At 56.4% G+C, this 57671-nt stretch carries 54 protein-coding genes and 1 riboswitch; of the genes, 14 read left to right on the top strand and 40 right to left on the bottom strand.

The features are described from left to right. Window positions 1-88: 88 nt before the first annotated feature. A complete protein-coding gene (locus KIH86_RS02085; RefSeq protein WP_038694899.1) occupies window positions 89-319 on the top strand; it encodes an alpha/beta-type small acid-soluble spore protein in 231 nt (76 codons plus the stop codon). Between the two features lie 80 nt (window positions 320-399). Here the strand turns inward: KIH86_RS02085 and KIH86_RS02080 are convergent, their stop codons facing one another. The 6 genes from KIH86_RS02080 to KIH86_RS02055 all read right to left on the bottom strand — a co-directional run bounded on the left by KIH86_RS02080 (window position 400) and on the right by KIH86_RS02055 (window position 6904). Further along, window positions 400-966 carry a lytic transglycosylase domain-containing protein gene (locus KIH86_RS02080; protein WP_223086031.1) on the bottom strand — a complete coding sequence of 189 codons (567 nt, stop codon included), beginning with the start codon at window positions 964-966 and terminating at the stop codon, window positions 400-402. Further along, window positions 963-1562: a dephospho-CoA kinase gene (coaE, locus tag KIH86_RS02075; protein ID WP_223084742.1), complete on the bottom strand. Its 600-nt coding sequence runs from the start codon at window positions 1560-1562 to the stop codon at window positions 963-965. The genes KIH86_RS02080 and coaE overlap by 4 nt, the downstream gene beginning before the upstream one ends. A gap of 37 nt (window positions 1563-1599) precedes the next feature. Beyond that, window positions 1600-2385 (bottom strand): manganese efflux pump, encoded by a 786-nt coding sequence (locus KIH86_RS02070; RefSeq protein ID WP_223084743.1) that lies wholly within the window; start codon window positions 2383-2385, stop codon window positions 1600-1602. Window positions 2386-2569: 184 nt separating this feature from the next. Then, the gene (mutM, locus tag KIH86_RS02065; RefSeq protein ID WP_223084745.1) at window positions 2570-3406 is read right to left on the bottom strand and encodes a DNA-formamidopyrimidine glycosylase; all 837 of its coding nucleotides are present in this window, start codon (window positions 3404-3406) and stop codon (window positions 2570-2572) included. 52 nt (window positions 3407-3458) lie between these two features. Further along, the gene (gene polA / locus KIH86_RS02060; protein WP_223084754.1) at window positions 3459-6125 is read right to left on the bottom strand and encodes a DNA polymerase I; all 2667 of its coding nucleotides are present in this window, start codon (window positions 6123-6125) and stop codon (window positions 3459-3461) included. Window positions 6126-6355: 230 nt separating this feature from the next. Further along, window positions 6356-6904 (bottom strand): hypothetical protein, encoded by a 549-nt coding sequence (locus KIH86_RS02055; RefSeq protein WP_223086032.1) that lies wholly within the window; start codon window positions 6902-6904, stop codon window positions 6356-6358. Between the two features lie 106 nt (window positions 6905-7010). On the opposite strand from KIH86_RS02055, the gene KIH86_RS02050 reads away from it, so the two are divergent. Continuing rightward, window positions 7011-7913 carry a phosphatidate cytidylyltransferase gene (locus KIH86_RS02050; RefSeq protein ID WP_407672230.1) on the top strand — a complete coding sequence of 301 codons (903 nt, stop codon included), beginning with the start codon at window positions 7011-7013 and terminating at the stop codon, window positions 7911-7913. Window positions 7914-8039: 126 nt separating this feature from the next. On the opposite strand, the gene phoU is transcribed toward KIH86_RS02050, so the two are convergent. From phoU to citZ, 15 genes are all read right to left on the bottom strand, one after another. Beyond that, window positions 8040-8699, bottom strand: coding sequence for a phosphate signaling complex protein PhoU (gene phoU / locus KIH86_RS02045; RefSeq protein WP_223084758.1), 660 nt, complete (start codon window positions 8697-8699; stop codon window positions 8040-8042). Between the two features lie 75 nt (window positions 8700-8774). Then, the gene (gene pstB / locus KIH86_RS02040) at window positions 8775-9566 is read right to left on the bottom strand and encodes a phosphate ABC transporter ATP-binding protein PstB (RefSeq protein WP_223084760.1); all 792 of its coding nucleotides are present in this window, start codon (window positions 9564-9566) and stop codon (window positions 8775-8777) included. Window positions 9567-9636: 70 nt separating this feature from the next. Next, window positions 9637-11091 carry a methyl-accepting chemotaxis protein gene (locus tag KIH86_RS02035; RefSeq protein WP_223084763.1) on the bottom strand — a complete coding sequence of 485 codons (1455 nt, stop codon included), beginning with the start codon at window positions 11089-11091 and terminating at the stop codon, window positions 9637-9639. 97 nt (window positions 11092-11188) lie between these two features. After that, the gene (locus KIH86_RS02030; protein WP_223084764.1) at window positions 11189-11917 is read right to left on the bottom strand and encodes a response regulator transcription factor; all 729 of its coding nucleotides are present in this window, start codon (window positions 11915-11917) and stop codon (window positions 11189-11191) included. 67 nt (window positions 11918-11984) lie between these two features. Continuing rightward, a complete protein-coding gene (gene pnpS, locus KIH86_RS02025; RefSeq protein ID WP_223084767.1) occupies window positions 11985-13781 on the bottom strand; it encodes a two-component system histidine kinase PnpS in 1797 nt (598 codons plus the stop codon). A gap of 402 nt (window positions 13782-14183) precedes the next feature. Beyond that, complete coding sequence (locus KIH86_RS02020) at window positions 14184-15746, bottom strand: FumA C-terminus/TtdB family hydratase beta subunit (RefSeq protein WP_223084768.1); 1563 nt, start codon at window positions 15744-15746, stop codon at window positions 14184-14186. A 119-nt stretch (window positions 15747-15865) separates the two neighbouring features. Beyond that, window positions 15866-16981, bottom strand: a complete 1116-nt coding sequence (thiH, locus tag KIH86_RS02015) for a 2-iminoacetate synthase ThiH (RefSeq protein WP_223084771.1) — start codon at window positions 16979-16981, stop codon at window positions 15866-15868. 12 nt (window positions 16982-16993) lie between these two features. Further along, window positions 16994-17764, bottom strand: a complete 771-nt coding sequence (locus KIH86_RS02010; RefSeq protein WP_316503302.1) for a thiazole synthase — start codon at window positions 17762-17764, stop codon at window positions 16994-16996. Window positions 17765-17825: 61 nt separating this feature from the next. Continuing rightward, complete coding sequence (locus KIH86_RS02005; protein WP_235775222.1) at window positions 17826-18860, bottom strand: ThiF family adenylyltransferase; 1035 nt, start codon at window positions 18858-18860, stop codon at window positions 17826-17828. 2 nt (window positions 18861-18862) lie between these two features. Further along, window positions 18863-19069, bottom strand: coding sequence for a sulfur carrier protein ThiS (gene thiS, locus KIH86_RS02000; protein WP_235775221.1), 207 nt, complete (start codon window positions 19067-19069; stop codon window positions 18863-18865). Continuing rightward, the gene (locus tag KIH86_RS01995) at window positions 19050-19706 is read right to left on the bottom strand and encodes a thiamine phosphate synthase (RefSeq protein WP_223084776.1); all 657 of its coding nucleotides are present in this window, start codon (window positions 19704-19706) and stop codon (window positions 19050-19052) included. Before KIH86_RS01995 ends, thiS begins: the two co-directional genes overlap by 20 nt. A 126-nt stretch (window positions 19707-19832) precedes the next feature. Next, window positions 19833-19935: riboswitch (TPP riboswitch) on the bottom strand. A gap of 103 nt (window positions 19936-20038) precedes the next feature. Beyond that, entirely contained in the window at window positions 20039-20911 is an 873-nt protein-coding gene (locus KIH86_RS01990) for an SDR family oxidoreductase (RefSeq protein WP_223084778.1), read from the bottom strand. Between the two features lie 236 nt (window positions 20912-21147). Then, window positions 21148-21579, bottom strand: a complete 432-nt coding sequence (locus KIH86_RS01985; protein WP_223084780.1) for a hypothetical protein — start codon at window positions 21577-21579, stop codon at window positions 21148-21150. Window positions 21580-21783: 204 nt separating this feature from the next. After that, on the bottom strand, window positions 21784-23079 hold the full coding sequence (icd, locus tag KIH86_RS01980) for an NADP-dependent isocitrate dehydrogenase (protein ID WP_223084786.1): 1296 nt from the start codon (window positions 23077-23079) through the stop codon (window positions 21784-21786). A 129-nt stretch (window positions 23080-23208) separates the two neighbouring features. After that, entirely contained in the window at window positions 23209-24321 is a 1113-nt protein-coding gene (gene citZ / locus KIH86_RS01975) for a citrate synthase (RefSeq protein WP_223084789.1), read from the bottom strand. A 330-nt stretch (window positions 24322-24651) separates the two neighbouring features. Here citZ and ytvI point away from each other — a divergent pair, with 330 nt between their 5' ends. Next, on the top strand, window positions 24652-25767 hold the full coding sequence (gene ytvI / locus KIH86_RS01970; RefSeq protein WP_223084790.1) for a sporulation integral membrane protein YtvI: 1116 nt from the start codon (window positions 24652-24654) through the stop codon (window positions 25765-25767). Window positions 25768-25871: 104 nt separating this feature from the next. Here the strand turns inward: ytvI and KIH86_RS01965 are convergent, their stop codons facing one another. From KIH86_RS01965 to KIH86_RS01955, 3 genes are all read right to left on the bottom strand, one after another. Further along, a complete protein-coding gene (locus KIH86_RS01965; protein ID WP_223084791.1) occupies window positions 25872-26270 on the bottom strand; it encodes an FxsA family protein in 399 nt (132 codons plus the stop codon). After that, a complete protein-coding gene (locus tag KIH86_RS01960) occupies window positions 26267-26776 on the bottom strand; it encodes an acyl-CoA thioesterase (protein WP_223084793.1) in 510 nt (169 codons plus the stop codon). Before KIH86_RS01960 ends, KIH86_RS01965 begins: the two co-directional genes overlap by 4 nt. A gap of 68 nt (window positions 26777-26844) precedes the next feature. Beyond that, on the bottom strand, window positions 26845-28017 hold the full coding sequence (locus KIH86_RS01955) for an MFS transporter (RefSeq protein ID WP_223084799.1): 1173 nt from the start codon (window positions 28015-28017) through the stop codon (window positions 26845-26847). Window positions 28018-28120: 103 nt separating this feature from the next. Here KIH86_RS01955 and KIH86_RS01950 point away from each other — a divergent pair, with 103 nt between their 5' ends. Continuing rightward, the gene (locus KIH86_RS01950) at window positions 28121-28846 is read left to right on the top strand and encodes a G1 family glutamic endopeptidase (protein WP_235775220.1); all 726 of its coding nucleotides are present in this window, start codon (window positions 28121-28123) and stop codon (window positions 28844-28846) included. Window positions 28847-28986: 140 nt separating this feature from the next. Here the strand turns inward: KIH86_RS01950 and pyk are convergent, their stop codons facing one another. The 6 genes from pyk to KIH86_RS01920 all read right to left on the bottom strand — a co-directional run bounded on the left by pyk (window position 28987) and on the right by KIH86_RS01920 (window position 37503). After that, window positions 28987-30408 carry a pyruvate kinase gene (gene pyk / locus KIH86_RS01945; RefSeq protein ID WP_223084801.1) on the bottom strand — a complete coding sequence of 474 codons (1422 nt, stop codon included), beginning with the start codon at window positions 30406-30408 and terminating at the stop codon, window positions 28987-28989. A gap of 392 nt (window positions 30409-30800) precedes the next feature. Continuing rightward, window positions 30801-31805, bottom strand: a complete 1005-nt coding sequence (locus KIH86_RS01940; RefSeq protein WP_223084802.1) for an acetyl-CoA carboxylase carboxyltransferase subunit alpha — start codon at window positions 31803-31805, stop codon at window positions 30801-30803. Further along, complete coding sequence (accD, locus tag KIH86_RS01935; RefSeq protein WP_223084804.1) at window positions 31806-32699, bottom strand: acetyl-CoA carboxylase, carboxyltransferase subunit beta; 894 nt, start codon at window positions 32697-32699, stop codon at window positions 31806-31808. Between the two features lie 84 nt (window positions 32700-32783). Further along, window positions 32784-32972, bottom strand: a complete 189-nt coding sequence (locus KIH86_RS01930; protein WP_223086035.1) for a glutamate decarboxylase — start codon at window positions 32970-32972, stop codon at window positions 32784-32786. 147 nt (window positions 32973-33119) lie between these two features. Next, window positions 33120-33626 carry a phosphatidylglycerophosphatase A family protein gene (locus tag KIH86_RS01925; protein ID WP_223084805.1) on the bottom strand — a complete coding sequence of 169 codons (507 nt, stop codon included), beginning with the start codon at window positions 33624-33626 and terminating at the stop codon, window positions 33120-33122. A gap of 211 nt (window positions 33627-33837) precedes the next feature. Next, window positions 33838-37503, bottom strand: a complete 3666-nt coding sequence (locus KIH86_RS01920; protein WP_223084811.1) for a DNA polymerase III subunit alpha — start codon at window positions 37501-37503, stop codon at window positions 33838-33840. Window positions 37504-37639: 136 nt separating this feature from the next. On the opposite strand from KIH86_RS01920, the gene KIH86_RS01915 reads away from it, so the two are divergent. Both KIH86_RS01915 and KIH86_RS01910 read left to right on the top strand, forming a co-directional pair. Continuing rightward, window positions 37640-37963 carry a YtrH family sporulation protein gene (locus KIH86_RS01915; RefSeq protein ID WP_223084813.1) on the top strand — a complete coding sequence of 108 codons (324 nt, stop codon included), beginning with the start codon at window positions 37640-37642 and terminating at the stop codon, window positions 37961-37963. Between the two features lie 4 nt (window positions 37964-37967). Beyond that, window positions 37968-38468, top strand: a complete 501-nt coding sequence (locus tag KIH86_RS01910) for a hypothetical protein (RefSeq protein WP_223084815.1) — start codon at window positions 37968-37970, stop codon at window positions 38466-38468. A gap of 136 nt (window positions 38469-38604) precedes the next feature. On the opposite strand, the gene KIH86_RS01905 is transcribed toward KIH86_RS01910, so the two are convergent. The 7 genes from KIH86_RS01905 to KIH86_RS01875 all read right to left on the bottom strand — a co-directional run bounded on the left by KIH86_RS01905 (window position 38605) and on the right by KIH86_RS01875 (window position 46505). Further along, a complete protein-coding gene (locus KIH86_RS01905; RefSeq protein ID WP_223084817.1) occupies window positions 38605-39915 on the bottom strand; it encodes a glycosyltransferase family 2 protein in 1311 nt (436 codons plus the stop codon). A gap of 62 nt (window positions 39916-39977) precedes the next feature. Then, window positions 39978-41519 carry a polysaccharide biosynthesis C-terminal domain-containing protein gene (locus KIH86_RS01900; protein WP_223084818.1) on the bottom strand — a complete coding sequence of 514 codons (1542 nt, stop codon included), beginning with the start codon at window positions 41517-41519 and terminating at the stop codon, window positions 39978-39980. Further along, on the bottom strand, window positions 41509-42669 hold the full coding sequence (locus KIH86_RS01895; RefSeq protein ID WP_223084819.1) for a polysaccharide pyruvyl transferase family protein: 1161 nt from the start codon (window positions 42667-42669) through the stop codon (window positions 41509-41511). Before KIH86_RS01895 ends, KIH86_RS01900 begins: the two co-directional genes overlap by 11 nt. Window positions 42670-43149: 480 nt before the next feature. Next, on the bottom strand, window positions 43150-44484 hold the full coding sequence (locus tag KIH86_RS01890) for a DRTGG domain-containing protein (protein ID WP_223084824.1): 1335 nt from the start codon (window positions 44482-44484) through the stop codon (window positions 43150-43152). Between the two features lie 106 nt (window positions 44485-44590). Beyond that, entirely contained in the window at window positions 44591-45463 is an 873-nt protein-coding gene (locus tag KIH86_RS01885; protein WP_223084826.1) for a leucine-rich repeat domain-containing protein, read from the bottom strand. A gap of 107 nt (window positions 45464-45570) precedes the next feature. Continuing rightward, window positions 45571-45915 carry a hypothetical protein gene (locus KIH86_RS01880; RefSeq protein ID WP_223084827.1) on the bottom strand — a complete coding sequence of 115 codons (345 nt, stop codon included), beginning with the start codon at window positions 45913-45915 and terminating at the stop codon, window positions 45571-45573. A gap of 305 nt (window positions 45916-46220) precedes the next feature. Beyond that, complete coding sequence (locus tag KIH86_RS01875; protein WP_316503262.1) at window positions 46221-46505, bottom strand: hypothetical protein; 285 nt, start codon at window positions 46503-46505, stop codon at window positions 46221-46223. Between the two features lie 211 nt (window positions 46506-46716). Between KIH86_RS01875 and KIH86_RS01870 the strand changes: the two genes are divergently transcribed. Beyond that, window positions 46717-47298, top strand: coding sequence for an LURP-one-related/scramblase family protein (locus tag KIH86_RS01870; protein WP_223084829.1), 582 nt, complete (start codon window positions 46717-46719; stop codon window positions 47296-47298). A gap of 199 nt (window positions 47299-47497) precedes the next feature. Here the strand turns inward: KIH86_RS01870 and KIH86_RS01865 are convergent, their stop codons facing one another. Beyond that, window positions 47498-47842, bottom strand: a complete 345-nt coding sequence (locus tag KIH86_RS01865) for a YlbF family regulator (RefSeq protein ID WP_223084831.1) — start codon at window positions 47840-47842, stop codon at window positions 47498-47500. 149 nt (window positions 47843-47991) lie between these two features. On the opposite strand from KIH86_RS01865, the gene KIH86_RS01860 reads away from it, so the two are divergent. The 5 genes from KIH86_RS01860 to KIH86_RS01840 are packed head-to-tail and all read left to right on the top strand — an operon-like array spanning window position 47992 to window position 54214. Further along, entirely contained in the window at window positions 47992-49359 is a 1368-nt protein-coding gene (locus tag KIH86_RS01860; protein ID WP_223084832.1) for a YheC/YheD family endospore coat-associated protein, read from the top strand. 10 nt (window positions 49360-49369) lie between these two features. Then, entirely contained in the window at window positions 49370-50515 is a 1146-nt protein-coding gene (locus KIH86_RS01855; protein ID WP_223084834.1) for a YheC/YheD family endospore coat-associated protein, read from the top strand. Between the two features lie 30 nt (window positions 50516-50545). Next, complete coding sequence (locus tag KIH86_RS01850) at window positions 50546-51919, top strand: YheC/YheD family endospore coat-associated protein (protein ID WP_223084839.1); 1374 nt, start codon at window positions 50546-50548, stop codon at window positions 51917-51919. Beyond that, a complete protein-coding gene (locus tag KIH86_RS01845) occupies window positions 51916-53031 on the top strand; it encodes a YheC/YheD family endospore coat-associated protein (RefSeq protein WP_235775219.1) in 1116 nt (371 codons plus the stop codon). The genes KIH86_RS01850 and KIH86_RS01845 overlap by 4 nt, the downstream gene beginning before the upstream one ends. A 52-nt stretch (window positions 53032-53083) precedes the next feature. Continuing rightward, window positions 53084-54214, top strand: a complete 1131-nt coding sequence (locus KIH86_RS01840) for a YheC/YheD family endospore coat-associated protein (protein ID WP_223084841.1) — start codon at window positions 53084-53086, stop codon at window positions 54212-54214. 153 nt (window positions 54215-54367) lie between these two features. Here KIH86_RS01840 and KIH86_RS01835 read toward each other — a convergent pair whose 3' ends face one another. After that, complete coding sequence (locus KIH86_RS01835) at window positions 54368-55075, bottom strand: HAD family hydrolase (protein ID WP_223084842.1); 708 nt, start codon at window positions 55073-55075, stop codon at window positions 54368-54370. Between the two features lie 217 nt (window positions 55076-55292). On the opposite strand from KIH86_RS01835, the gene KIH86_RS01830 reads away from it, so the two are divergent. Together KIH86_RS01830 and KIH86_RS01825 are read left to right on the top strand one after the other, a co-directional pair. Next, window positions 55293-56459, top strand: coding sequence for a YhgE/Pip domain-containing protein (locus tag KIH86_RS01830; protein WP_223084850.1), 1167 nt, complete (start codon window positions 55293-55295; stop codon window positions 56457-56459). Between the two features lie 117 nt (window positions 56460-56576). Next, on the top strand, window positions 56577-57092 hold the full coding sequence (locus KIH86_RS01825; protein WP_223084852.1) for a PadR family transcriptional regulator: 516 nt from the start codon (window positions 56577-56579) through the stop codon (window positions 57090-57092). Between the two features lie 100 nt (window positions 57093-57192). Here KIH86_RS01825 and KIH86_RS01820 read toward each other — a convergent pair whose 3' ends face one another. Then, on the bottom strand, window positions 57193-57450 hold the full coding sequence (locus KIH86_RS01820) for an AbrB/MazE/SpoVT family DNA-binding domain-containing protein (RefSeq protein WP_223084854.1): 258 nt from the start codon (window positions 57448-57450) through the stop codon (window positions 57193-57195). Between the last annotated feature and the right edge of the window lie 221 nt (window positions 57451-57671).

Genomic DNA, 57671 nt, shown 5'->3' with positions numbered 1-57671 from the left:
TTTCCAGTAAACACCTTATCCGTTTCGGTTATGAATATGGCAGGTTCGGCACATAATACAGTTACCAACCGATAGGAGGTGAACAACAATGGCACAGGCAAGCAATGGAAGCTCCAGCACCAACAACCTGGTTGTACCAAAAGCCAACGCCGCTTTGGAGCAGCTGAAATATGAAGTTGCCCAAGAACTTGGTATCACTCTTTCCCCGGACGGATATCAAGGCAATAAAACTTCTTACGAAAACGGTTCGATCGGTGGATACATCACCAAACGTCTGGTAACTCTGGCCGAACAACAACTGGCTGGACAGTTCCAGTAATAAGCCTCTAACAGGGCAAAAATGAGAAGTGCTGAGCGGCCTCCGGGCCGCCGGCGCTTCTTTGTGCGTTAACCTGATGTTTAGAACATGCCGCCGTAGATATCGACATATTGATTGTAATAATAAATGACCCGCTGCACATAGTGGCGCGTTTCACCGAACGGAATATTCTTCAGCGACTCTTCGCTCCCGTCCCAGGAACCGTCCTCAAGCCAGCTCTTCACCTTTCCCGGGCCTGCATTATAAGCCGCGATGATCATCGCCCGATTGCCGTCGAACTCTCCTGACAGCGTATGCAGATACCAGGTTCCCAGCTCGATGTTGGCGGAAGGCTCATCCCTCAGCTTGTCCAGCGAAACATCGGGCAGCTTGGCCTTTTCCAGTGCCCATTTCGCCGTGTCAGGCATTAACTGCATGAGTCCCAGCGCTCCCTTTCGGGATTCCTTGCCGGTCTTGTAGTTCGTTTCGACCCGGATAATGGCGGCGACAAGGAAGGGATCGACCTGATAGGTGAGGCTGTGCTTGCGTATATCCTCTTTATAATGGATGGGATAAATCCAGGACATCCAATTCGTGCTGAGAAACAGAACGGCGGTGAAGCCGATGAATAAGAGGAGCAGAACCCGTTTTTTGCGCAGCAGCCTCAGCATGTAAATCCCAGCCTGTCCAACAACTGCTCGATTTGCCTCTCCGTCCCGGCAAGGTCGCCGCTGTTGTCGATCACATAGTCGGCCTTCTCCCGTTTGAGCTCAATATCCATCTGCGAATCGAGCCGGGCTCTGGCCTGCTCCTCCGTCAGCCCGTTGCGGGTAATCAGCCGGCTAATCTGTACCTTCCTCGGCACATAAACCACCAGAATCTTCTCGAACATATCCTCCTGCTCTGTCTCGTAGAGCAGCGGAATATCCACGACAGTAAGACGGGAAGCATCCTCCCGCTCAAAAGCCTCCATCCGCTCCCGGGTAATCCGGCGGATCACCGGATGGGTCAGCCCGTTCAGCGTCTTCAGGGCTTCAGGGTCGTGAAATACGATGTCTCCCAGCTTCGACCGGTTCAGCGTTCCGTCTGGTTGCAGCACCCCCGCGCCGAAAGCTTCGGCAACGGAGGCCAGCACCTCGTGTCCGGGGAGCATAATCTCCCGGGCAATGGCATCGGCATCGATGAGCCTTGCCCCCTTGCTTACCAGAAGGGCGGACACGGTGCTTTTGCCGGAGGCGATCCCTCCGGTCAAGCCCATAATCATGTTTTCACCTCATAACTCATAGCTCATAGCTCATAGCTCATAACAGCTTCAGTATTCCAATGGCAATCAATAAGAGCGCCGGCAGCAGTGAAGCCCGCTTCATCCAGGAGCTTCCGGAGAAGCGAAGTCCGGTATGAAGCCCCAGAAGCAGAATGCTTCCGCTGAACAGCGCAATCGTAAGCGAAGTCCGCAGCGGATCAAAGCCCAAGAGCGCGGCTCCAAGCCCTGCTCCGAATGCGTCAAGCGAGAGCGCGATCCCGAGGACCAGCGCTTCAAGCGGCGAAATGCTGCCCGATTTGTCCATATCCGCCGACGACGGGGTACGCAGAATTTGAATGACGATCCCGAGACGCCGAAGCTCCAGTGAGAATACGGCGGATTTCTCCCCTTGACCCTCTTCATGAACGTTTGCCTGATCCGGTGAAGACGAGCCAGATGGTGTCAAGTCTACGGCAAGCTCACCCGGACAGCTCTTGCTGCCGTGTTCTCCTGCCTGTTCCTCTGCTTCAGCGCTCCGGCCGCCCTTCGCTTCAGCTTCCTTGCCGTCATCTTTCTGGAGCAGCATCTGCACCAGTGACCAGCAGCCCATCAGCAGAATAATGACCGCGCCGATTCGCGACGCAATTCCAGGAGACACTACCGCAGACAGCAGCACGCCGACCTGCATCGATACGCTCATTACAACGCCTGAACACGTCGCAATGATCAGAACCGAGAACAAGGGGATCTTCAGCTTGCGCAAACCATATGTAATACCAACGCCGAAACCATCCAGACTCAGGGCAAAAGCCAGCAGCAGAAGTGAAACAATAGGGGTAAACACCCGCAATCCCTCCCGTGAAGAACCGGGGCTATAAGGGGCTCTCCCCTCAAGCCGTCGTTCGCTAATGTAGCATTCTTCACCCAGTATATGGGCGGGAGGTCTCTATGGTGTCATCCTTCTTGAAACCGTGTGAAACAATTGAAAATCCGGTGCAATCACGAGCTGTCGGAACAAAGGGACCTTCCTAGGTCAACAGCGGCGGCTGGCAGCTTGGGCAAAAATGAGTGCCCCGTCCCCCCACAACGCTCTTCTCCACCTTGGAGCCGCAGGAGTAGCAAGGCTCATCCTTGCGTCCGTATATCCGGAGCATATGCTGATAGCTGCCGCTCTCTCCCTGGCCGTTCACGTAAGACTTAACGGAAGATCCGCCAGCGTTCACCGCATCCGTCAGCGTATCGACAATGGCGCCATGCAGCCTCACGATCTGCTCATCGGTCAAGGAACCGGCGGCTCTCTCCGGATGAATGCCTGCGGCATGCAGGGACTCATCCACATAAATATTGCCGATCCCGACCACGTATGCCTGATTTAACAGCAGCGGCTTGATTTTTGTATTCTTCCCGGCAAGCAGACGCTTAAACGCCTCTATCGTAAAATCAGGAGACAGCGGCTCCATACCCAGATTCTTCAGCGGCGGCTGAAGAAGATCCTCGCCCGGAAGGAACAGATCCATCGTCCCGAACTGCCGGACGTCCGTGTACCGGAGCTCGGTGCCGTCGTCGAAATGAAAAATCACATGCGTATGCTTGTCCAGCTCATCACCCTTGGCATACAGACCATACCGGCCCTCCATCCTCAGATGGCTGACCAGCACGAGCCCATCCAGCAGAAAGCGCAGAAATTTGCCGCGGCGTTCTACCCGCTGAATGATATGGCCTTCCAGCATATGTGCAAATAACGTGATATCGTCCGGCCGCCGGATAATCCGGGGCAGCCGGACGGTGACGTTTAGTATTCTTTTGCCCTGAACCAAGGTGTTTAATGTTCGTTTAACTGTCTCTACCTCCGGAAGTTCCGGCATGATGTCCTCACCTCAGCTTCATTATACCAAGATAAGCCGCGGGCGCGGGACTTTATTTCGCCTCATACCAGTCGCTTCCATAACTTACCTCCGCCTTAAGCGGTACGGACAGCTTCAGCGCGCCTTCCATAACCTCCGGCACGAGAGTCTTCATGATCTCCAGCTCGTCCTCCGGCACCTCGAAGACCAGTTCGTCATGCACCTGGAGCAGCATTCGGCTCTTCAGCCCCCGCTCGGACAGTGCGCGGTCCATGTGAATCATGGCCAGCTTGATAATGTCGGCGGCAGTACCTTGAATCGGCGTGTTCATTGCCGTCCGCTCGGCGAACGAGCGTAAATTGAAATTACTTGCATTGATCTCCGGCAGATAGCGGCGGCGTTCCAGCAGCGTTGTGACATAACCCGCCTTGCGCGCTTCTTTCACGATTTCGTCCATGTAGCGCCGCACGCCCTGGAATACCTCAAAGTAAGCGTCGATAAACCTGGCGGCTTCTTTGCGCGTAATATTCAGGTTCTGCGACAAGCCGTAATCGCTGATGCCGTACACGATGCCGAAGTTGACTGCCTTTGCGGAGCGGCGCATGTTGCTGTCCACCGCTTCGGCCGGCACGCCGAACACGTCCATCGCCGTCTTCGTATGAATGTCCATGTCATGCAGGAACGCATCCTTCAGTTTGGCATCATCCGAAATATGTGCCAGCACCCGGAGCTCAATCTGCGAATAGTCAGCCGCCAGAATCGACCAGCCCGGCTCGGAAGGGACGAAGACCTTGCGGATTTTGCGGCCTTCCTCCAGCCGGATCGGGATGTTCTGCAGATTAGGGAACTGGCTGCTCAGCCGGCCGGTCGCCGCGATCGTCTGGCGATAGAAGGTGTGGACCTTGCCTGTCGAAGGCGCAATTTCCTTCAGCAGCCCCTCTACATAGGTCGATTGCAGCTTGGCAATGGTCCGGTACTGCAAAATCATCTGCACGATATCATGGTAAGGCGCCAGCTTCTCCAGCACCTCGGCGTCGGTGGAGTAACCGGTTTTGGTCTTCTTGACCACCGGCAGGCCCAGCTTATCGAACAGAATCTCGCCCAGCTGCTTCGTGGAGTTCAGATTGAACTCGGTACCCGCGATCTCATAGATCTGCTCGACAAGACCGGCAATCGTCCGCTCGAACTCCCGTCCCAGCTCTTTGAGCCCGTCCTGGTTAACCAGAATACCCTGCTTCTCCATATCGGCCAGAATGCGCGACAGCGGCATTTCCAGGTCGTGAAACAGCTTCTGCATGGCCGTATCGGCAAGGTTCTGCTCCTGCTTCGGCACGACACCGAGGACAGCCGCGCTCTTGGCGGCGACATGGGCGCCCAGCACGGCCAGCTCCGGCAGCTTGTACTTCGCGCCCTTGCCGAACACTTCTTCGTCCGCCGCCAGATGCGGCAGCCCATATTTGCTCACCAGATCGCTAAGGTTCTGGTTCGCTTCGGTCGGGTCCAGCAGATAGGCCGCCAGCTGGACATCATGGGCCGCACCCGCGAAGGGAATGCCCTGCCAGTGCAGGGCCAGGTCCGCGCGGTGCAAGTCATAGCCGTTCTTCGGTGACTGCTCATCCACCAGCCAGGCGCGCACCGCCTCGGCCTCACCGCTCTTCAGCGTCTCGAACGGCACAAAATAATGCTTCTCCGGCGTCGAGAGCGCCACCCCGATCACCTCGGACCGGTGCGGATTGTCGCCGTAGGTCTCCACATGCAGCGCCTTGACTTCCGGCAGCGCTGCGACAGCCGCCGCCAGCTCCGCCCCGCCGGCGGCTATCACAATATCAAGCTCCGGCGCCGGAGCGTTGGCTTCTCCATCCGCTGGCGCATGGGCACTCAGGTTCAGCCGTTCCAGCAGCGACTTGAACTCCAGCTTCGCCAGTGCCGGACCGGCGGTATCGCTCTTGAGACCGGTAAATTTCATATCCTCCCACGAATGGGTCAACGGAACTTCGCGGAAGATGGTAGCCAGCTTCTTGCTCATGACCGCATCTTCGGCATGCGCTTCCAGCTTCTCCTTCATCTTGCCCTTCAGCTCTCCGGTTCCGGCGATGACTCCCTCTACGGAGCCAAACTGGGCAAGCAGCTTCAGTGCGGTCTTCTCGCCAACTCCCGGCACCCCCGGGATATTATCGCTCGCGTCGCCCATCAGCCCCTTAAGGTCGATGATTTGCTCCGGCGTAAGATCGTATTTGCTCCGGATTTCCTCCGGTCCGTACAGCTCGATCTCCGTCACACCCTTGCGGATCAACGCAATCTTCGTATGATCCGATGCCAACTGCAGCATGTCTTTGTCCCCGGAGACGATCATGACTTCGCGGCCTGCTTCATCGGCTTCCCGGGAAATGGTTCCGATGATGTCATCCGCTTCATAGCTCACGATTTCATATTGTGGAACGCCCAGATCCTTCAGCAGATCTTTCAGCAGGGGGAACTGCTCCGACAGCTCCGGCGGCGTCTTCTGTCTCCCGCCCTTGTAATCCTGGTAGCCCTCATGGCGGAAGGTGACCTTGCCCGCGTCGAAGGCGACGATCAGGTGGGTCGGCTTATGCTCTTCAATCAGACGCAGCAGCATCGTCGTGAAGCCATAGACGGCATTGGTTTGCTGGCCCGCCGTATTGGTCAGAGGAGGCATGGCGAAGAATGCCCGGTAGATCACGTTATTTCCATCTATTAAAATCAGCTTGTCCTTGTCCATTATGCACCTCGTCTTCGATTGCTTATCGCCTCTATCTTACCACACGCCCACCGAAAAAAAGAAGGAATCCCCCGCTTGCCTGGGCGGTCGCTCTGGCTTCCCTCATTATGCCCGATTCGTTATGTTATCCGACCTCGCTATCCGCCACAAAATCCCCCCAAAGGGTCACCTTAGGGTCACTTCTGATTTCGGACCGGTTATATCCCTGTATTTCGATCAACGTATTTCGATCAAAAGCCCGTTCCCGGTTCATACTCCCTCAGTTTGCCTTCATAAATCAAAGTGAGCTGCTCGCACTTCCTCAAATCATCAGGCGTTACGAGGGCAGGCAGCTTATTCCACAGCTTGATGCCGGAGCGCTGCAGAATTTCCGCAACGAACTGCGAGCAGAAATAGGAATTGCTGAACTCAACCGGCTCCTTCAGAGCGACGCCGATCACACCAAGCAGATTATACAAATACTTGTGCCGGCTGCGTATGAAGACATGCAGCACCCTTCTCATCTTCTCGACTTCCCGCTCCGTTACCTTAAGTTCATAGAGGACGCAGGTCGTCTCCGGATACTTGCTGAATGTGCCTGTCTGGATATCTTCTTGTACGAAGCCTCCGTTCAGAGGATTGTCCGGGTTCTTCCTCCCGAAGCTGTACAGCTCCGACAGCTGCCGGTTAAACGAGATCGAAGCGTGATTGTACGGGGCTTTGGTATACGTCTGAATCACCCGTGTGAACAGTGTTCCGGTATTCGTAAGCAGAATAAAGACGGAATGATCGGCAGCCATCATGCGAAATCCCCTTATCAAAAATGAATTCTTCCTTCATAATAACATAGGAACCTTCCAGAAATTCTATTATTCGACAAGTTGGTGATCGCTGTTGACCCATTCGATGCTGCTATTGATCCTCGTCTTCTCCGCGCTGGCGGCTTTTCATTTCATCTATTATATAGTAGACCGAATTCAACCGGACAAGGACTATACCCCCATCGCCCTTCGCGTTAAAACATGGTGGAGCATGTTCTTCATCTTCTGTCTCGCCACCCTGGTCAGTCCTGTCGTATCCATGGTGAGCTTGATGGTGCTGATCTTCTTCGCGCTGAAGGAGTACTTCTCCATGATCCGCACCCGCAAAGCGGATCGCAGATTGTTCCTGTGGGCGTATTTGGCGATCCCGCTGCAGTTCTACTGGATCTACATTGACTGGTACGGCATGTTTATCGTCTTCATCCCCATCTATGTGTCGCTGTTCCTGCCGCTGCCGAGGCTGATCAACAAAGGAACGGTCGGGTTCCTTCGCAGTGTCAGCTCTACGCAGTGGGGGCTTATGCTGATGGTGTTCGGACTCAGCCATCTCGCCTACTTCCAGGTCGCCTCGCCGGAATACGGCGCCGGACTGGTGCTGTATCTGGTTGTGCTTACCCAGCTTGGCGACGTCGTTCATGTGCTGTTCTCTCTTTATTTAGGCAGGCGGAAGATCGTTCCGACCGCCAACCCCACTCTGACCTGGGAAGGCTTCGCCTGCTCGCTGCTCGTTACGACGGCGGTTTCTTTCTTCATTGCCCCGTACTTGACTCCAATCGCTCGTCCCTTCGCACTCTTCACCGGCGCGCTGATCAGTCTGAGCGGGTTCTTCGGCAGCCTGACGGTCTCCGTGCTGAAGCGGGATCTGCTGATCGGTGACGATGACAAGGCGCAGGCGCTGAAGAAGAGCTATCTCAGCCTGATCGACAGCCTTACCTATACGTCGCCGGTATTTCTCCATGTGATCCGGTATTTCTATGATTTCATGTAAAGGGGTATTCGAGGGATTCCCTGCTATATTTTGTAACGTAAAAAAAGCCGCCCATTGAACGCTTGTCATAAGCTTCAATGGGCGGTTTTGCTTCAATTATTGTCTGTTTACATTCCTTGCGGGAGGTTACCGGTTCAGATCAGGCCGTTTGCCTGTCACCAGGTACACGACGCTTTCACCGATATTGGTCGCATGATCCGCGATCCGTTCAATATAGCGGCCGACAAGAGTCAGCAGCATGGCCTGGGATACCGTTTCAGGCTGCTTCACCATGTAGCTGTACAGCTCGTTGATCATGGCGCTGTAGAGATGATCGACCTGGTCGTCGTCAAGCGCCATTTTGTGAGCCAGATCGGTGTTCTCGTCCAGATAGGCAGTGATGGCTTCGGACGTCATCGTCTTCACGATTTCAGCCATTCTCGGAATATCCACCAGCGGCTTGATCAGATGCTGCCCATGCAGGCGCAGCGTAACCTTCGCTACATCCAGTGCAAGATCGCCCATGCGCTCCAGATCGCTGGAAATCTTGAAAGCTACGATGATTCGGCGAAGATCCTTCGCCACAGGCTGCTGGGTGATAATCAGCCGGGAGCCGATATCCATGATCTGTTCTTCCATCTGATTCAGGCGAACGTCGGCCTGCACAATCTCCTGCGCGCGGTTCGTATCCTGCTGCTGCAGGGACTGTACTGCGCCTTCCAGTGCGTCAACTACATGTTCAGCCATTTGGCGAAGCAGGCTGCGCAGCTCATCCAGACTTTTATCAAATTCCACTCTACGGATCATAAAATAGGGTATCCTCCTCGAATCTATAAGTCTTCCGGGTCTTCGAAAATTCTTGTCCCCGCTGGGAGACGCAACTTATCCGAATCTTCCGGAAATGTAATCTTCGGTGCGCGAATCTTTCGGATTCGAGAACAGCTGCTCCGTTACGGCCGCTTCGACAATGACGCCGTTCAGGAAAAAGACGGTCTTGTCAGACACTCTCGCAGCCTGATGCATGCTGTGCGTAACCATAACAATGGTGTATTGCTTGCGAAGCTCCTGGATCAATTCCTCGATCTTCTGCGTGGATACCGGGTCAAGCGCAGAGGTTGCTTCATCCATAAGCAGAATGTCGGGTTGAACAGCCAGCGCACGCGCGATACAGAGCCGCTGCTGCTGTCCGCCGGATAGGCTGAGCGCGGATTTCTTCAGAAAATCCTTCACTTCGTCCCAGAGAGCGGCCTGACGGAGACTCTGCTCCACAAGCTGATCAAGCTCCGCCTTGGCCGGCTTGCCATGAAGGCGGGGACCGTAGGCGATATTATCGTAGATCGATTTTGGAAAAGGATTCGGCTGCTGAAACACCATGCCCACCTGTTTACGCAGGCTCTCAACCTCGATGTCCTCGCCGTAAATGTCAGTGCCTCCAATGAGAACCTTGCCATCGATCACTGTTCCCGGAATCATGTCGTTCATCCGGTTAAGTGTACGCAACAGCGTGGATTTCCCGCAGCCCGAAGGCCCGATAAAGGCGGTAACGGCCTTCTCGGGAACCTGCAATTCCATATCCTTGAGCGCATGGAAGGCTTCGTAATGCAGATTCAGCTTCTCTATGTCGATGATGGTCTTCTTGTCAGTCTTCTTATCGGTAGCCAGGGTGGCATTCATGTGCGTTCTCCTTCTCAGCATCTTCGGTACAAGTATATCCCCGGTTTGTTAATGGCACTCCTGAGAAATGTTAACGCTGTGTAAAATCCCCCATCGCCAGCAGCCGACTCTTGACTTCCTGAGCGCGATCAGCGCTCTGCCGGGCCAGGCGGCAGGCTGTCTCGTCGGCCTGCTCCACCGCCTCGACGGCGGTACGGAGATTCTGGAAGAGGCTTTTAGCCGCTGTCACTTCCCCGGCTCCGCCTGCGATGTCGCCGGAAGCGGCGCCGGTCAGCTCTGCGGTGCGTCTTGCCAGACCGCCGATTCCGGCGAGAAGCGAGGAGATGCTCTCCGTCAGCCTGCGGGTGTGATGGGAGAGCGAGCGGACCTCGGAGGCCACGACCTGAAAGCCGCGGCCGTGATCGCCCGCATGGGCTGCCTCGATGGAGGCGTTGAGCGCCAGAAGCTCGCTGGTCTCGGCGATTCCGCCGATTTCACCGGTGAGAGAAGCGATTTCCGACACATGCTCCAGCAGCTTCGCGACCTGGTCACGCTGTTCCGCGATACGTTCCTCCACACGGAGATAGGAGGTGTGAACATGATCCATTTTGCCCGATCCTGTCTCAATCCACCGTTCCATATGCACGCACTCCAGCCGGGCCGTTTCCGCCGCAGACGCCGCTTCCTGAAGCGCCGATTCCATGGAGCCGACATGGGCACAGCTTCCTTCAACGGTAAGCCGGCGTTCCTCCTCGGCCCGCTCCTGCAGTCGGCCGGAGAGTCTCATCAGGTCCCGGACCGTCAGTACGCCCTTCAATCTTCCGCCGCGCTTGAGCACAATGCAGTCATAGAACTGCGATTCGCTGCGGCTTAGAGCCCGTCCAATGACCTCGGAGGGAAGCTCGTCAATCTCGGCGGTCAGGGCTTCCATATCGGCGAAATGCAAAGCAGGACGGGAGTAGAACAGCTCCGCCGCGAACCGTCCCGACAGCTTGCGGTGAAATGCGTCCCGCATCAGCAGCCCTTCGGGAGCGCCGGAAACATCGGTTACTACCAGGCAGGGGGCATCCGGATGACTTCGGAATACGGCCAGCGCTTCCAGACAGTTCAGCATCGGCCCCACTTCCGGAACCGGCAGGCAGTAGTCGGCCAGCGCAACGCCTTCCCTGGCGCTATGCGGCAGTCCGGCGCTCGCTTGAGGCATCTCATCCTTAAGGGGAGAGACCGGTTTCTTCTTCTCGTTCGTCAAGACAGAATCGGAATGATTCGACGTAGCCGGAACATGAGCCTCAGCCGGAGCCTGCGCCGCATTCGTCTTTGCGCTCGAAGGCATGTCCGCACGTTCCGATTCGACAGCAATCTTGTTCCCCTGTGCGTCAATTGTCCCGTCTTGAACCGCTTTACGCTTCTCGCGCAGCCGGTCTTCATTATGTCCGGCTTCCTGCCGCTGGCGCCAGAAAGGGTCACGATCCGCAGCAAGCTCACTCTCTTCCTTCGCTTCTCCCCGCTTCACTTCTTCTTCGCTCTTGGTCAGTACCTGCACCATAATAAATCCCTCCGATAGTCTTTCATGATGTCCTCAGCCTATAAGACAAATGTCATGGGAATATCGACTCATTGTAAAAAAAAGAACCCCGTCGCCGTTAAACGACCGGAGTTCTTTGTTTGTTCACAACCAGCTTGTAACCGACGCCCCGAATGGAGTCGATGTGGACCGAATCGGGGTCCAGCTCCAGCTTCTTGCGCAGTGAGCTGACATGCACATCCACCGTCCGCTGGCCTCCGATATAATCGAAGCCCCATACGGCGTTCATGAGATCATCCCGCGTCAGCACGACACCTGGCTTGCGGGCCAGATAGAGCAGCACCTCGAATTCCTTGGGACGCAGATTAATGCTCTGGCCTCCAAGACTGACTTCATAGCGCTCGGGGTAAATCTCAAGCTGGCCCAGGATGATGGTGGAGTCACCCGGTTTCTGTCCTTCCTGCGGCTCATCCGGCAGGCCGGATACGCGGCGGAGCACGGCGCTGACTCTGGCAAGCAGCTCGGACACGCCGAAGGGCTTGGTCATATAATCGTCGGCGCCCGATTTCAGCCCGCGCACGACATCTTCTTCGGCATTCTTGGCCGTGAGCACGATGATCGGTGTCCGGATGCCCTGTCCACGCAGCTTATCGAGAATGTCGATTCCATTCATCCCCGGAAGCATGAGATCGAGGACTATCAGATCGAACTGTTCTTTAACCGCACGGTCATATCCTGCCGTTCCGTGATCCTCGAGCACGACGTCATAGCCCTCTTGCGTCAAATTGTAAGATAGAAGCCGGGCCAGCGTCGGTTCGTCTTCGATGACAAGCAATCGTTGAGTCATACATTCCCCCGCCTTATTATTTTTGACAAGCTCATCATATCATCGGAATGTTAACCGTGTGTAAAACTTAACTTTCCTCTTCCTGAAGCAGCGGCAGCTCCAGCGTGAAGGTGCTTCCGATCCCGAGATCGCTGTCCACAGAGATCGTTCCATGATGCAGTTCCGTCAAATGCTTGACGATCGACAAGCCAAGGCCGGTGCCGCCCGAGCTTCTTGACCTTGCCTTGTCGACGCGGTAGAACCGCTCGAAGATGCGCGGCAGATCCTTGCGGGGGATGCCCATTCCTGTATCCGACACAGAAAAGACCACCGTCTCTTCCCCGTCCGCCTTCTGCTTGTTGGCCACCGTCACCCGAACACTTCCGCCGTCATGCGTATAATTGATCGCATTGGAGAGCAGATTCAGAAAGATTTGACGCAGCTTGTCCTCGTCCGCTTCGATGAACAGCTCCTTAGGAACATCCATGCTGAGGGAAATGCTCTTCTTCTCCGCCACCTTGCTGAGCGTCTCCAGCAGCGACTGGAAGAAGGATTCCAGATGAATCGGAGAGCAGTCAAGCTGCACCCGCTTGGATTCGATTTTGGACAGCTCCAGAATATCGCCGATCAGCCGGTTCAGGCGCTCGTTCTCGTCGTAAATAATCTGCAGGAACGAATTGGCCGTCTTCTCATCCTTGACCCCGCCGCCGAGCAGTGTCTCTGCGAAGCCCTTGACCGCCGCGACCGGCGTCTTCAGCTCATGGGAGACGTTGGCGACAAATTCGCTTCTCATCCGTTCGAGCCGGCGAATCTCCGTAACCTCCTGCAACAGGAAAAGCATGCCCTGATAGCTCCCCCCCTGATTCATCGGAACGCCGTCCATCCGCATCGTGCGCTCACCGGAATTGTAGAAGTTCCGTTCCTCATGGACCGGCTCTCTGTGCGAGAGCCCCTCCTCCAGGATACGGGTCACCTCGAAATGGCGCTTCAGCTCCCGGAAATTCCGCCCGACCATGTCGACCGCGCTGACATCGAGCATCCGTTCAGCCGCCTTGTTGAGAAGAACGATTCGCTCATCCTCGTTCACAAGCAGAATGCCTCCGGTCATATTGTCCAGCACACTCTGCAGCAGATTCTCGTTGTCGCGGATCGTCCGCAGCTGGGTCTGCAGGCTGTCCGCCATCAAGTTGATGGCGCTGGCGAGCTGGCCGATCTCGTCCCTGCGCCTGAGGGGCACTCTGGCGTCATAATCCAGATCGGTGATGCGCCGCGCCACTCTCGTAATCTGCTCCAGCGGCGAGGTAAGCCCGAAGGCGACCCGGTAGCTGACCAGCGCGGCTGCGACGAACAACAACACAAGCCCGCCGGCCATAATCATCCAGGCCCGGTTCAATCCCTGTTCGACGGCGTCAAGCGCCATCGACAGCCGAATATAGCCCTTGAAAGTGCCGTTCTCCGCAGCTACCTTCTTGGCGACATAGAGCATGTTCTGGCCGATCGTATCACTGTGGCGGATGGCCCGCCCGATGCCATCCTTGGCGGCCTGGATTTCCTCTTCCCGGCCGAGATGGTTGTCCATCAGCTTGGGGTCCTTCTCGGAATCGCCGAGAACGGTGCCGTCCTCCCGGATGAAAGTTACGCGGGATTGCGTCAGCCGGCCGATTCTTTGTGCCTGGGCGGTATAATACGCCAGCGCCTCAGAACTGTCCATGTCCCGGAATTCCATGGTCCCGGTAAGGAGATCGATCTCCCGGGACATGTTGTCCTCCAGCGCCCCGACATGGGAATCTTTGAACAAATACGCCATAGTAAGGCCCGCCCCTACAATGGAAATACCGATCAAAATCATTAAAATCAAGGTAAGTCGGACCCGAAACGGTTTCATGGTCTCCTGCCTCTCTCCCTCTTGCTTCAGCTCTTTCTTCCGTCTTCTATGGTAGCCGGAATCCGGAGAGAACGCCAGCAGTCATTTCTGGAACCGTTAGGACTGAGCCTGGGACGCATTCCCTTCCGTGTCTCACCCATCTGCCCCGAGCCCCGGCACCCGTCACCCAGCCAAAGCTGATAGACCAGCATGACGGATCGCGGTCGCAAATCGGGCAAGCAGCTGAACAAGGACCGGGCATCAGATGCCCGGTCCTGCCGTACCGCTTGGATTACTTGAACCTTGTGAACCTCTCGAATTCCTTGAACTTCTTGAACTTCTCGGATAACTTGAATTCCTTGAGTTGCTTAAATCAATTTACTTATATCCCTTATCACTTGAATTACTCATATCGCTTAAATATTACTTAAACACCGGCTCGCGCAATCCGGCAAGCTTCTCGGCCGAATTCTTCTCAACATCCGCATGCAGGCTGCCGCCGTGCGAATCCATCGTAACGATTGCCGCAAAGCCCTCGACCTGCAAATGCCACATCGCTTCCGGAACGCCGAACTCCATGAAGTCTGCGCCGTTCACGTTCTTGATGCATTCGGCGTAATACTGCGCCGCTCCTCCGATCGCATTCAGGTAGACGGCGCCTTGTTCGCCCAGCGCCTGAAGCGTCTTCGCTCCCATGCCGCCCTTGCCGATGACGGCCCGGATGCCGAATTTACGGATAATGTCGGCCTGGTACGGCTCCTCGCGGATGCTCGTCGTCGGTCCCGCCGCCTTCACATGCCAGCCTTCCTCATCGTGCAGCATGACGGGGCCGCAGTGGTAGATAACGCCCCCGGCGAGGCCCACCGGAGAGTCATGATCGATGAGATGCTTATGCAGCGCATCGCGCCCGGTATGCATCTCACCCGAGAGGATGACGACATCCCCGACACGAAGGGACCGGATGTCCTCTTCGCTGATCGGCGTCGTCAGCCGGACCTCGCGCGAGGCGGGAGCAGCCGGAGCAGCTTCCGGTGCTGACTCCAGAGCAGCTCCAGCCGTCGATCCTTCCGCCTCGACGGATATGCCGGTTCCGCGTTCATACAGCCACTCGCGGATTTCGCCGGTCCCGGCGTCGAGCAGCACCCCCTGGCGCCGGAAGGCCCAGCAGTTATACGCTACGGAGACGAAGAAGCTGGCCGGCAGCCGGTTCATCGCGCCAACCTTGCAGCCCAGCAGCGTGACCTCGCCGCCGAAGCCCATCGTGCCGATGCCGAGCTCATTGGCATGCTCCAGTATGTAGTCCTCCAGCGCGGCCAGCTCCGGCACCGGGTTCGTGTCGTCCGTCTTCCGGAACAGCTGCTTCTTCGCAAGCTCGTAGCCGGAGGCCCGGTCGCCGCCGATGCCTACACCGATGAAACCGGCGCTGCAGCCCTGCCCCTGAGCCTGATACACGGCATGCAGAATACACTTGCGGATGCCGTCAAGATCTCGTCCGGCCTTGCCCAGACCTTCGAGCTCGGCTGGAAGACTGTACTGGATGTTCTTGTTCTCGCAGCCGCCACCCTTCAGAATCAGGCGGACATCGATTTGATCTTCTTCCCACTGCTCAAAATGGATAACAGGAGTGCCTCCGCCCAGATTGTCGCCGCTGTTCGCCCCGGTCAGCGAATCGACGGAATTCGGCCGCAGCTTGCCTTCCTTCGTCGCTCTCTGGACGGCGGCTTCGATATCCCGTTTGATCGCCAGCTGATTGACGCCCACCGGCGTATGAATGATAAAAGTGGGCATGCCGGTGTCCTGGCAGATCGGCGAAACTTCCGTCTCTGCCATACCGATATTTTGCGCGATGGTCGCGAGCGCAAGGCCCGAGCGCGAGGCCCGGTCTTCCCGGCTGCGTCCCTCGGCGATCGCATGGCGCACATCACCCGGCAGGTTGGTGGATGTTTCAACAATCAGTTCGTACAGGCTGTCTTCAAACCGCCGCATTGCATCATACTCCTCTCCGTCGTCCCGGTAATCATATGGATATTGTCAGATTCCATTCTGCATCTATCATATCATATCGGAACGGCGGTGAAAGGGATTGCTTCAAACATAAGGTTTGATCAAACCAGCTCTTCCGCCAGGATATCCCAGTCCTTGAACACCGGCTGCAGACCGCTCCGGTACAGCATCTCCCGGATCTCCGGCACGTTCCGCTCGTCGGAAATTTCGAACTGCGGCGTGCCTCCGCCGCCTGTATGGCCGCCCACCTCCGTCGTTACTCCCGCCGAAATTTTAGTGATGCCCAGATGCACCATCCGGTCCCGCAGCGCCGCAGGTTCGCGGGTCGACAGCGTAAGGCCCGAACGGGGCAGAAACAGCCGATAGGCAAGGATAATCTGCACAAGCGCCCGGTCGGTTACATCCGATTCCGGGCTGAAGCTGCCCAGGTAAGGCCGAAACCGGGGTGGCGCAATGCTGATCTCGGTTCCCGGGTAGCGGTCCTGGAGATACCGCGCATGCATGGCCGTCACGAATGCTTCTCGGCGCCAGTCGGAGAGACCGAGCAGCGCGCCGATGGTCACGGAGCGGAAACCGGCCTGGCAGCCGCGCTCCGGCGCGTCCAGCCGGGCCCTGAAGTTCCGCTTCGGCCCTTTGACATGCAGGCGGGCATAGGTCTCCCGGTCGTATACCTCCTGGAACAGGGTAAGCCCGTCAACTCCGCATGCCGCAAGCTCCCGGTATTCCTCAAGCGACAGCGGATTAACCTCAATGCTTACGGACGAGAAATGCCTGCGGAGAACCCCCGCGCATTCCTTCACATAGCTGACGGGCGAATCCTTCCGGGATTCCCCTGTCAGCAGGAGAATATGGCGAAGCCCCGTCGCGGCAATCGCTGACGCCTCGCGCTCAACCTCCTCCATCGTCAGCTTCTTCCGCGCAAAATCATGCTCGGCGCTGAAGCTGCAGTAGGTGCATTGGTTGACACAGTAATCCGCCACGTACATCGGCGTGAACAGCTGGACCGCATAGCCGAAATGCGCCCGGGTGATCCGGTTCGCCTTCTGGGCCATCTCCTCCAGATAGGGGCCGGCTGCCGGAGACAGTAAGGCAAGCAGATCCTCCGGCTCCAGCTTCTCACGGGACAACGCCCGTTCCACATCCTTGCTGCCATATTGCGCGAACTTGTCGGCAAACGGCATATTTTCCAGCTTCAAAAGGGTATCATAAAAGCTCATATTCAATCCCTCCTACACGCTCAGGAAGCCGGTCAGCGGTGAGGAAGCCTCTGCGGTATTCTGAACCGCTCCAAGACCCGCCAGATAGGCCTGCCGTCCGGCAGCAACGGCGCCGCGGAACGCTTCGGCCATCAGAAGCGGATCGCGGGCGGTGGCGATCGCCGTGTTGAGCAGCACGGCGGCGGCGCCCATCTCCATCGCTTCGGCCGCCTCGGACGGGCGGCCGATACCGGCATCCACAATGACCGGCAGTCCGGCCTCTTCGATCAGGATGCCGACCAGTTCCTTCGTCTTGAGCCCCCGGTTGCTGCCGATGGGAGCGCCCAGCGGCATGACCGCCGCAGCGCCGACATCCCGCAGCCGCAGCGCCGCCGACAGATCGGGGCTCATATAGGGCAGAACGACGAAGCCTTCCGCCGCCAGAATTTCCGTAGCCTTGATCGTCTCCAGATTATCAGGCAGGAGATATTTCTGATCGTTGATCACTTCGATCTTCACCCAATTCCCCATCCCCGCGGCTCTTGCCAGCCGCGCGATCCGCACCGCCTCCTCCGCAGTCCGCGCTCCGGACGTGTTCGGAAGCAGTGTCATATGTGGAGGAATATGCGTAAGAATGTTTTCCTCCCGGGAAGCGGGATCGACCCTCCGGAGAGCTACAGTGATAACCTCCGACCCGGAGGCTTCCACCACCTCCGGAATCAGCGTGTTGCGGCTGTATTTGCCTGTACCGATGAACAGGCGGCTGCTCAGGCTTTTGCCGCCGATATGAAAGAGATCCTGAATCATTGAATAATTCCTCCTTGATTCGCAATTGGATTACCTAGCATACGCTTCATGTCGATGACTACCCGAAATAACGATGATACAGCGATCTCGCCTCCACAGGATCGTCGGTTCCGTGAACCAGCACGCGGCCGTCCGGAAACACCGCCAACCGGTGCCGCTCCACAGTAAAAGACAGCATATACGGATTCCGTTCCACCCTTCCGTAGGGAGCCAGCCGTCTTCCCCACTCCTCCAAATCCAGCTTGAGCGGCGCCGGCGGAGAAATCTGCACCGTATCCCGGCCGCACAGGACGGCTGTCCTGGAATGCGAGGCTGCGGACAGATACGGGTAGGTACGCTTCTCCCCGCATGACGGACAATCGGCGCGCTTCAGCTTGTCCGTGCGGACGGACGAGTGACGGTTGGTCCACAGGTCGAAGGAGACCAGCGTGCCCCGCAGCGCTTCCGTACGGCCTGACAGCCATTTCAGCGCCTCTGCAGTCTGATAGGCGGCGGTCATCTGTACAGCGGGTCCGATAATGCCTGCCGTGTCGCAGGTATCCATGCCTCCGGGTATTCCGTCCATCAGGCAGTGCAGACAGGCACTCTGTCCGGGAACGATGGTCATCGACAGGCCATAGCTGCCGGTGCAGGCCCCGTATATCCAGGGGATATCCATTTTCGCGGTTATGTCGTTCAGGATCATCCGAACCTCAAAATTGTCTGAGGCATCCAGAACCAGATCAACGCCGTTCATATACAGGGCGATATCGCCCGCGGTAATATCGGCGACGATGCCCCCCACTTCAACCGCCGAATTGACGCTTCGCAGCCTTCGCGCGGCGGCTACCGCCTTCGGCATACGCCCGGCGGCATCCGCTTCGTCGTATAGATTTTGCCGCTGGAGATTGCTCCACTCCACATAATCGCGGTCAACGAGCGTAACACGCCCTACCCCTGAGCGGACCATCGTCTCCGCGCAGGCCGAGCCAAGGGCACCCGCTCCAACGATAAGCACCTTCTTCTGCGCCAGTCTGCGCTGGCCTTCGGCGCCGATTCCATAGAAGCGTTCCTGCCTGCTGTAACGGCTTGCCTCTTCAGGTTTCATGCTCATGGTCAGCCTCCCCCCACAAAATGCACCAGCTCGATCCGGTCGCCGTCAGCCAACATGATATTGTCATATTCCTCCCGGCTGACAATCTCTCCGTTCAATTCCACAACCAGTCTCCGATCCTTCCATTCCGGAAGCCGGAGAAGCCCGGCGAGCGTCCCGCTTTCCTCCTGGAGCAAGGTTTTCTCTCCGTTAATGACCACCTTCAACACCCCCACCTCCTTCCGCAATTTCCTTAAATGCGAATGCGGCTTCTGCCGCCTCGCGGTAAGCTCTCGCCGCCGATGCCGGATCTTCCGCACCGCAAATTCCGGACAGAACCGCGAATCCGGCTGCTCCTGTACGCAGCACTTCTCGGGCCTGCTCCGGACTTATACCGCCGATGGCGATAACCGGAACCGGGCAGGCCCGTACGGCTGCCTGCAATCCGCCAATCCCTCTTGCCGGAAGGCCGGGCTTGCTCGCCGTTGCATAGACATGACCGTACAGGCAGAAGTCCGCTCCTTCCTTGGCCGCTGCAGCCGCCTCCTCCGGTGAATGGACGGAGCAGCCCAGGCGGACGCCGGGAGCAAGACGCCGCGCAGCGGTGACAGACAGGCTGTGTCCGGCAAGCTGAACACCTCCCGCCCCGCAGGCCAAGCCGACATCCAACCGATCGTTCACGATCACTTTGTCAAGCGGAACGCCTTGCTCTGACATCTCCTCTACCAGCCGAAGCAGCTCCTTCGCGGTGCGCCTTTTTTCCCGCAAATGAATGAAATCCACGAAAGGATGTGCCTCGGCAGCAATCGCAAGAAGAGATTCGAGGCTCATGTCTCCTTGTGATACGAGATGGATCTCGGGATGCATGGATAATGCTCCTTTCTCCCGACACGGTGCGCCGCTTCTCATTCCCGGATGCAAAAGCAAAAAACCGCCCTCCCGAAGGAAGGCGGCGGAAATCGCGTTAACTGAACCAAAATAGGCTGATTAAACGTCCATTCGCTCTCACTTCCCTACGCTGGTATAAACCAGATCAGGTTCGAAGGGTCCGAACTTAAGCGTTCGTCTCAGCCTTGCGGCGCCCCCAGTGTCTACGACTATTTGATTGAGTGACCACAGGTAGTGTAGCATATATTCCCATTAAATCCTATCCCTTTTGTTACAAAAAAGACGGCACCGCCAGGATTACCTGCGTTAGATCAGCCGCCTACGATTTCACCGCCGTTGACATGCATCACCTGGCCGCTGACATACGACGAATCGTCGGAAGCGAGGTACACATAGGCGGGAGCCAGCTCCTCCGGCTGACCTGGACGCTGCATCGGCTGGGAAGCGCCGAACTCGCTGACCTTCTTCTCGTCGAACGTGGACGGAATGAGCGGCGTCCAGATCGGCCCCGGCGCCACCGCATTGACTCGAATACCCTTGCTTACAAGGTTCATGGCCAGGGAGCGGGTGAACGCCAGAATGGCGCCTTTTGTTGCAGAATAGTCCAGCAGCTGAGGGTTGCCCCGATAAGCCGTTATCGAAGTCGTATTTACAATGGTTGAGCCTTGTCCCAAATGGGGCATCGCCGCTTTCGTCAAATAGAACATCGAGAATATATTGGTACGGAATGTCCGTTCGAGCTGCTCGTTCGTAATATTCTCGATCATCTCCTGCGGATGCTGCTCCGCCGCATTGTTGATCAGAATGTCCAGCTTGCCGAGTCCTTCCACCGTCTTGTTGATAAGGTCCTGGCAAAAGGCTTCAACACCGATGTCGCCGGACACGAGGACGCACTTGCGTCCTTCCTGTTCGACCTGGCGCTTCGTCTCCTCCGCGTCGGTATGTTCATTCAGATAAGAGATCACCACATCGGCGCCTTCTTTGGCAAAAGCTACCGCCACTGCGCGGCCGATCCCGCTGTCTCCTCCTGTAATGAGAGCCGCCTTGCCCAGCAGCTTGCCCGCCGCTTTGTAGTCTTTAGGCTCATACTGGGGACGCGGCGTCATCACCGACTCTAAGCCAGGCTGGCGATCCTGATGCTGGGGAGGCAGGGTCTTCAAGTTCTGGGTATTACTCTCGGGCATATCTCATTCTCCTCTCATAAGTTGTCTGGCAGGCCCGTACTTTCTTTAGGATGGCTGGATTCATATCTATTATTCCGGTTGTTCCAGCCTTACGCTAATTAACTTAACCAATCGGGTGAGGCTCAATCAGCGAAAAAAAAGCTGTGCCGGAGTCATCGAAATGACCGCAGCACAGCTTCATCGTACACAGACAGAACAAAGGAACAGCTCTTTAAGCGATTCTAATAAACGATTCTTTAAATGATCTCGTTAAACACCATGAAGAACAGCATCACAAGCAGCAATACCGCCAGCAGGGCGCTGAGCGTCCGGATTTTGCCGGTTTCGCTTGCGACATCGCGGTTCTCTTTCATACCGTTTGCAGCCAGGCGAAGAGGTTTGCCCATAATGCCGGCAAGTGCGAACATGGCAAGCAGGAGCAGCGTAACGACGATCATCCAGGGCACCGAGAGGTCATCTTTCTTGGTCATCATGTAGCCGCCGGTCAGCAACTGGATGACAAGCCCGTATTGGGCAAACCGGTTGAAGCCGCCGATCGCGCTGAGCGTGCCTTCCTTGGCCGCAGGCGACAGCTTCTCCGTCCGGCTAAGGACGAAAGGCAGCACCAGATAGAAGCCGAGCGCCACCGTACCGATCATATGTAGAAACATTAGCACATGCCAGTCCATAACACGATCCTCCCAACATTACTATGATTTATGTTACATCTAACGATATTATAGCAAATCGACTATCAATCCAAAAGAAAAACCCCGCCTTATCGTCCATAAAGCGGGGTTGTTCGTTCATATATTTGTCAATAACGGAGCGATCGTCCCGTTACACATGGTCAAAGCCGTTACAAGTTGTGCTGGCTCCGCCTGATTGCGGACCTACATATGCTTGATGACTTCGTCAGCAAATTCCGAACATTTAAGCTCGGTTGCGCCTTCCATCAAACGTGCAAAATCGTACGTAACCGTCTTGTTGTTGATCGCCGTTCCCATGCCTTTGTAGATCAGATCGGCGGCTTCCTGCCAGCCCAGATGCTCCAGCATCATAACGCCGGACAGTACGACCGAACCCGGATTCACAACGTCCTTGTCTGCGTATTTCGGCGCAGTACCGTGAGTCGCTTCAAAGATGGCATGTCCGGTCACATAGTTGATGTTCGCGCCGGGCGCGATGCCGATTCCGCCGATTTGCGCTGCCAGTGCGTCGGACAGGTAGTCGCCGTTCAGGTTCAGCGTGGCGATTACGTCAAAGTCCGTCGGCCGCGTCAGCACCTGCTGCAGCGCGATGTCCGCAATGGCGTCCTTGATGATGATTTTGCCTTCCTGCTCGGCAGCTTTCTGGGCTGCGTTGGCCGCGTCGGTGCCTTCGGCTTCCTTGATCTTGTCGTACTGGTTCCATGTGAACACCTTGTCGCCGAATTCCTGCTCGGCCACTTCATAGCCCCAGTTCTTGAACGCGCCTTCCGTGAACTTCATGATGTTGCCTTTATGCACCAGCGTAACGCTCTTGCGGTCATGCTTGACCGCATATTCGACGGCTGCCCGAACCAGACGCTTGGAGCCTTCCGAGGATACCGGCTTGATGCCGATGCCCGATGTCTCCGGGAAGCGGATCTTGCTCACACCCATTTCATTCTGCAAAAATTCGATAACCTTCTTGACCTGCTCCGAACCTTCCTGGTATTCGATACCGGCGTAGATATCTTCCGTATTCTCGCGGAAAATAACCATGTCGACCAGCTCCGGATGCTTGACCGGAGAAGGCACGCCGTCGAAATAGCGGACGGGACGCAGGCAGACATACAGATCCAGCTCCTGCCGCAGAGCCACGTTCAGGGAACGGATGCCTCCGCCGATCGGAGTTGTGAGAGGTCCCTTGATCGCTACAATATATTCGCGAATCGCTTCGAGCGTATCATTGGGCAGCCATTCTCCATATGTATTGAACGCCTTCTCTCCGGCGAACACCTCGTACCAGGCAATGCTCTTCTTGCCGCCGTATGCCTTCTCTACCGCAGCGTCAAGCACGCGTTTGGAAGCTTTCCAGATATCCCGGCCCGTTCCGTCACCTTCAATGAATGGAATGATCGGATGGTCCGGAACCTGAAGTTTGCCTCCGTCAATGATAATTTGCTCGCCTTCCGTTGGCAGTTCGAATTTTTCCAGCTTCAACATGAATGTGTACTCCTCCTTATAAGTGGGTATGCAGCATACGCTTCTTTCACCAGGGCAAGGCTGCCAGCCAGCTCCGGGAAAGAAGCGTACACCTGTCAATAAACGCTGCCGCGTAAGTCTGACATTCTCCTATCTCTCATCGACCGGAACGTATTTCTGTTCCACCAGTCCCGTGTATTCCGCACGCGGGCGGATAATCCGGTTATCCTCATACTGCTCAAGAATATGCGCGGTCCATCCCGATACCCGGCTGATAGCGAAGATTGGAGTGAACAGCTCACGCTCTATGCCTAATTGAGTATACACGGAGGCGGAATAAAAATCGACATTCGGCCGCAGGCCTTTCTGCCCGGTAACCAATTCCTCGACCTTAACCGACATGTCGAACAGGCGCGTATCGCCTTTCATAATGCCGAGCTCGCGGGACATTTTCATGAGATGCTTGGCGCGCGGATCGCCATTCTTGTAGACGCGGTGTCCGAAGCCCATGACCTTCTCCCGGCGCTCCAGCTTGGTGCGGATATAGGGCTCGACATTCGACAGACTGCCGATCTCCTCCAGCATCTTCATGACCGCCTCATTAGCGCCGCCGTGCAGCGGTCCCTTCAGAGCGCCGACAGCAGACGTAACGCCGGAGTAAATATCGGACAGCGTGGCGACCGTTACTCTGCCGGCGAAGGTCGAGGCGTTAAGCTCGTGATCGGCATGCAGCACAAGCGCCGTATCCAGCGCTTTGACGGACACCATGTCGGGCTGTTGGCCCCGAAGCATATACAGGAAGTTCTCCGCGATGGAGACGCCCTTAAGCGGAGCTACCGGCTCCAGTCCTTTGCGGATGCGTGCAAGAGCAGCGACGATCGTCGGAATCTGTGCCTGCAGCATGACGGCTTTGATCTCATTGGATTCACGGCTCATGTCATCGGCGGCTTCGTCGTACAGAGCCAGGCTCGAAACAGCCGAACGCAGTGCCGCCATCGTATTCGTATCTTTCGGATACAGCTTCATCTGGGCAATGAGCGGCTCCGGAATTGCGGCAAAATCGCTGAGATCCCGTTTCAGCTTATCCAGCTCGGCCGTAGTAGGCAGCGAACCGAACCAGAGCAGAAAGACAGTCTCTTCGAAGCTTGCATGTTCCGCAAGATCGTCAATATCGTAGCCGCGGTACGTTAGTATGCCGTCCACGATCGAGCTGATGGATGAAGTAGTGGCAACGATGCCTTCCAGTCCTTTGGTAACTGTCATTGTCTCAATCTCTCCTTTGGCCAACCGGATAATCGGAATATCGATTCATGTAAACATTTACAATTTGAAGTATTTTGACCCAGTGCTGTACAGTCCTAAAGTTTAACCCTCTATTTATCATACTTGAAATTGTCGGTTACGTGAACTATGTGGAAGCTTTATGACGCATCAAATGATTTTATCGGAGAGATAGAAAAATACTTCTTTCCCGGGCGTTTCAAGTAAACGTTCTCAGTTTAGTGCTACGGAAAATGGGCTGTTTTTCGGGTACAGAGAATATACATGAAGAGAAGAAGACAGGCTTCGCCGCCGTACGAAAGGAGGAACCGCATGGACCGGCTCACGCTGAAACGGGTGCTTCGCGCTCTATGGGTCCTGCTCACTATTCTGCTCATTCTGTTGAGCCTCTATGTGCTGCTCCCGCTGCTCTACCCGCTTCTTCTGGCCTGGCTACTCGCCTGCAGCATACGGCCGCTCGTGGCGCGGCTTAAGCGGCTTCATGTGCCCCCATGGCTTGCTGTCATTTTATCGCTGGCGCTCTATCTGGGCTCGGCCGGGCTCGTTCTGACCGCCCTCATCACAAGGCTCGTCAAAGAGCTTGCCAGCCTCGCCCAGACCTTCAATGAGCAAGCGCCGCAGTGGCGGGAGATGCTGATGGCCTGGACGCGAAGCGCCAGACTGCAGAATATCATCAATCAGATCAACCAGTTCTACGCCAGCAACCCGAGCCCTCACTCCCCCTTGGGAGGACCGATCAGCAAGACGGGCGAAACGATCGGAATTGCCTTCACCCGGCTGATCACCGGGATCTTCAATTTCATCCTCGGATTGATCGCCCAGCTGCCTTCTCTCGGCACTGTGCTGGTTGTCGTCGTGCTTGCCTCTTTCTTCCTTGCAACGGGCTGGGAACGAAGAAACAGGGCGCTGGCGGCACTGTTGCCGGAGAGCTTTCGAAGCATGGCTTTCGAGATATGGAATGATCTGCGCAGCGCCCTGTTCGGCTATATCATGGCCCAGTTCTTCCTGGTCACGGTCACCGGCGCCATCGTGATTGCCGGACTGGCACTCCTGGGTGTGGAATCGGCCTTTGTGCTGGGCCTCATGATCGGCGTTGTCGATCTGCTTCCCTACCTCGGCGTCGGCGTCGTCATGATCCCCTGGGCGGCCGTCTCGTTCATGACCGGGGACACGCCGCTGGCAGCCGGCCTTGGGGTTCTGTATGTCGTCGTTGTCATTACGCGCCAGGTGCTGGAGCCGAAGGTGCTGGCCAGCAGCATCGGCCTCGATCCGCTTGCCATGCTGATCGGCATGTTCGCCGGACTCAGGCTGTTCGGCGCCGCAGGCCTGATCCTCGGCCCTGTCCTGCTCGTCATACTGGGCGCTTTCCGGCGGGCAGGCGTCTTTCGGGGAATTCAATCCTACATTCTCAGCGGCAGACTGCATTAGGGAACCCGACTGGATGGTCTCTGACACATTAAAAAGAGCGGATTGCCCAGCTTACAGCGGGCTCCGCTCTTTTTAATGCCAACAGGTTGAAGGTCCTGCCGTTACTATCTTCTGTAAAACGTAAAGGTTCCGTTCTTCATCCTCTTCTCCAGCCACTTCAGCAGCAGCCCCCGGTATATGGTGCGAGTCAAAGGGAAGACCAGCGTGAAGCCGACGATATCCGTGATAAACCCCGGAATGATGAGCAATAATCCGCCAAAGAACACACAGAGTCCGTCCAGCATCGTCCTTCCGGGAACAAGACCTTCCTGCATCTGCTGCTTGCTGTCCTGCAGTACCTTGCTTCCCTCAAAACGCATCATCAGAAGCCCGATCAACGAAGTGGAGACAAGCAGCAGCAGCGTCTTGGGCGCTCCCAGCCAGGAAGAGACGAGAATGAAGCCGAACAGCTCGAATGCCGGAATGATAAACAGTGCGGCCCAGAGCCAGCTTTTCTTAATCATAGCGACCTCCGTTCCCGCCCCAGCGCAGCCAGAATGGCGTTATATGCATCCGGAAGCGTGCGGTCCAGCCGAACCGGCCTCATCTCCCGGCTGACCCAGGCATGAGCGGTTGAGCCGGTTACCAGCAGCTCGCCATCAGGGGCTTCACGGAAGCCCGATTCCGGGCATCCTATCCCGGGCCGCTCCTCCGCCGCCCGCCGGATCTCATAGGCGTAGGCGATACGAAGCGGAGTGAATGCCGTCATCCGTGTGTACACAGCAACCAGATCATCGTATCTGGCAGACCTTTTGTAGTTCAGCTCCGCCGACAGAACGGGAAGCAGTACGCCCTGGCTTTCCAGACCGGCATAGGTGAAGCCCAGCTCCCGGAGCATCTCGGTCCGCCCGATCTCGAACCAGTTCAGGTAGTTGGAGTGGTAGACCACGCCCATTTGATCACTCTCTTGGTAGCGGACCCGGAACAGGGCGGCATGCCAGGGGCCGGGAAAAAGATCTTGAGAATTCATGCGTGACAACCTCTCTTCTTGAATTGACATATACCGCAACGGCGCATCCTCGCTTGGAAGGCTGGCAGCTAGATGCCTGCCTCCTGCGCTGCGGGGAGTCGCCTGCGCGAACCCCGGGCCACATAGAAGAGCAGCAGCGCACCCGCTGCGGAGCTGATCATGCAGGCGATATTCATCGTCTGCACACCGCCTTGATTCAGGAGCACCCCGTTGATCAGATTCCCGAGAATACCGGAAAATCCGGAAAATACCATATTGAAAACGCTTTGTCCCGTCGCCTGCATATCGGCTGAAGTGATCCGGGACACGTATTCTACGGCTGAAATGTAGAAGAATCCGAACGACAGGCCATGCAGCGCCTGAACAGCGATCATGACTTCAGGATACGGGAAGATCACCTGGATTGTCCAGCGTAGCACATAGATCAGGGCCGCAAGCAGCAGCGTTCTCTCCGTTCCCCACCTGCCGATCACGCGGGAAGCTGCGAACATGGACGGGACATTGGTGATCGAAGCCAGCAGCAGTGCAATGCCCGCATGATCGGTACTCCCTCCCACTGATTTAAAGGCCAGCACAAAGTAAGTTCCGAACGCGGTCATCGTCTGATTGACGAGAAAGCTGCCGCCCAGGAAAGCCAGAAAAATCCGGTTCGACACGAGCTGTCTTACGCCTTGCGCGAATGAATGGGCCATCATATGATTCTCTCCGGCATCCTTCGGCAGGCTCAGCGCCACGGTGACGGCGAGCAGATTGAAGAGCAGGAAGGGCGCCCAAAGGGTCGATACGGACAGACTCGACACATACAGACCGCCTGCATAGCTTCCCGTTGCCGCGCCAAAGCTCATCATCAGCCGGATGCTGCCGTAGGTGGAGCCGGCTTCTCTCACCGCCGCAATGGCGTAGGAATCGGCGATAGGCGCCTGGGTGGAGGAGAAGATGGTGGAGACCATATACACCGCAAGCAGAACGATGAACATATCCGACCGGTAAAAAACAGCCAGCAATCCCGGCACGGCGACGCTCAGAATCAGAACGAGCCGGGTCTGCCTGTACCGGTCGGCAATTACTCCCCAGCCCGGCTGGATCACAATGGCGACCAGAGTCCCCACCGCCATCAGCACGCCGACCTGGCTGGCGTTTAAGCCGTTCTCAGCCAGAAGCAGAGTCAGATAAGGTCCGAATATGCCGCCCGCCAGTCCCAGGAACAGGTAAAACACGCGCAGCTTCAGCAATTTTGTCATGTCAATCGGCTAATCCTCTCCGTCTATTTTCACATATTGCCCAAGCCTTTGCCGCTCTAGCCGCATTAACTGTCTTATCCTCGAAGAAGGAGACGGCGAACCGATGACAAGAACGATGAACTCTTCGAACAAGCGCAGCTCCACCCGGCCCCGTCTGGACGGCAAGTCTTATCTGCAGTTGGCCAAAAAGGAAGGCTTCGGCTGGGTTTCAGGCAACTGGGTCGGTTATGCCCTGTCCGGGTCAAATGGGGTTTACCGGCAAATCTCGGGCGAATGGACCGTTCCCTTCGTAATGCGGACCCCCCGCTCCGCTTATTCCTCCGCATGGATCGGCATCGACGGATTTCATAACGGCAGCCTGATCCAGACCGGAACAGGGCATGAATGTGTGGAGGGTGTCGTCCGCTATTATGCTTGGTGGGAAATTCTCCCTGTGGAGGAGACCGTAATTCACAAGCCTGTCCATCCGGGCGACCGGATGCGCGCCGTGATCGTGATGCTGTACAGAGGCAAATGGTTCATCTCACTGAGCAATCTCACAAGAGGCTGGACCTTCCGTACCGTACAGCCATACAACGGCCCCCGGAATTCGGCTGAGTGGATCGTTGAAGCACCGCAAGTCGAGGGAAGAACAACACGATTGGCCTGGTTCTCTTCCATACCATTCCGCAACTGCCAGGTTAACGGCAGGAATCCCCGACTGTCACCCTCCGATGGCGGTATCCTGACTCAGGATCGCAAAATTGTGGCGATTCCCTCCTGTCCTTCTCCATCAGGAGATGCGTTTCTTGTGAAGCGGAAGCTGTGGACAGGCTCCTTCCTCGGGTAAGCTCAGACCGACTTCCCATATGCCATTCCTTGAATCATTTTGCTCCCGACTTCACACAAAAAGCAATGGCAGGAGCTGCCATTGCTTTTTGGGTTACAAGCTATCATAAATTGCCTGAAAAGCAGGTTCGGAATTTCAGACTATTCCGTAATTTGCTCAACCTTCACCAGGTTAGTGGAACCCGAATGTCCGAACGGAATACCTGCTGTGATAACAGCCAGGTCGCCGGCTTTTACGAGTCCGGAAGCCTTGCCGCCCTTAACAGCTACCTGAAGGAGCTCATCAGTCGAGTTGGCAGGCTCGCCATATACCGGGAACACGCCCCATACCAGCGCCAGCTGACGCATCGTTCTCTCTTGTGGAGTAACGGCGATAATCGGGGACTTCGGACGGTACTTGGATACGACGCGAGCCGTATGTCCGCTTACTGTGGAAGTCAGGATGGCAGCGGCGTTCAAGTCCAGCGCGGAGATCGCTACGGATTGGCTGATCGCTTCCGTAACGGCCGTTTCCTGGGCAATCTGCTGCTTCAGGAAGATTTCGCGATGATCCAGAGCGGATTCCGCTTTCTCGGCGATGCGGGACATCGTCAGTACGGATTCTACCGGATATTTACCAGCAGCCGTCTCACCGGACAGCATGATAGCGTCGGTTCCGTCGAAGATCGCGTTAGCCACGTCACTTGCTTCGGCGCGGGTTGGACGCGGGTTGCGCTGCATGGAGTCCAGCATCTGGGTAGCTGTGATAACCGGCTTGCCGGCGATGTTGCACTTCTTGATCATGAGCTTCTGAGCCAGCGGCACATCTTCCGCCGGAATTTCCACGCCAAGGTCGCCGCGGGCAACCATCAGGCCGTCGGATACAGCAAGAATTTCATCAAGGTTGTCGACACCTTGCTGATTTTCAATTTTGGAGATGATTTGGATGTGGCCAGCGCCACGGCTCTCGAGAAGATCGCGAATTTCCAGAACGTCGCTGGCTTTGCGAACGAAGGAAGCGGCGATAAAATCGATGTCCTGTTCAATCCCGAAAATGATATCGTTGGTGTCCTTTTCCGTAATGCCCGGCAAGGAAATGGCAACTCCAGGCACGTTAACGCCCTTCTTGCTCTTGATCGTTCCGCCGTTGACAATGCGGGTCTTGATTTCAGTGCCTTGAATGTCGACAACTGTCAGCCCGATCAGGCCGTCGTCGATCAGGATCGTGGAGCCTACCGAAACGTCGCTTGGAAGATCCGAATAAGTAACGGAGATACGGTTCTTGTCGCCAAGAATTTCTTCCGTCGTCAATGTCAGATATTCGTCCTGCACCAGTTCAATCGGTTCCACTTCCAGCTTGCCAGTGCGAATCTCTGGTCCCTTGGTATCGAGCAGGATGGCAACAGTCTTGTTCAGTTCTTTCGATGCCGAACGGATCGTCTTGATGCGCGCTCCATGCTCTTCGAAATCACCGTGGGAGAAGTTCAGGCGAGCAACATTCATTCCAGCCAGAATCAATTTCTTGATGTTCTCCAACGATTCACTTGCAGGACCAATCGTACATACAATTTTACTTTTCCGCATTAGGTTTTCCTCCGTTTTTTTGTTTCTCTCTGTCTCACTTTTTCCAACTACAAAATCTACTACAAAGTTGCCTGTTTGAATAGGAACTATGTCATATGCAGTATAGACTGCGCCCTTATGAATATTACTGCAAGCGCCGGACAAAATCAATGACCTTACGGCTTTTTTTGGCAAGATGCCTGCGAAAGAACGCCCTGCCATTAAAAAATTCAAGGCGAAATCTCTGGATATAATTTCTGTAATCTCTTAAGTTTATTGAACCGTGACCACCTATGATGGCAGCAGTCCTGACAACCCGCTTCCACACGCTCCACAGGAAAAGACCCCGAACCGGTTCGGGGTCTTCTGGTATTATTGGTGTCAGTATGACGGGCATGCCCTCTTGGGCAGGGTTATTCCGGACTGAGCGCCGGCTCCTCCGTAAATGTCTCCTCGGGCAGCTGAGTCTCCTGGAACTCGCCAATCTTCCGGAATTTCCGGTAGCGGTCCTCCCTCAGCTCGTCCGCGTCCAGAACGGCAAGCTCGCGCAGATGTCGCAGAAGGGCCTCCTTGATGACGGCGGCCGTCTCCTCGTAATCGCGGTGAGCCCCGCCCTTCGGCTCGGGAATCATTTCCTCCACCACTTCCATCCGCAGCAGATCGGACGCGGTAATCTTCATTGCTTCCGCCGCCTGATCGGCTTTGGACGCATCCTTCCAGAGAATGGAGGCCGCGCCGTTCGGCGAGATGGCGGAATAGATGGCGTGCTCCAGCATCAGCACCCGGTTGCCTACAGCCATGGCCAGCGCCCCGCCGCTGCCGCCTTCGCCGATCACGACGCAGACCACGGGAACGCCGAGCGCGGACATTTCAAGCAGATTGCGGGCAATCGCTTCCGACTGCCCCCGCTCCTCGGCCGTATTGCCGGGATAGGCGCCTTTCGTATCGACAAAGGTGACGATCGGACGCTTGAACTTGTCCGCCTGCCGCATAAGACGAAGCGCCTTGCGGAAGCCCTCGGGATGGGGGCTGCCGAAGAAGCGGGCAATGTTGTCCTTCGTATCCTTGCCGCGCTGCTGGCCGATTACGGTGACCGGCACGCCGTCAAGCTTCCCGATGCCGCCTACAACGGCCAGGTCGTCGCCGAACAGGCGGTCGCCGTGCAGCTCGATGAAATCGGTGAAGATAAGCTCGATAAGATCAAGCGAAGTCGGACGGCTGTGATGCCGGGCCAGATGCATCTTCTGGGACGGCGAAATATTGGAATAAATCTCCTCTTCCAGCAGCCGGTAACGCTCTTCGAGACGGGCGATTTCATCGGCGAAATCAATCCCTTTCTCTTCCCCGAACTGCTTCAGCTCTTCGATTTTTTTGCGCATTTCAACGAGAGGTTTTTCAAAAGGCAAGTCCCCCGCCATCTAAAATCCCCCTTTCCCGTCATGCAGCTCCAGCAGTTTGCCGAGCATGGAGCGCATCTCCTTGCGGTGCACGACCAGATCGAGCTGGCCATGTTGCAGATTGAATTCAGCCGTCTGGAAGTCGTCCGGCAGCTTCTGCCGGATCGTCTGTTCGATGACGATGCGTCCCGCGAAGCCGAAGACGGCCCCCGGCTCCGCGATATTGATGTCGCCCAGCGAAGCGAAGCTGGCCGACACGCCGCCCGTCGTCGGGTCCGTAATGACGGATATGTACAATCCGCCCGACTCCCCGAAACGGGCCAGCGCCGCGCTGGTCTTCGCCATCTGCATCAGGCTCAGGATGCTCTCCTGCATACGGGCGCCGCCCGATGCGGAGAATATGATCAGCGGCAGACGTCTCTCAGTTGCCTCTTCGACGGCGCGGGTAATCTTCTCCCCGACCACCGAGCCCATGCTGCCCGTAAAAAATTCAAAGTTCATAACAGCGACAATAACCGGCCGTCCGGTTATACTTCCTTGTCCGGTAACTACGCCTTCCAATTGGCCTGTCTTGAGCTGCTGCTGCTCAAGCTTCGTGGCGTATCCCGGAAACTGCAGCGGGTCCACCGGGGCAAGCCCCGCATCGAACTCGATAAAGCTGCCCGGGTCCAGCGTCATGGTGATCCGTTCCACAGCGTTCAGCCGCAAATGATGGCCGCATGCCGGACATACCTTGAGATTCTTCTCCAGTTCCTTGCTATACTGGATCGAGCCGCATTTGGGACATTTGCTCATCAGCCCCTCGGGAATTTCCCGTTTTGGCCGTTCTCCCTCCGCTGGCGCATCCTTCTGCTCCTGAAGCGGAGAAGGTACCGTCGCGTATTTCCGTTTTTTCTGAAACAAATCTTTGAACAAGAGCGCACCTCTTCAGCCGTTTATTTTGCATTATGCAGCGTTCACGCTGTCATGACTGCTCTAATGATGTCTGTAATCTCTGGTTTAGGGATGCAAAATCAGGTTAAGCACTTCCTGCACTTCTTCAAGCTCGCGGGAAGGCACCAGAATCTCGAACTGCTGCTTGGACATATTGATGGGACGACTTTTCACCAGGAAGCCCTCTTCCGTTAGCTTGCTCTTAATCATATCCGCTACTTTCGCGGTAGGCGCGATGTAAATAACCGTCCACATGTCCTTTAACGAGGCCTCCCTCATCTCGAATCCAAAGCCGTATCCCGTATAATGGAACCATGATAACATAGTTTTCTTTTTTCCTGCAACAAAGGAGAAAGCAGTCAGCCGCTTTCAGGGACCGTGATGCGGTCCCATGCTTCATCCTCAAGACCCGGCAGCGTCCGGGGAAACGATGTATACATTCGCTCCTTCATGCCGGTGCGCAATCCGGGCCGAAGCCGCAGCGGCGATGCCTGCTACGAGATCGTCCAGAAAAACATGGACGGCATCCGCTCTGCCATTTAACATTCCGATAACACCGGGTTTCGTTTTGTCCAGATAACCAAATCCCGTCAGTCCGATCATACCGTACACGCCCGTAATACCAAGTGCCAGCGTCTCGTCGGCGCCATATAGCGATTCGTCGGCCTCCATGATCGCCTGCAAAGGCTGGGGCAGCAGCTTCTTCTCCGCCAGCTCGTCGAGGGCAATGCCCGTCATAAGCGTGTACTGCACCTCTCTTTTGCCGAGAACAGCTATTACACTTGCTTCACACTCCTCCAGTGCCAGGTCCGGATAGTAAGCCGACTGCAGCGTATGCACGATCCCGGAGATCGCCTCTATAGTTACGCCCCTGCGCTCCAGCATGCTCACTGCCAACTCATAAGACATAACGACACCCCTTTCCGCAAGGATAAACGCCTTACGGCGTCCATTGACGCCAGGCGTTTACCGCGAAATCGAAGATTCGTGTCAAGCGCTCTGCGCTAACCGTCTTGTATTTCGTGTAAAGCCTGTAGTTTCCTAAATGTATGCGGGAAAGGGGAGAAACGTTCTTGGTAATTGATGGTCGGAAGTCGCTTTGTGGATTTATGCAAACAGCTCATTTCATTCGAAGCGTGCCAGGCCCCAGCAGCGCTTCGATGCGGCCCGCAAGCTCAGGCGACGGCTCGATCCGATAGCTGTCATTGAGCGCGATCAGCCGCTGGCCGCGCTCATAGAACAGCAGCGTCGGCACGCCGCCGGGCGCGCTCTGCAGCAGCTCCTGCAGCTGCTGCAGCAGGCCGCCGTCCTCCGCGGCGGCCGTAATCTTGATGAAGGCGCGCCGGCCCCCGGCATCGCGCGCCGGCTCCGCCGGGCCCGCGTCCTCCGCGCGGGCCTGCGGCGCCTCCGTCCGCGGCGCTGCCGCGCGGACGGCTCCTGCGGCGGACGGCGATGCCCCACCCGTCCGCCCGGCTCCCGCCGGTGCGCCTGCGCGCGGCGCACCGGCGGCGGGGCCGCCCTGGCCGCGGCTCTGCGGCCGGGAGCCGAGGGCTGCGCGCCGCTGCAGCAGGGCGTGCAGCGTGTCCTGGGCCAGCGGCGCGATCTCGTCGGCCAGCAGCTTGAAGCCCTCGTCCTGCTGCTGCACCTTCGCGCGCAGGGCGAGGAGCGCTCCCTTCTCGACATAGGAGCGGCTCCGCTTCCACACCTCGGGGAACATCACAACCTCGCAGCGCTCGATCTGGTCCTCCCATTCGACAAAAGCCATCGCCTTGCCGGCTTTTGTCATAATTTCCTTGACGGAGACGACCATGCCTGCGGTCACCGCCTGGCTCTCATCCTCCACCTCGTCCAGGTCCATCAGGCGCTGGACGCCGGGCTCAGACAGCAGCTGCTCGTAGTCGTCCAGCGGATGGCCGGACAGATAGAGGCCGAGCAGCTCGCGCTCCAGCTCCAGCTGCTGGCCAACCGTGAACTTCGGAATATCGGGATAGCGGATATCCCAGTTCGGCATCTCCACGAGATCATCGAACAACTGGATTTGCAGCTCCTCCCGCTCCTTGCGCCACTTGGCCGCGGCATCCGTCGTCTCGTCCAGCATGGCTAGCAGCTGGGCCCTGTGGCCGGGTAGACTGTCGAAAGCGCCCGCCTGGATCAGCGACTCGACGACCCGCTTGTTGCACAGCCGGAGGTCCACCCGGCGGCAGAAATCGAGCAGGCTGTCAAAGGGCCGCTCCTGCCTTGCTTCCAGAATACTGTCGACGGCGAGAGTACCGACATTCTTGATCGCGGCAAGGCCGAACCGGATATGCCCGGCTCCGCCGGATTCTCCGTGAACCGGCGTGAAGAGCACGCCGCTCTCGTTCACATCGGGAGGCAGCACACCGATGCCCATCCGGCGGCATTCCAGCACATACTCCGCCACCTTGCGGTGGACGCCCATGACGGCCGTCAGCATGGAGGCCATGAACTGGACGGGGTAATGGGTCTTCAGATAGGCCGTCTGGAAGGCCAGCACGCCGTAAGCGGCGGCATGAGCTCTCGGGAAGCCGTAGTCGGCGAAGCGGACGATCATGTCATAGACCGCGTTCGCGTCCTCTTCCCTGTAGCCCATCTTCAGGCTGCCCTGGACGAAGTGGGCCCGCTCGCGGTCCAGTGTCTCCCGTTTCTTCTTCGACACGGCACGGCGCAGCAGGTCCGCTTCTCCGAGTGAGAAGCCCGCCATCAGCGAAGCGATCTGCATGATCTGCTCCTGGTAGACAATGATGCCATAGGTGTCGGACAGGATCGGGATGAGATCGGGATGGGGATAATCCACTTCCGTAAGCCCGTGCTTGCTCTGAATATATTTGGGAATAAACTCCATTGGTCCCGGCCGGTACAGCGCCAGCACGGAGATAATGTCTTCAAATACGGTCGGACGGAGCTCCTTCAGCACGCGGCGCATGCCCGCCGACTCCAGCTGGAACACACCGGTCGTCTCGCCATGTCCCAGCATGGCGTAGGTCGCTTCGTCATTGTCCGGAATAGTCCGGAAATCCGGCATGCTGCCGGTCATCTCGAGGGTCCACTTCATCGTCCGCTCGATAATCGACAGTGTCCGAAGACCCAGGAAGTCCATCTTCAGCAGTCCGACGCTCTCCAGATTCTCCATGGAATATTGGGTCAGCGAAGTGCCTTCGCTCCCCTCCTGGAGCGGAACGGCATCGGTGAGCGGCCCGCGTGAAATGACAACGCCTGCGGCATGTGTCGAAGCGTGTCTGGGCATGCCCTCCACCTTCATCGCCATCCGCAGAAGATCGCGGGTCCGCGGGTTCCCGTCGTACAGCGCCTTAAGATCGGGGCTTGTATCAAGTGCCCGCGAGATGCTGATGCCGAGCGTGCCCGGAATGAGCTTAGCAGCCTTGTCGACTTCGCCGTAAGGCAGATTCAGCGCCCGTCCCACATCGCGGACAGCGGCCCTGGCGGCCAGCGTTCCGAAAGTGATAATCTGCGCGACATGCTCCTCGCCGTATTTGCGGGAGACATAGGATATCACCTCGTCCCGGCGCTCGTCGCTGAAGTCGATATCGATATCGGGCATCGTAATCCGCTCCGGGTTCAGAAAGCGCTCGAAGAGCAGGTTGTATTTCAGCGGGTCAACATCCGTGATATGCAGACAGTAAGCCGTGAGACTGCCCGCCGAAGAGCCTCTTCCGGGGCCTGTGGCGATACCCTCCCGCCGGCAGAAGGCGATGAAATCCCAGACAATCAGGAAGTAATCGGAGAAGCCCATGCTCTCGATAACGCCGAGCTCATACCCCAGCCGCTCGGCAGCGGCAGCTTTCTTCTCACTGTTCTCCCAGTCGGGTGTATTCGCATAGCGCTCTTCAAGGCCCGCCTCGCACAGCTGTCTCAGGTAGCCGGCTGCGTCCAGCCCCTCCGGAATTGGCGAGAACTCGGGGAGAATATGCCGCCCGAACTCCAGCTCCAGATTGCACTTGTCCGCTATGGCGGCCGTGTTCTCGATGGCCTGGGGCACATGCGGGAACAGAGCCTCCATCTCCTCTGCGCTCTTTAGATACAGCTGATCCGTTCCGATGCGGAAGCGTTCCTCATCGTCCACCGTTTTGCCTGTGCCAATGCAGATCAGCACGTCCTGAACCTCCGCATCCTCCCGGGTCAAATAATGCGCATCGTTCGTAACCGTCAGGGAAATGCCTGTATCCTCGGCCAGCGCGATTAGCTTCGGATTGACCCGCTTCTGCTCGGGAATGCCGTGGTCCTGAAGCTCCAGATAGAAGTCCTCGCCGAAAATCTCCTTGTACCGGAGCGCTGCCTGCTTCGCCTCCGCATCCCGCCCGTGAAGCAGATGCTGGGGAATTTCGCCGCCGAGGCAGGCGCTGAGGCAGATCAGTCCTTCCGAATGGGCCGCAAGGGCTTCCATGTCGATTCTCGGCTTATAGTGATAGCCTTCCAGATGTCCGATTGATACAAGCCGCATCAGATTGCGATATCCCTCTTCATTCTTCGCCAGCAGAATCAGGTGATATATCGGCTGGTCCTTCCGGCTGCCCCGCTCCCGGCGGGAGCCCGCCGTCAGATATACCTCGCAGCCGATGATCGGCTTGATTCCGTGCTCGCGGCATGCTTTATAGAAAGGGATCGCCCCGTACATAACGCCGTGATCGGTCAGCGCCAGCGCCTTCATCCCGTACTCGCCGGCCCGGCGAGCCAGATCGCCGATTCGCGCAGCTCCGTCCAATAAACTGTATTCGCTGTGCACATGCAGATGCACGAAAGGGCTCATGATCCCACTTCCTTTTTCGTTAAAGTCCATAACTCCATTTTATCATATTGAAGGGGCCAAGGCCCATAGAATGAAGGAAGAGCACCGGGACAGGCGTGGGATAGGGATACCTGCGTCCCCAGACAAGGAGGACTTTATGAACATCTTCTTAAGCAAGGCCGTCCTCGATTTCTTCATCGCCTTCGGCATCGTGGTGGGCGGTTCGATTCTGGGAGGCATCGGGGCCGTCGTGTCGCTGCAGCCTCCGACGCTTACGATGCTTGATGTGGCCGACCGGATCAAAATCTGGGCGCTGGCCGCCGCTGTCGGCGGAACCATCGACCCCATGCGGGTCATCGAGAGCAATATGCTTGGGGGCAATCTGTCGCCGGCGATCAAGCAGATTCTGTATCTGGTCTTCGCTTTCCTAGGAGCGCATATGGGCAGCGAGCTCGTCAAATGGGTTTGCGGCAGGGGGTAGCGCCATGAGAGTTCCGCCCTTCCGGCAGTTCCGCCGTTTCTCCCAGCTGTCGGCGGTCTTTGTTCTCGGCATGGTCATCGGCTGCGGAGTGTACAATGCGGTATACCATATCGGCTTCAACACGCTGTGGCTGGAGAATCAGGATCTGCACGACCAATTAGAGCAGTATGAGAAAGATATCCAGACACTGAAAAAGTACAAAGACAGCTCATCCGTAATCAAGGAAATCCGAATCCGGGCAGAAAGTACAGGAACCAAAGAGAATTCCGGCCTCAACTCCGCGACCGTCAAGGATATACTCCGGAACATGAGCGCGGATCTTGAGCCGATGCGGGGACGGAGCGTCTATGAGATCGACGAAGACAGCAAGATGGCCCGCCTGCTGCTCAGCGGTAAAATATACATCGTGCGTGACAAAGAATACAGCGTCAAGATCCGCACCATGCTCGTCGTGGAAGGTGTCCTGCAGATTTGGGTGGAAATCGCGCCGCATACCCGGCTGTGAAGCATTCGGTCCGCGGATCAGCGGCTCCCGATTCCGGAATAAAGTTGCTCATCATTACGGCCAGCCTCTCAGCACAACGGACCCCTTCTCTGCACCTGGCAGATCGGGGGTCCGCTTAAGAGGTCTTTCCTTAGACCTATCTTCCAATTAATTTGCGCACAAGCGGAAAGCGGAGAATCTGCTTCTTCATGAGCCGGCCCCGGAATTCCTGCTTGATCTTGCCGTAAATGTCGGGACAATTGCTGCGCGTCCATGCGTACATATACGTATAATCATCCGTCGTCTTGGCGGAATTACGCAAATAATAAACGATTGTGTCATATGCTGTATTGTTGAACCAGCCGGTCATTTCGGAGCTGCGGTAGCTGTACCGGTCGACAGCCAGGTTGCGGATCATGCGCTTCTCCTCGAGATTCCGCACCAGGAAGTCGCGTGTCAGATTGAAGGTGATATTATTGCCGTGTATCCGGTATACGCCAGCCGTCGAATCGATGAAGCCCGCGTCGCCCACCAGCAAGGAGCGCAAATAAATCGACGCGTCATTGACCATGTTCATTTGAAAAATGTCCATATCCAGCAGCGCTTCCCGCCGGAAGATCGTCGTCAGAGTCGAGGCCGGCTTCCCGTAGCCCGGACGCTCGAAATTGAGAAAATATGAACGCCGGTCGGTCACCTCGGCAAGGCCGATCTCCTGCAGCTGCAGGCGGCCGCTGGCCGAATATTCCAGAAAGACGTTGGCGGCTACAAAGCTCAGGCCAGGCACTCTCTTGTGAAAAGCAACCGCCCTGCTGAAATAACCGGGGTCGATCAAATAATCGTCATCATCCAGGAACAGGATGTATTCGCCGTCTCCATGGGCGGTAAAAGCCTCCAGCCGGTTCGCTCCCGGTCCGCGGTTGCTCTTGTTGCGCATATAGATGACCCGGCTCTCTCCCCCGAAGGCCTCTTCCATCATCTCATCGGTGCCGTCAGTGGAGGCGTCGTCGATGACCGTAACCTCTTTATGGGGATAATCCTGGGCCAGAATGCTCTCGATCGCCTGGCGCAGAAAGGCTTTGCGGTTGTAGGTCGTAATGATGACGCTGACCTTGGAAGCGGCCTCACCGTCCGGCAGACCGCCGTCCGCCGGAACGGGTGTCAGGCTGCTCCTCAGATCGGCCAGCCGCCCCTCAAGGATCTGCGCTTCATCCGATTCCCCCAGCCCGAATCTCCGGTCGAGATAGAACCGGAGCACCTCCGGAGCGTCTCTGCCGTCAGCCTGACGGGCGACGACCTTCGCCAGAGCCGTCATTTCTTCTTGCACGCCGGACTGCTCGTCACCGATCAGCGCTTGAAGCCGCGCGTTCCAGTCCCGCTTGCCCGGCTGTCCCGCCGCCTCTCCGGCTTCGCGTGCCGCGCCGGTCAGGAATTGGCGGCAGGCCTGCATCCGTTCCACTCGTTGCTCCATAATTACCCCTCCTGATGACGTATGTTGCGACTGCGAATCCGGCTCTAAGCCAGCCGCTCATTTTATCCGCTGACTTTGACCTTGCCGGGAACGAATTTGGCTCTGACCTTGAGGCCGATGTCCTTGAAGAGACCAAGCCCGTACAGGAATACCTCGCGTTCCAGAATGGAGGACACGGCGAGATAGACCGGAAGGATGATCACTCCGAGCACGATTGCCCCCAGAATAATCGATACGTATGAATTAAACTGATAATCGACGAAGTGATACAGATACACGATGCCGGCGAACACAGCGATATTGGTCAGCCATCTGCGGAACGTCTTCCACGGGCTGCGCTCCATAAGTCTACGGTTGGCGTATAGAATAATGTCCGCGGACCGGTAGAGCAGCGCGGCCACCGTCCCGAGCAGCACGCCGTAGAGCCCCATGAACTGCACCAGTATCAGCGACGCGCCCAGATTGATGCCTGATTCGAGCAGCGAGCGGCCCAGCGTATTTTTGAAATGGCCGGCGATATTGATCACATTGTTCGCAGAGGAGCGCGCATTGATCAGCAGCTTCTGGACAACGAACAGGATCGGCAGCCAGTACAGAACATAATCCACATCGTTGACGCCCGTCGTGTACAGGGTGATGAACGGCAGAATCAGAATATAGGTTACGGTCAGCAGCGAGAAGACGAACGCCATAAAGTACAGCTCATAGGCGTCATACAGCTTGATGAACCTGGATTTGCCCTCATGATAGCTCTGCCCCAGCACGAACCGGAAGCTTGTATTCACGGTGTTGACGATGTTGTCGATGATCGTGAACACCATATTGTACATAACGTACACGCTGACGATTTTCAGATTGGTGAAGAAGGTCAGCACAATCACATCCGTGTTGCGGAAAATCATATAGCTCAGCTCGTGGACAAGCACGAAATTCTTCTGGTTGATCGCTTCCAGATTGGGCTTCTGGTTGAAATCGAGCCAGTGGTAGTGCTTCTTCTTATAGATGTGGAACACCACCATCTGCAGCAGCGTCACCGCGAAGAACGACGCCTGCACGAGCACGATGTCCACGCTCTGCAGCAGCAATATGATGCGCACGAGACTGTTGATGATGTTGCCTATTGTCACCACGGAGGTATCCACATAGCTCTTGCCCTCCGCCAGCAGATACACTCTGAATTTGCCCTGGAAGTAATAGTTGATCGCCCCGCCGAGGCCGTTGAACAGCACGATCGCCATGACCTGCCATGCGGCGAGATCCGACTTGACTGCGAACGGGTAGATCGCCGCGATGCCGATGACGGAAATCAGGTAGTAGAAGCCGGTCTTCCGGTAATACATGGCTGTGGCGGACAGAATGGAATTAATGCCGCCCCGGTCGCTCTGCGCAATCGGCTTGTACAGTGCCTGAAGCGAAGCCGAGCCGACGCCTGCCTCAAGAAGCGCCAGGTAGGCGATAATCTGGACAACCGACGAGACGAGACCGTTCGCCTCCGACCCGTAATTGACCATGATCAGTCTGGGGATAAAAATGCTGAGGACAATCGTGATGATTTGACTTCCCAGGCCGAAGACCAGGTTGAGAATGCTCCGTTTAGCTTTCATGGCCCCTCCTTGCAAGCATGCCCGGATTCAGGGCCGAAGTGACCTCTGCCACGTCCTGGCTTCTTCCCAAGTATTTGTCCAGCTCCAGGAAGTGCTTCTCCGCCTGGGCGGCCAGTACCGATACATTAAGCCTGTTTGTCTCCTGACTGCGGACAACCGTCTCGGGCTCGAGAGACGCAATCGACTTCAAGTCGGCATAAGCGCCTTCAAAGCTGGCGTCTTTCATCACATTGATCGTCTTGCTGCTGTAAGCAATCGGAAAGACCGGCTTGCCGAATACCCACCCGAGAATCATCGCATGGAACCGCGTCGCTACAATCATGCCCGATGAGGCGAGCAGAGAAATGGCGTCCTCGAGGTTCGTCCGGTAGAAGAACATCTCCGTCCGGCTGTGGAAGGTATCCGGGATCATGGCATAGATACTCCGGACCGCCTCCTCGTCTCCCTCATACTCGCAGAACGACATCAGCGAGACGTCATAGCCTTCCAGAATGAAGGCGACCGCGATATCCCTGATTTTCTCGTAATAAATGGTGTCCAAATCCTTCAGGTTCTCCCGCTCTGAAGGCTTGATTACGGAAATGACGACCGATTCGCCTCCGGCGGTATCGGGCTTGGGATGCTGGAAGACAATATCCGGCGCCAGCCTTACATTCCCAAGATCACGGAACAGCTCGTAGGAATACTCATCACGGAAGCAAACATCCGTATAGCCGGAGAAGAGTTCCCGGTGCTTCTCGTAGAACACCTCATCCCGGTAAGGACCGAAGTTCGCGCCCATCACGAAATAAGGCTTGGCTGGATCGAAAATCTGCTGCTTCCAATTGTAATCGCGCACCCAGTTCTTGCCCTGCATGAAGACGGAACCGCCGATCTGCACAACGCCGTCGCAGCGCCTCGCGAGCCTCTGCAGCAGCAGCTTCTGCACCTCGATGCTCTTGAAGCTCTTCAGGAGCTTGCGGGCGCCCCGCACCCAGACCGATTCGATCGGATAGATGCTGAGATTGGGCAGTGATCCGAGACAAGTTCTGTACTCGCCCATTGCGGGCAGAACAAAATGGGTATCGGGATATCTCTCGCATAGCAGCTTGACGAAGAGGTCGTCTCCGAGATTCAGCTTCGTATAAGCGTTGATCATTAACCGTTTCATTTCTTCATCCCTTCCGCTGGTAATGGGGCCGTTCCTTACTTTTTCGAAACGGAAGAATGCATAAGTCTGGCGCTCATCATTGTCTTCCATTTCTCGGTAAACGCCCGGCGTCATGGGACGCCGCAAGCCGTTTATCCTTGGGTAGCCGAAGTCGGCAAAAGAATAGGCTCTGCTACAAGAAAAAGGGAGAGCTGACAGGAAATTTTCTGAAAACCGCTCTTGCTTTGTTCCAATTCTAAATAATCGATTTTACGTTTGCAATAATAACGCCGGAAATGTCAACTTTCGCACCAATGCCGCCCTCCCAGAAGATCATGCCGTGTAATCCTTAAGAGGGGGTATGGATATACGAAGGTGTAAGATACTATTTTCCCAGTATTTACCTGATGACAATTGGCTCCCGGACGCAAAAATAGCGCGCCGCATCTTCATAAAGATGCTGGCGCGCTATAGCATAGTAAGCGGTGTGGGACTCGCGGCTTACCCGTGATCGATCGATTGCAGCATCATGACCGCCTTGGCAACCAGACTGTCATGGTGGCTGATTTCGATTTCCAGCTTGCAGGTCCGGCGGCTGCTCTCCAGCAGCCTCGGCGTAATAATCACAGAGTCCTCGATCTGAACCGGACGGACAAAATACGTGGACATATTGTCCAGCACATAATCCCTTCCCGTCAATTCCTTGGCCGCCTTAATGGCGGAATGCATCATCAGCGTCGAAATCACGCCCTCCGAAATGGTGCCGAGATCGCTGGCCATCTGGGGCGTGATGAAGCCATGAAAGAAGAGCCGTCCCTCTTCATCCCGGTCTTCGGCGAAGCCGTTCCAGATGAGATGGTCGAACGTCTCGCCCATCTGGGGCTGATTGCGGACATCCCGGAGGCTCTGCAGAACCTCCTTGCGGGTAACCGTGCCGACCAGCTTGCGGTTGCGGTCGATGATGGGCAGAAAGTCGATGCCCTCCCACATCATGATCTGGGCCGCCGACGCAAGCGAAGTCTGCAGCGCTGCCGTTACCGGGCCGCGGATCATCATCTTCTCGATGGCCTGATCCTCCGGCAGGTCTTCCACGTCCCGGCGGCCGACAATTCCGATGACCCGGTTCCACTCGTCGGTGACCGGGAAGCGCTGCTCGCCGCTCTCTTTGGACAGCCGGAGCAGTTCTCCCACGGTGCTCGTCACTTTCAAGGTGCTGATGCGCGGCTTGTGTTCGACGATATCCTCGACCAGCATGATTTTCTTCTTGATCAGGCGGTCAAAGATCGCCCGGTTGATCATATAGGCCACAGTAAACGTATCGTGCCGCGACGAAATAACCGGCAGATCCAGCTTGTCTGCAAGCTCCTTGACCTCGCGGCTTGAGCCGAAGCCGCCGGTGACGAGCACGCCCGCTCCCTGCTCCAGCGCGAGCGAATGCACGTCGTCGCGATTGCCCACGATCAGCAGACTGTCGGCGTCGATATAGCGGATCATGGCGTCGATCTTCATCGCCCCGATCACATATTTATGTAATGGCTTGTCCAACCCCCCGGCTCCGCCGAGTACATGGCCTTCGACAATATCAACCACATCGCCGAACGTCAGCTGTTCCGAAATGCCTCTGGGCTTCTTCTCAACCCGTACGGTCCCGATGCGCTCCTTGGTAATGACAATGCCCAGATTCTCCGCTTCCTTGACCGCACGGTAAGCGGTGCCTTCACTGACCGCCATCTCCTTGGCCAGCTTCCGGACCGAGATCTTGGTGCCGATCTTTAATTGCTCGATATGCTGCAGCAGCTGCTCGTGCTTGGTGACTGTATCGCCTTGTCCTTCCAACTGTTACACCTCCGTATGCCGATCTGTACTATTCTGTATTCATTATACACGGCGATACGGTTACGCAAAAGCGGATTATTCGGGCAGTGGCATAATGGTGAAGGAGCTAATCATCACCGACCTTTTTCAGAATTGCGTCATCAACCGGGGAGAAATCCTCCACCGGGTTCCCTTCCAGATACAGGGATTTAAGAGCCGCAACATGGTGAAGAGGCGAAATGTCTCTGATTTCGTTATGATCCAGCATAAGCACGCTCAATGAGGTAAGCGCCTTTAACGGTTCGACGGAGGTAATTCCGCTAGAGGATGCTGACAGCCACTCCAACTGCTTCACATCTTCGACATGAGTCCAGTCTTCAAGCGGATTATAACCGATCCCGAGAATCTTTAATGACGTTAACCCGGACAACGGCGGGATATTCCGAATCTTGTTCTTATCCAGGATCAGCGTATTCAATGAATGCAGCCCCGAGACAGGCTCCATATCTTCGATCTGATTGTCCGAGGAGGATAAGGCAGCAAGATGCCCCAAGCCTCTGAGCGGCCCGAGATCGGTTACCCGGTTCCGGTCAATAGTAAGCTTGGTCAGCCCTTCCAATCCGCCCAGTGGTGTCAAATCCCGAATCAGGTTATTGCCTGCATATAATTCCTGGAGCTGCGTCAGATGCTTCAGTCCATCCAACGAGGAAATACGATTGTCGGAGAGATTCAGGATTTTCAGCGAATTCAGCATATCGAGATCATCTGTCCGGGAAAGCGATTTCCCGCTTAGATCCAACTTATCAATCCGTTTGAGCTCCGATAGCTTAATGCGTTCGTCAGGTCCCAGAGCTAAAATAGCACGCACCGCATCTTCAACAGCGGGTTCCTTAAAAACGGCCTCGTTGTCCTGGGTTCCGCTCTTCCAAAAGATCAGCCATCCGGCTGCCAGCAGAACGACCAATATAGCCAATGTGAGTATAGTATGTTTAATTCGCATTTCGGTGGCACCTCACTTATTTGGTAAAAAGACAGGAGCCTCAGCCTCTTGTTCAAAGAAACTGAAGCTCTGCCCTTTACAGGATAATAATTGATACAGGTTAATAATCAATAATAAGTATAGTTATAGGTTGTAACCTTATATCTCGTGTATGTTAGCGGTCCCCCTGTAGCTGCCGTGTACGACACGCTGGTTCCGGTCAATTGATAGCTTTGATTAAAAGTTATGGTTTTATAGGTATACTCAATTTGAGCCATATCCTCCCAATCGAAAAAGCCTACTTTTTGCTGCAGCTGTCTGGTACTGCTAAGCACTGTTTCGGAATATGACATTGGCGTCACCAGTGAAGACTCAGGGCTATCGCCAACACTTGCATTTTCAGCAGAAGCAGCTGATACGGGTAACAGCAGAACACCGATTAATAAAAACGGCACAGCAACTCTTCCAATCATACCTTCATCTCCTAAAATTTGTTAGTTTGAGTATAACATACACCCAAACTAGAATAATGAGATTTATTGTCATATATTTGAATAATATGGGTCTTTTGATCGACACAACCATGATCCTTGCACCATACCCAGCATATGGCTCATAAATGATAGAATGGATCCCAGCGAAGCGATCCGGCACTGTTCTTGTTTCCACACGCAAAATGACCTACAAGAGGGGCACTTATTCCAAGCGTCCTTCTTATAGGTCATGAATTCCGCAGCAGCATACAGTCGGCTTGTTGCTTTGAATCGAGCCCCGAATCTTACGATTTCTGCCCCACCCGTCCCTGCTTGTGCAGCTTCTCCTCCCACCGGGCGAGCTTCGCCTTCCGGACCGCTTCAAGCTGCTTGGACTTCTCCTCATCCACCCCGATGATGAAATGCAGATGCGCCGCAATTACCAGGAACGCATAAGCCGCCCAAATCAACCCGAACCAGAACACCGGAGCCGGACCGTCCACCCTCAACCGCGGCAGCTCGTACAGCAGCATAGCCAGCGCCAGCAGCATATACAGGGAATGCTTCCATTTGTTTCTCGTTCTCATCATTGATGATCCTCTCCTTCGGCTAAGTCTGTATTCTACTCTATGAGCCAAGCAGTGAAATTATGAGAGCAAGATATGAAAGTCATATAACCCCCCAGGGAACAACGGGAGGCAAGGTTCAGTGAATGCTCAGGCTGTGGAAAATGGTATGGAATGATATCCGGAAAATATGAGAAAATAGCCCTGCTTCATACATAGGGAAGGAGAACTGGGAATGAATCAGGAGTTCAACCACCAAGAATACGTCATCCGTAGAAAAATGCTGTCGGTTCTGGGTGCAAAAGTACATATTTACGATGGGGACGGCCAGCTGGTCCTGTATTCGCAGATGAAGGCATTCAAACTGAAGGAAGAGATCATGCTGTATGAGGACGAGAGCATGCGAAGCGAGCTGCTGCGGATTAAAGTCCGCAAGATCATCGACCTGTCCGCCACCTATGATGTGACAGACGGCGCAACCGGCGAGAGGATCGGCGCGCTCCGCCGCAGGGGGCTGAAGTCCATTCTGAAGGATGAATGGATCATTCTGGGACCGGATGACGGAGAACGCGGAACGATCAAGGAGGAGAACGCGTTCCTCGCCATAATACGGCGGATCATCCCCTATCTTCCGCAGAGCTATCTCGCGGAAATAGATGACCAGGAGGCAGCAGCCTTCAGACGGAGCCCGAACCCGTTCCTGTCCAAGGTCAGGATCGATTTTGCCCAGGATACCCGCGAACGGCTGGACCGCAGGCTCGGTATCGCCGCCGGTCTCCTCCTCTGCCTTATCGAAGGCAGGCAGGATACCGCATGATCTAAGAAACAGATGATTGTGAAACGGGGCTGTCTCAACAGTGTTCGCGCTGGCCGGGAACAACCTAAAAATGACCTCAAAATCCACACTGAAGTGGAGGATGAGGTCATTTTTTAATAGCCGGATTCCCATACAAGCTGGGGGATGAGAACTTGTTCAACGGCAATGCCAACTCTTGGGGACGGTATATGATGTCGTCCTATACTTCCGCGCCGTACAAATGCTCCAGGCTGCCGGAGATGATCTTGTTCACGTCCTCGATCACGACACTGAGGCGCCGTTCGGCTTCGAACAGCCGGCGGATGCTTAGATTCATATTCAACACCTCGAAGAGCTTCTCCATCTTCTCCATCTCCTCCTGTGCCGGCATTTCTCCGGCCAGCATCCGCGCCTGAAGCTCCTGCTGGCTGCTGCGGAAATTGCTCAGCATCTCCTTGCTCTGCGGATCAGACTCCACGATCGCCATCGCCGACGAAATATCGGCAACCTCGCTGCTCTCCTTGATCGCCTTGGCCAGCTCATGGGCCTTGTCATATACGTTCATGCTTCGTTCCTCCTTCAGAATGTAGTGAATCCGGGTCATTCGATACAGGGCCAATCACCAAGGAGGGCTGCTCTCCATATGATGAATGATATGTAGACCCCAGGTGTCAATCAGCCGGCATCATGCTGCCTACCGGAAGGAGATCCACGATGTCAAAGCTTAAGATCCCGGTCCAAACGGTGCAATCCGGCATTCTGCAGGAGAACGCCGTCATGCTGGGCGACCGGCTAATCAAAAAACTCAAAATACCGGCCCATGGGCCGCTTCTGCTGGCGTACGGTTCATTCCGCCAGGAGGTTACGGTCATTCCGGTGCCCAAATCCGATAGCCTGCGCGTCAGCGATGCTCTGGCCCGCCGGACCGGCTGGTCGGGACGGCGCCTGCTGAACGCCTCCTTCAGTTCAAAAAGCCGCACCTTGCGTCTGGGTCCGCTTATCGGTGTGCTCGTCAGCCGCGAGAATCCGGACCGTCCCGACCGGCTGTTCGGCTCGATCACCCAGTTCTGTCTGGAGCTCACGAACGCCTGTCAGGCGCAGGGAGCGTTCGTCTACTTCTTTACCCCGGGGGCGCTCGAAGGAGCGAACTCGACCATATCCGGCTGGGTGTACGACGGCGGTTGGAAAAAACTCAGACTGCCGGTGGCTGACGTCGTCAACAACAGACTCACGACGCGCAAGGCGGAGAATAAAACAAGCGTACAGCATTTTTTGTCGGAAGTAAAATCGCGTTACGGGACTCATTTCTTCAATGAGAAGTTTCTCGACAAGAATGAAGTGTTCGACGCGCTGCGGAAGGACCCTTCCATTCAGCGGTATTTGCCGGAATCGCATCTGCTTAGCGGATACGCCATACTGCAGAAGATGTGCGCCCGTTATCCGGTCGTCTTCCTGAAGCCCGTCCGCGGCAGCCTCGGCAAAGGCATCCTCCGCATATCGAGGGATGAAGGAGGCGGATACAAGCTGCACTCGGCAACGCCGCTTGGAACGCGGAAGGTGAGCTATCCCAGCCTCAACAAGCTGTTCCAGGCGATATCCCCGAAGCTGAAGACGGCCCGCTTCCAGATTCAACAAGGGCTTCCCCTTATGGAATCCGGACGCCGGCCCGTCGATTTTCGGGCACTCGTACAGAAGAACGGTACGGGCAAATGGAGCGTAACCTCCATTGTCGCCCGCACCGCGGGGAACCACCACTTCGTCTCCAATCTCGCCCGGGGCGGCAGCCTCAGCACAGTACGCGAGGCGGTGGGCAAGAGCTCCCTTCCGCCGGGCGCGAAGGAGAATGCGAATGTCCAGCTGCCCCGCGCAGCTCTGGCTGTCGCCAAAAGCGTCGAAGCCAATATCCCAGCCCACTTCGGCGAGCTTGGCATCGATCTTGGACTGGACCAGTCCGGCCGGATCTGGCTGCTTGAAGTCAATTCCAAGCCGTCGAAGAATGACAACACGCCGCTCAGCGGCGTGAAGATAAGACCCTCCGTCAAGCAGATGGTTCAATACTGCCGCTACCTGGCCGGTCTTTAAGGAGGACGCCATGCCTGTGACCGAACTCGGCCTCTTTGGCATTTTGACCGGACCGGGAAGCCCGGAAGCTCCCGTCGCTGAACCCGCCTTCTGTGAAGCGCTGCTGCGGGCTGCTCCCGCTTACGGCCTGCGGGCCGTAGTCTTCACACCGGAAGGAGTATCGCCGGACGGCCGCACGATAGCCGGCTTCCGGCGGACCGCCGGCGCCTGGGTGCCGGCGGAGGAGCGTGCGCCGGATGTCATCTATAACCGCATATTCGCGAGCAAACCGGCACAAAGACGTGAAGCCGCCCAGGCGCTTCGGGCGCTTGGGCGCAGCTCCGACTGGTCGCGCGGGCTTCCGGACAAATGGACCGTATACCGGAAGCTCCGTCTTCACCCGGAAGCCGCGCAGCTCCTGCCCGAGACGAGGCGGTATAACGGACGCCTCGGGCTGTCGCTCATGCTGGCCCGCTACAAAGACGGTGTCTTCCTGAAACCCCGGGCGGGCATGCAGGGCAGGTTCACCATGCATGCCGCAACTTCCGGCTCACAGCCCGGAAGTCTTCTCATCAGAGCCCGGGACGGGGAGAACCGCCAACTGCTGCTCCGCTTCACGGACGAAGACAGGGGGCTCGCCTGGGCGGAGCGGTTCATCGGCTCCAAACGCTTCATCATGCAGCCGTATCTTCAGCTCAACACATGCCGGGGAGAGCCATTCGACATCCGGGTGCTGGTGCAGAAGAACGGCCAGGGACGGTGGGAGCTGACCGGTATGGCGGCCCGCCTCGGCCCGGGCGGGTCGCTTACCTCGAATCTCCACGGAGGAGGAACCGCAGAGGAAGCAGCGGCGGTTCTTCGGGAACAGTTCGGCGCCAAGGCGGAAGATATTGTGCGGGAGCTTGAGCGGACGGCCGCTCTTCTTCCACCGCTATTGGAAGCCTCATGCGGAAGGCTGGGCGAGCTGGGACTGGATTTCGGCATCGACCCGGACGGAAGAATCTGGATGCTCGAAGCCAACTCCAAGCCGGGCCGATCGGTCTTCAAGCTTACGGGTGACCGTGAGGCCGCGAGGCGCTCGGTTGAGAATCCGCTGGCTTACGCGCGCTACCTTCTGCTTACACGAAGCCGTTCCCCCCGTCTCTTGCGGAGCGGGGCGCTGCAATCGGAAGATTGAAACCTAAGGTGCTTAAGGAGGATTCTATAAATGGGTCTCACATACTGCAATGTCCATTTCACCAAGCAGCCCGAACGGGTCGTATACGTCTCGAGCTCGCTGATGAAAAGCCTGAAGCTGACCGGCAAGAGGAATATCCGGGTGCGGCTCGGCAAAGACGCCATCCCGGCGGTGATCAAACCAATCAAACGCGCAGGGAAGCATCTATTCCTGGCGTCGGGCGTCCAGCACGCCATTAAGGTTCCGAAATCGGGGGGTGTCTATCTTCGGGGCTCCCAGAACGACGAGGTGCAGCTCGGCCCGCTGGTGGGCGTGCTGTCCGACGGTCCCGGCTCCCCAGGCAGTCCGTTCGGCTCCCGCTCCGGCTTCATCAAGCAGCTGCTGCGCGAGGGCAGCGGCATGTGCTATATTTTCGCCTTCACGCCGAAGGACATCAATTGGCAGCAGGAGCGCGTGAACGGATACTTCTTGACGGGCTCCGGCAAATTCGAGCGCAAAACCGTCCCTCTTCCCGACGTCGTATACAACCGTCTGCCCAGCCGGCGCGCGGAGACGTCACCGGCCATCAACCAGCTCCGGGAGCGGTTCATCCGCAAGAGAATTCCGTTCTTCAACTGGAGTTTCTTCAACAAATCCGATATATACCGTCTGCTTGAGAACGATAGCTTCGCCAGCCGGTTCGTGCCCGAAACCCACAGCAGCCCGCCACCCGAAATGATTCGCGATATGCTGGATCGTCATCATTTCGTCTACTACAAGCCGTCAGCGGGCAGCCTCGGCCATGGAATCTACCGGCTCACCTACTTGCCCAAGCGAGGCTATTTCGCCCGGTATCGCCGGAACGGCAAAAATGTGCTGCTGCGCTTCGGCACCTTCGACAGCCTGATGAGGCTGCTGCAATCCAGACACGGGAGGGGCCTGCAGAGCTATGTCGTACAGCAGGGCATCCGCCTGATCGAAATCGACGGCTGCCCCATAGATTTCCGGTTCCACATGCACAAGAACGGCAACAACCAGTGGGTTGTCGTCGGCATCGGCGCCAAGAAGGCGGGGCGCGGCAGCGTCACAACCCATCTCAAGAACGGCGGATCGCTGATGACGCCGCAGCAGGCGCTCGGCCGCGTATTCGGAGCCAGAGCAGACGATGTGCTGCTGCAAGCCAAGCAGACGGCCATCCGGCTGGCGGAGTCGCTTGAAGTCCAGCATCGGCATTTGCTGGGCGAAATCGGCTTCGATCTCGGCATCGATCAGGAGGAGAACATCTGGATGTTCGAAGCGAACGCCAAGCCTGGGCGCTCCATCTTCCGCCATCCATCCCTCCGCGCCGAGGGCAAGGCGTCGATCCAGCATATTCTGGAGCACTGCCTGTACCTTAGCAAGTTCCGCAGGAGGGATGATATGTGAACACGCGGATGAATGACGGAAAGCCTGTCGTGGCGATCCTGACGGTCGGCGATAAGACCCGCCTGTTCCGGGGCAACCACAAAAATTTCCGTGACATTATCCGGACCGGCAACGATATGGGATACCTCGCCTATGTGGTGACTGTCCGCGACCTGAAGCTGGGCCGTCCGACGATCAGCGGCTATGTTCCGGGACCGGGCAAGACATGGATCGCGGCGGAGCTTCCTTCGCCTAATGTGATCTACAACCGAATCCCGGCCCGGGAGGATGAAGTGAAGCCGGCTGTCGCCCACAAAATCGCCGAATGTCTGGAATATCCGGGCATTCGGCTGTATAATCCTTACTTCTTCAATAAATGGAATCTGTTCGAATGGCTCAAAGAGTCGCGGGCAGCCTTTCGCCATGTGCCGGCGACCAAGCGCTTAAGAAGCGCCCGTTCACTTTCGGTAATGCTGAAGAATCATCATGGCCTCTATTTAAAACCGGAGAGCGGCAAAGCCGGCAAGGGTATTATGCGGATCAGATTTAGCGAAGAAAGCCCGCTTCCCTATCGTCTGCAAATCCAGAGCGAGAAGAGGAGCGCGACCTACAAGTCCGGTTCCATGGACCGGCTCTGGGCCCGCATTGTGAGAGAAGCGGGAAGAACGCACTATATCGTCCAGGAGATGATTGAGCTGGCGACCTACAAGGGCCGCCCCTTCGATCTGCGCGTGCTTCTGCAAAAGAACGGGAGAGGAGGCTGGGGAGTCACCGGCATCGGTGCCAGATTGGCGGGCGCCCGCAGCATTACCACGCATGTTCCCCGCGGCGGCTCGGTCGAGAACCCGTCGAGCATGCTGGAAGCGATGTTCGGTCCGGAGAAGGCCTCCACGATCCTGAAGAACGCCGCTACCGCCACCCTCTTGATCGCCCGCCAGATCGAACGGTCCTCCGGCTATACGCTCGGGGAAATGTCGATGGATCTCGGTGTCGACCATAAGGGCGGGCTGTGGTTTTTCGAAGCCAACTCCCGCCCGATGAAGTTCGACGAGCCGGAAATCCGCAAGCTTTCGCTGGAGCGGATCTTTCAGTACAGCCAGTATCTGGTCCGGCAATCCGCCGGCTCCCGCTAGAGCTTGAAGGAAGACCAAGATCGCCAAAACCAATGCAAGAAGGTGAATGTCCTTGTCCCAACCCGTCTTAGGCATTCTTACCCTGTACTTGAACAACGCCAGGCAGCTTGAAGAGAGACCGGTATACCGCAAAATGATTATTGAAGGCCGGAAGCTCGGCCTCGACGTCTTCGTCTTTACGCCCGCCGATGTCGACAACCGCGGCCAGCGGGTTCTTGCGCTCATATTCGATCCGGGTACGGGCCGTTGGAGCCGGAAATGGCGTCCGTTCCCCGACATGATCTACGACCGCTGCCGCATTCAGCGCAGCGCACGGTTTCAGCAGCTGTTGGAGTTCCGTTCCAAGTACAGCCATCTCACCTTTCTTAACCGCCCGCTCCGGAACAAGTGGACGATCCACCAGACCTTCTTCCAGAAGTCGCGCTTCCGGCCTCATCTCCCGGACACACTGCTGTATCGGTCATCCGCCGATCTCCGCCGTATGCTGAAGGAGAATCCGGTGCTCTACATCAAACCGATCAACGGGACCGGCGGCAGAGGCATTCTCCGCATCGAGCGGCTGAAACACCCGGCGGGCCGCTTCGATCTGCAGGGCCGGCGGCAGAACCGGCGGATCATCCCGCCGCGCAAGGTTGCGCTGCGGGAGCTGGATTCGATCGTCCGGAGCTGGTGTCTCGGAGGCCGGTTCCTGATCCAGCAGGGCATTCCGCTCCGCCTGCCGGGCGGCCGGGTGCATGATTACCGGATGCTGGTCCAGAAGAACGGCGAGGGGAAATGGGAGCTGACCGGCATTGCTGGCCGGGTAGGCGCCCGCCGGAGCGTGACATCCAACCTGCATGGCGGAGGCCATGCGGCGAGAGCCGAGACGCTGCTGAAGGAGTGGCTGGGCAGCAGAGACAAAGCGGCCCAGACGATCCAGAGCGCCGGGAGGCTCGGCCTGGACGCCGCAGCCTATCTGGAAGAGTGCTTCGGCGCGCTATGCGAGCTGGCGCTCGATCTGGCCATCGACCGGGAAGGCCGGATCTATATCCTGGAGGTCAATCCGAAGCCTGCCCGCGAGGTGTTCTTCCAGGCCGGCGAATCGGATACGTACCGCAAGGCGCTGCGGCGGCCGCTGGAATACGCCCTCTGGATGTACCGCACCAAGGTCATTCCTCCGCCAAAGAAACCGGCGGAAGAATAACCGCTTCCGCCCTCGTCAGCATGCAGGAAGCCTTCTTCCCCAGCATCGTAATAACGGCAGCAGGCCGCTTCCCTCCAGCCTTTCGGCTGGCGGAAGCGGCCTGCTGCCGCGATGTGGACGATTGCTCCTCGTCCCTGGCTGATTAGGCTGCGCCTACTCCGCGTTGTCGTACAGTCCGACCAGCTCATCGAAAGAGCTGATGATGACGTCCGATCCCTTCAGCTCTTCGTCGCGTCCGAAGCCCGCATAGCCGCAGCCGATGACGGTCTGTCCGTTCTCCTTGCCGGCCTGAACATCCGATGAGCGGTCGCCCACCATCCATGCCTTCCCGATTTCATAATGGTCCAACAGAAGGCGCAGCAGCTGTACCTTGGTCGAGGTTCCCTGCCCCCCGGCACTGTACAAGCCCTCGAAGACATCCTGCAGCTGGTGTACCGTCACGATACTGTGGATATAATCCTCAAGCCCGTTGCTGCACACAAAGAGGCGCAGCCCCCGCTCCTTCAGCTCCCGGAGCGTCTCCGGCACGGCGGGATACAGTGTGGAGGTCCCCGCCTTAAGCCCCTCGATTTCCAGCTTCAGCAGAATGTCGTCCGCCCTGCGGTGGACCGATTCATCAACATCCGGCAGCACGCTCTTCCAAATTTCGGACAGCAGCTGGCCGAGACCGCTCAATATCCGTTCTTCAGGCGGCGTCGGTCCGGTATACAGCCCCTCTTCTCTCAAAGTATCGAACATTTTGTGATAGGCCGGCAGCAGCAGGCTTTCCGTCTGGAACAGCGTGCCGTCCATATCAAAGATTATCGCTTCGGGCTTCGCCAGCCTGATCCGTGCATTTCGTTGTTCGGTATCCGTGTTCATAGGTCATTTTCCTCCCGTGATGTCGCGGGAATTCATCAAGCTTCCCGTCCCTGTCCTTATACACGCCCTATCATAATGAAAACCTCCAGCAATGTCCATCATGGCGCCGAACCAGAAGCGGATTTTGTCATACAAAAGCCCTTTGCCAATCATGTATCACTCTGTTATATTTATAATCGATATATGACAGTATGATATATAAATTGGAGGTAAACCAATGACCCGAACTATTCTTTTGTTCCTGAAGCATCCGCTAACCCTGGTCGGAATCATCACCGCCATCTTGTTTCAAGTCTTTTTCAGCACGATCTGGATTACAGGCTATGATCATGTAACCGATCGCGTGAACAAGCTGCCGGTTGCCATTGTGAATGAAGACGGGGCGGCCGCAAAGCCGATCGCGGACGGAATCGCCGCTTCCCTGACCTTTGAAACCCGCTATCCGATGACTCTGACAGCCGCCAGGGAGGCGCTGGAGAACCGTCAAGTCCGCATGATCATCGTTGTTCCCAAAGGCTTCTCCGGCTCGCTTGCCGATTCTGCCTCGCATCCCTCCATCACCTACTACATCAACGCCTCCAATCCGCAGATGGTCTCGAGCGCCATGGGAACCGCAGCCGGTAAAATCACGGCTTCCCTGAACGAACATGTTAATGAAGCCATGCTGGACAGTCTAGTCAAATCCCTGAGCCTTCCGGAGCAGCCGGCCGGCATCCTGAAGAACAGCATTGCCGGACGTATCTCGTCCGATGTAGTAACCCTGCATCCCGTCGACAATTTCGCCAAGCTTATGGTCCCGCTCATGTTCGTAACTGCCTCCTTCACCGGAGCTATGATGCTTGCGATGAATCTCGCGAAAGCTTCCGCCAGCCTGGCCGCGAAGAGCGGCAAGTGGCCGAGACTGGCTGCACGCTTTGTCATTACCGTGGGAACAGCGGCTCTCGTATCGCTTACCGGCGCGGGCATGACATACGGCCTCGGCATTTCAGCCGAAAGAGGGCTTCTGACACTCTGGGCGTTCGAATTCGTCGTCATCCTCGCCTGCATGTTCGTTGCCCAGCTGTCACTGTTCCTCCTTGGCGATATCGGCGCCTGGGTGAATATCGCCCTGCTGTCCATCCAGATGCTCTCCTCGGGGGCCACAATTCCCCGGGATGTGCTGTCCCCCTTCTATAATTCAATCGGCACGGTCTTTCCGGCTTACTATGCCGTGGACGGCATCATGAATCTTGTCATCGGCGGTCCCGGACTTGGCCGGGATTACATCGGTCTTGCACTCATCGGCGGGGCCGCCGCGGTGCTGTGCATCCTGCTGACTGGCCTGCGCCGGGAGCGCGAAGCCAAGCCTCACCCCTCGGCCGAATCCGCTGCAAACATCTCCTGAGACAAGCGGAGGAAGGCCGGTTCGCTTCCATATGAATGCCTTGCCTTTTGCCCGGGGTACAGGTTATGGTATGTTAATATCTAAGAAGAAACAGGCAGAAAAGGGGCGGCAGCATTCATGAACACACAGGATGTCATACTTGGTCTGCTTTGCAAGGAGCCGCGTTCCGGCTATGATATCAAGCAGCACTTCGAGCAATACTTCTCTTTTTTCTTCGATGCGAGCTATGGAACCATCTACCCTACACTAACCAAGATGGAAGGCCTCGGACTGATCACCAAGGAATCAATCCGACAGGAGGGCAAGCCGGACAAAAATTTATTCACGGTTACGGAGAAGGGGAAAGAGCATTTCAAGGAATATTTGGAGAAGGCGGCCGAACCGGAACTGCTCCGTTCCGACTTTCTGATGCATCTCTATTTCGGGGATATGGCGGACCCGGAGGCGATGAACGGCATCATCCGCAGCGCGCTTGAGGAGAAGAAGCGGATGTATGACGACCTTGAAGCCAAGTACCGGCAGCTCGGCTCTGTCCTCGGTCCCTATCAGAAGCTGTGCATGGAGCTTGGGCTTGTGCAGTACAAAGCGTTCATCGTCAAGCTTGAGGAGGTGCTGGAGCGATCCGGCTCCTGAAGCAAATAACGGCAGGCGGCGCTCCTTGCGGAGACAGCCGGCCTGCCGTTATCGTTAGTTACTATTAAATGGTCTTAATGGTCGAAACCGGCTAACGGAATTAGCCCTGTCTATTAAAGCTCTCGAGCAGTTCGTCCAGAATGTCTCTGCTGACCATTTTACCCTTAAAGTTGATCAGGTTCTCCGAGCTTCCGGAGAAAATGCAGGTTGGTTCATATTTTCTGAGAATGATCTTCTCGCCGTCGACAAAAATTTCAAGCGGATCCTTGATGTCGATCCCCATGGTACGGCGCAGTTCGATCGGAATAACGATGCGTCCCAGTTCGTCTACTTTTCTCACAATTCCTGTTGCCTTCATCCCAAGTATCCTCCTCGATTTCACGCTATATATAAGCTTTAACAATCCACTAACACAGCTATTTCAAAACATTAAAAAATTGTTACTTTCTAACTTGCATTGTAAAGTGTTACTTCTTTCCTGTCAAATCAAATTTCTACATCTTTTGATACTAATCGACAAAATACTTCATATATATAGAATTTTCGACATAGAAGCGTTTTCGAGAAGATTTTCGTTTG

Source organism: Paenibacillus sinensis (genome assembly GCF_019904155.1).
GTDB classification, from domain to species: domain Bacteria; phylum Bacillota; class Bacilli; order Paenibacillales; family Paenibacillaceae; genus Paenibacillus_AQ; species Paenibacillus_AQ sinensis.
Note: the sequence above shows the minus strand (reverse complement) of the source record. Positions and strands in the feature narration are given on the sequence as shown.

Coding starts and splice junctions, on each gene's coding strand:
- KIH86_RS01885 (WP_223084826.1), bottom strand. CDS start 45,463: ATGCGAATTAAACATACTATACTCACATTGGCTATATTGGTCGTTCTG.
- ytvI (WP_223084790.1), top strand. CDS start 24,652: ATGGACCGGCTCACGCTGAAACGGGTGCTTCGCGCTCTATGGGTCCTG.
- KIH86_RS02005 (WP_235775222.1), bottom strand. CDS start 18,860: ATGAGCATGAAACCTGAAGAGGCAAGCCGTTACAGCAGGCAGGAACGC.
- KIH86_RS02050 (WP_407672230.1), top strand. CDS start 7,011: ATGCTGCTATTGATCCTCGTCTTCTCCGCGCTGGCGGCTTTTCATTTC.
- KIH86_RS01855 (WP_223084834.1), top strand. CDS start 49,370: ATGCCTGTGACCGAACTCGGCCTCTTTGGCATTTTGACCGGACCGGGA.
- KIH86_RS01925 (WP_223084805.1), bottom strand. CDS start 33,626: ATGTCTTATGAGTTGGCAGTGAGCATGCTGGAGCGCAGGGGCGTAACT.
- KIH86_RS01995 (WP_223084776.1), bottom strand. CDS start 19,706: ATGCATCCCGAGATCCATCTCGTATCACAAGGAGACATGAGCCTCGAA.
- KIH86_RS02030 (WP_223084764.1), bottom strand. CDS start 11,917: ATGACTCAACGATTGCTTGTCATCGAAGACGAACCGACGCTGGCCCGG.
- KIH86_RS01950 (WP_235775220.1), top strand. CDS start 28,121: ATGACAAGAACGATGAACTCTTCGAACAAGCGCAGCTCCACCCGGCCC.
- KIH86_RS01930 (WP_223086035.1), bottom strand. CDS start 32,972: ATGTGGACGGTTATTTACATCGCGCCTACCGCGAAAGTAGCGGATATG.
- KIH86_RS01875 (WP_316503262.1), bottom strand. CDS start 46,505: ATGATGAGAACGAGAAACAAATGGAAGCATTCCCTGTATATGCTGCTG.
- pyk (WP_223084801.1), bottom strand. CDS start 30,408: ATGCGGAAAAGTAAAATTGTATGTACGATTGGTCCTGCAAGTGAATCG.
- KIH86_RS01820 (WP_223084854.1), bottom strand. CDS start 57,450: ATGAAGGCAACAGGAATTGTGAGAAAAGTAGACGAACTGGGACGCATC.
- thiH (WP_223084771.1), bottom strand. CDS start 16,981: ATGAGCTTTTATGATACCCTTTTGAAGCTGGAAAATATGCCGTTTGCC.
- KIH86_RS01960 (WP_223084793.1), bottom strand. CDS start 26,776: ATGAATTCTCAAGATCTTTTTCCCGGCCCCTGGCATGCCGCCCTGTTC.
- citZ (WP_223084789.1), bottom strand. CDS start 24,321: ATGACAGTTACCAAAGGACTGGAAGGCATCGTTGCCACTACTTCATCC.
- KIH86_RS01955 (WP_223084799.1), bottom strand. CDS start 28,017: ATGACAAAATTGCTGAAGCTGCGCGTGTTTTACCTGTTCCTGGGACTG.
- KIH86_RS01835 (WP_223084842.1), bottom strand. CDS start 55,075: ATGAACACGGATACCGAACAACGAAATGCACGGATCAGGCTGGCGAAG.
- KIH86_RS01905 (WP_223084817.1), bottom strand. CDS start 39,915: ATGGAGCAACGAGTGGAACGGATGCAGGCCTGCCGCCAATTCCTGACC.
- KIH86_RS01865 (WP_223084831.1), bottom strand. CDS start 47,842: ATGAACGTATATGACAAGGCCCATGAGCTGGCCAAGGCGATCAAGGAG.
- KIH86_RS01915 (WP_223084813.1), top strand. CDS start 37,640: ATGAACATCTTCTTAAGCAAGGCCGTCCTCGATTTCTTCATCGCCTTC.
- KIH86_RS02035 (WP_223084763.1), bottom strand. CDS start 11,091: ATGGTGCAGGTACTGACCAAGAGCGAAGAAGAAGTGAAGCGGGGAGAA.
- KIH86_RS01850 (WP_223084839.1), top strand. CDS start 50,546: ATGGGTCTCACATACTGCAATGTCCATTTCACCAAGCAGCCCGAACGG.
- KIH86_RS02085 (WP_038694899.1), top strand. CDS start 89: ATGGCACAGGCAAGCAATGGAAGCTCCAGCACCAACAACCTGGTTGTA.
- KIH86_RS02055 (WP_223086032.1), bottom strand. CDS start 6,904: ATGGCTGCCGATCATTCCGTCTTTATTCTGCTTACGAATACCGGAACA.
- KIH86_RS01830 (WP_223084850.1), top strand. CDS start 55,293: ATGACCCGAACTATTCTTTTGTTCCTGAAGCATCCGCTAACCCTGGTC.
- coaE (WP_223084742.1), bottom strand. CDS start 1,562: ATGATTATGGGCTTGACCGGAGGGATCGCCTCCGGCAAAAGCACCGTG.
- KIH86_RS01940 (WP_223084802.1), bottom strand. CDS start 31,805: ATGGCGGGGGACTTGCCTTTTGAAAAACCTCTCGTTGAAATGCGCAAA.
- KIH86_RS01910 (WP_223084815.1), top strand. CDS start 37,968: ATGAGAGTTCCGCCCTTCCGGCAGTTCCGCCGTTTCTCCCAGCTGTCG.
- KIH86_RS01825 (WP_223084852.1), top strand. CDS start 56,577: ATGAACACACAGGATGTCATACTTGGTCTGCTTTGCAAGGAGCCGCGT.
- KIH86_RS02020 (WP_223084768.1), bottom strand. CDS start 15,746: ATGCGGCGGTTTGAAGACAGCCTGTACGAACTGATTGTTGAAACATCC.
- KIH86_RS01965 (WP_223084791.1), bottom strand. CDS start 26,270: ATGATTAAGAAAAGCTGGCTCTGGGCCGCACTGTTTATCATTCCGGCA.
- KIH86_RS01860 (WP_223084832.1), top strand. CDS start 47,992: ATGTCAAAGCTTAAGATCCCGGTCCAAACGGTGCAATCCGGCATTCTG.
- KIH86_RS01920 (WP_223084811.1), bottom strand. CDS start 37,503: ATGAGCCCTTTCGTGCATCTGCATGTGCACAGCGAATACAGTTTATTG.
- KIH86_RS01880 (WP_223084827.1), bottom strand. CDS start 45,915: ATGATTGGAAGAGTTGCTGTGCCGTTTTTATTAATCGGTGTTCTGCTG.
- mutM (WP_223084745.1), bottom strand. CDS start 3,406: ATGCCGGAACTTCCGGAGGTAGAGACAGTTAAACGAACATTAAACACC.
- KIH86_RS01870 (WP_223084829.1), top strand. CDS start 46,717: ATGAATCAGGAGTTCAACCACCAAGAATACGTCATCCGTAGAAAAATG.
- KIH86_RS01900 (WP_223084818.1), bottom strand. CDS start 41,519: ATGAAAGCTAAACGGAGCATTCTCAACCTGGTCTTCGGCCTGGGAAGT.
- pnpS (WP_223084767.1), bottom strand. CDS start 13,781: ATGAAACCGTTTCGGGTCCGACTTACCTTGATTTTAATGATTTTGATC.
- polA (WP_223084754.1), bottom strand. CDS start 6,125: ATGGACAAGGACAAGCTGATTTTAATAGATGGAAATAACGTGATCTAC.
- icd (WP_223084786.1), bottom strand. CDS start 23,079: ATGTTGAAGCTGGAAAAATTCGAACTGCCAACGGAAGGCGAGCAAATT.
- phoU (WP_223084758.1), bottom strand. CDS start 8,699: ATGATCCGTAGAGTGGAATTTGATAAAAGTCTGGATGAGCTGCGCAGC.
- KIH86_RS01895 (WP_223084819.1), bottom strand. CDS start 42,669: ATGAAACGGTTAATGATCAACGCTTATACGAAGCTGAATCTCGGAGAC.
- KIH86_RS01990 (WP_223084778.1), bottom strand. CDS start 20,911: ATGCCCGAGAGTAATACCCAGAACTTGAAGACCCTGCCTCCCCAGCAT.
- pstB (WP_223084760.1), bottom strand. CDS start 9,566: ATGAATGCCACCCTGGCTACCGATAAGAAGACTGACAAGAAGACCATC.
- KIH86_RS01985 (WP_223084780.1), bottom strand. CDS start 21,579: ATGGACTGGCATGTGCTAATGTTTCTACATATGATCGGTACGGTGGCG.